This window comes from Apibacter sp. B3919 (assembly GCF_026537405.1).
In the GTDB taxonomy this organism is placed as follows: Bacteria; Bacteroidota; Bacteroidia; order Flavobacteriales; family Weeksellaceae; genus Apibacter.
In genome coordinates this window covers 57,672-115,342 of the sequence record NZ_JAFNMG010000003.1, presented here as the reverse complement: position 1 = coordinate 115,342, position 57,671 = coordinate 57,672, and the positions used below count along the sequence as shown (strand labels likewise).

Here is a 57,671-nt window from a genome sequence, read left to right as displayed (position 1 = left end):
AGGAGTAATACCAATATATGAGGCAATATGTTTTTGAGATATTGAATTTTTTAATTCAGGAAACATAATACAAAAATTTCTATATCGTTCTTCTGCAGATAAACTTAATATTTCATATAAACGATTACGTAAGAAAATTACAGAGCGGATTAAACTTTCATTATAATAAAGTTCTAATTTTGGAAACCTTTTAACGGATTCTTCTTTTGCTTTTTTAGATAAAATAAATATTTCAGTATCTAAATCTGCAACAATATTGAATTTAGCAGGTTGATTGTATATAATACTTTCATTATCTGCAATCCACCAACCTTTAGATGAAAATTGAAGAACCTGCTCCAATCCTTTTTTGTCGTTAATATAACTTCGTAAACAACCGGAAAGAACGTAATAATAATTATCTTCAACCTCCTCTTGATGCAAAAGAGAATCTCTTTTGTTTAGCTTTTTAAATTTTAAAATAGACTTTAGATACTCTTTTTCCTCTCTGGAAATAGGCACTACATTGTTTATTTCTTCCAATATTTTTTCAAAAATCATAGTATATAAGAGTTTTTAAATCGCCATGTAAAATTTTTAAATATGTAATACTATATCCATTTATAATTGTAAGAATGCTATTTGTAAAATTGTCCTAATTGGTTAGAATTCTCTTAACTATTTTTTTAATAGAGATAGAAAACAATAATATAACCGTTGTTAAAATTTTATAAATACATTGTCTTAACTGTGTTAAATGGTAAAGAACACGGAATCCCTTTTTACTATTTGTAGTATATTATTAGGATTGGTTACGAAAATTAATCTATAAAAAAAAATTTTCACAAAAATAATAAACAATTTGTTTATCTATTTAAAATTAAATGGATTTTGAATCTTACATAAAAACTAAACATATTTAGATTACTATACTTATTTAATTATTTAAAAAAATATTGAAATATTAATTTAAAAAATTTTTATTAAATATAAAAACATAAAAAATAATATTCAAATAAATTTTATAGATAAAAATAATAAATAATGTTTATAAAATAACAATAATTAGAAGTTTTTTTTATATAAAAAAGATAATAGCTATAAAATAAATGTATTTACCTTTTAGAAAAGATATATGCAAGTATATATCCTTTAACTTATTAAGGTACAAAATAATTATAGAAGGTAAATTAATCAATTATCATAACATGATACTCCTATAATACAATAATTGCAAATTATAGCCTATAATCTAGAAATAAGTAACAAACGCTTAATCCAGTTTCAATACCGCTAAAAATGCAGATTGCGGGACTTCCACTCGACCAATTTGTCGCATTCGTTTCTTACCTTCTTTTTGTTTTTCAAGTAATTTTCTTTTACGAGATATATCCCCTCCGTAACATTTGGCAGTAACGTCTTTTCGTAAAGCTTTAATAGTTTCTCTAGCAATAATCTTAGCTCCAAGTGCTGCTTGAATAGGAATGTCAAATTGTTGTCTCGGGATTAACTCTTTAAGCTTTTCGCACATTTTTTTACCTATAGTATAGGCATTATCTTGATGAATCAAAGCAGATAAAGCATCCACAGGTTCACCATTTATAAGGATGTCAACTTTTACCAGCTTGGAAGTTCTCATTCCGCAAGGCGAATAATCAAAAGAAGCGTATCCTTTGGAAATAGTTTTGAGTCTGTCATAAAAGTCAAAAACCACCTCAGCTAAAGGCATTTCAAAAAATAGCTCTACTCGGTCTGTAGTTAAATACGATTGGTTAGTCAGTTCGCCTCTTTTATCAATACAAAGGTTCATTACAGAACCAATAAAATCTGATTTGGTGATAATTGAAGCTTTAATATAAGGTTCTTCCACACGATTTAATGAAGTAGGTTCCGGAAGTTCCGAAGGATTATGTACTACAATCGCTTTTTCAGGATCCTTATTTAAATAGGCATTATAAGATACATTGGGAACGGTAGTAACTACAGTCATTTTAAATTCTCGTTCCAAACGCTCTTGAATGATTTCCATATGAAGCATACCTAAAAATCCGCAACGGAAACCAAATCCTAAAGCAGCGGATGATTCCGGTTCAAAAACAAGAGAAGCATCATTAAGTTGAAGCTTTTCCAATGCAGAACGCAACAATTCATATTCTTCCGTGTCCACCGGATATATTCCGGCAAACACCATTGGTTTTACTTCTTCAAATCCGGCAATAGCTTCAGATGCAGGGCGTTCAACCGATGTGATGGTGTCACCTACCTTAACTTCACGAGCTTCTTTAATACCACTTATAATATATCCCACATCACCGCAATGTATAACATCTTTTGGGACTTGATTTAGTTTTAAAGTTCCTATTTCATCGGCATCATAGCTTTTACCGGTAGCCATAAATTTCACTTTTTGACCTTTAGTTATGCTGCCGTTTACAACCTTGAAAAAGGCCTCTATTCCTCGAAAAGGATTAAAAACAGAATCAAAAATCAACGCTTGTAATGGAGCATTAGGATCTCCGGATGGTGCCGGGATTCTTTCCACAATTTGCTCCAACAATTCTTCAACCCCCGCTCCGGTCTTGCCACTGGCGCGTAAAACGTCTTCAGGTTTGCAACCGAGAAGATTTACAATTTCATCGGTAACTTCTTCAGGATTTGCAGAAGGTAGGTCAATTTTATTTAAAACTGGAATAATTTCCAAGTCGTGTTCTAACGCTAAATAAAGATTGGATATGGTTTGTGCCTGAATACTTTGTGCAGCATCAACAATTAATAAGGCACCTTCACAGGCAGCAATAGAACGAGAAACTTCATAAGAAAAATCAACATGCCCGGGAGTATCGATCAAATTCAAAACATATTTTTCCCCTTTATATTCATACTCCATTTGAATAGCATGACTCTTTATAGTAATACCCCGTTCGCGTTCTAAGTCCATATCATCTAAGGTCTGTTCTTGCAGTTCGCGATCAGAAATAGTTTTAGTTTGTTGTAAAAGTCTGTCTGCTAAAGTGCTTTTGCCATGATCTATATGGGCAATAATGCAAAAATTTCTTATGTTCTTCATATTTTCTACAATAGTGCAAAAATACATTTTTTATAAACAATATAAGGGTGTATTTGCTACAAACTGCGAATCTGGGTAAAAAATTTTAGTTGAATTCCTATTATTTCGATAGGAATTATTACATTTGCGGAGTTTTAATCTAAAATAAAACTAAAAAACTTTTTTAAAGAACATCAAAAATAAGAAATGAAAAAACTGAGTTTAACAGAGGATTGGACAGCCACAATTATTGGTGGATTGGTCATAGTATTAGGTATTATTTTATATTCTTCATTCGGGTATACACTAAGTTGGCCTACATTTAAATGGAGCACCGGTGACGATTTATTGTCCAATGTTTTAACAGGTAAAAATTTTATAAACATTTTTATCATTTTTATTGTTTCTTATGTTTTATTACTATTGGCAGATCTATTACAAGGAAAACCTATGAGTTCAGCAAAAGGGTTTCCCTTACTGTTTATTCTTACTATAGTTGCCATGGTGATTGGCGGAAACTCGGTAATGAATTATTGGGGATTTGAAACCGTAATATTTTGTCTGCTTATAGGATTAGTTATCAATAACTTTATAGGTACTCCCCAGTGGATGAAAGGATGTTTATCTTCTGAAATGTATGTAAAAATAGGATTGATCTTTTTAGGCTCAACCATTATTTTTCAAGATATTATGCAGGCGGGTGCTTTGGGATTAATACAATCAGTAGTAGTAGTTTTCTCTGTTTGGTATTTTTCTTTCTGGCTGTGCAAAAAATTCAATATAGATAAGGAAATGTCTATGATGCTTTCCAGTGCGGTATCCATTTGTGGAGTTTCAGCTGCTATAGCAACGGCAGGAGCAATAAAAGGAGATTCCAAAAAATTATCTTATGTAGTATCACTAGTATTAGTAGTCGCTGTACCTATGATTATCATTATGCCGGCATTAGCTAAACTACTTGGATTAGGAGAAGTAATGGCCGGTGCATGGATTGGTGGAACAATTGATACTACCGGAGCAGTAGCTGCAACCGGAGCCGTTTATGGGGAAGAAGCACTTAAAATTAGTACAATAGTTAAGTTTTCACAAAATGTTTTGTTAGGTATTGCTGCCTTTTTAATAGCTGTTTATTGGAGTTATACTAAAAAAGAAGGGAATGAGTTTGCTGATAAACCTAATCTAAAAGTAATTTGGGATCGATTTCCTAAATTTGTTATAGGTTTTATCTTAGCTTCTTTGTTATTCTCATTTGTTATTCCAACTGAGCACTACAAACCGGTTCTTGCTGTATTGAAGAAATTTCAAGGATTATGGTTTGCTTTAGGGTTTACCTCCATAGGTTTAGAAACTAATTTTAAAACGTTGATTAATAAAGAAAACAGAAAAGCTACTTTAGTATTTTTAGGCGCACAAACTTTTAATGTTGTATTTACCTTAATTATCGCTTATTTAGTTTTTGGTATCGAATGGACTAAAATATAAACAATTACTTTATTATTTTTATTTTGGGAGAGATTAGCAAAATAGTTAACTCTCCCATTATTTTTATAAATATTTTTATTGGAAATAAAATTACATTTTAATTTAGTTGAGAAAGGTAATTGACCCGTTGGTTTGTTTTCATATATTAAAATAAACTTTTCCCTTCATAAAGATTATATATTTCCATAATCTCTTTTAGAATCTTTTTGAAATTAATTTTCATGTCAATTAATTTTCCGGATCGTATGTCGAAAATCCAGCCATGAACCTTTAGATTACTTTCTATAATAGCTTTTTGTACAGCAGCGGTTTTAATTAAATTAATGCATTGTTCTTCCACATTCAATTCAATAAGCCGATTGTATTTTTCCTCTGAGTCGGTAATTAAATTTAATTCATCTTTATGAATTCTATAAACGTCCCTGATATTTCGCAACCACGGATTTAAAAGTCCCAGGTCTTTAGCCTCCATAGCCTCTTTAACTCCGCCACAATAATAATGTCCACAAACAATGATTTGTTTAACTTTTAAATGATCGATAGCATAAGTTATTACAGATTGAACATTAAAATCTGTGCTAATAACCATATTGGCTAAATTTCTGTGGACAAAGACTTCTCCGGGTTTAGCTCCAAGTAATTCTTCAGTTGCTACCCGACTATCAGAACAGCCAATATAAAGAACTTCAGGGTTCTGTCCTTCTGATAGCTTATGGAAATAATCCTTATCCATAGATAACTTTTCAGCTATCCATGTTTCATTGTGGGCAAATATTTTTTCAAAATTCATGTATGGATTAATATAGTAGTAAAAAAATAATGAACAAAAATTAGAAAGAAATCATTTATATCATAATTCCTTTGTTACCTTTATATACGCTATATTTTCCCGAACCTAAGAAGAAAAGCGCTAATGAGGTTAATAAATAGAATAGGTTAAGCTCAACTTTTAATCCTCCGGTTTGCGATAGTGAAAATCCTTCCATCCCATGCACTAAATAAAAAGTCATAAGCATAGTAAATGCTACTAAAAGGGATGAAATCCTCGTAAAAACCCCTAATAAGATACAAATAGGAGCAAATACTTCCCCTAAAGGAACACCAAGCCAGAGATATTCAGGCAAATTTTTTGAAGTAAGCATTCCTTTTATAAAATCGTGTCCATGATATAATTTAGATATTCCATGGAAGACCATTAATCCGCCTATTGAAACACGTAATAGGAGTTTTCCAAGATCAGAATTCAATTCTTTAGCCATAATTATAATGTAAATTTGATCAAAAATAAATTTTTTATTTCATAAATTCTGTATCTTTTGTAAATAAAATCAAATTTATTATAGTAAAAAATATATTACAATAAGTTTTACGATAAACATAATTAAGTGGTATAAAATGTATTTTACTGGATAAAAATAAAGCTTGAATAAGTGATACTTTTACCATATTGTGCATTTATATTAGTCGTAATCAGATATGAAAAGATAATATTATAGAAATAAAAACAAACATCGAAAAACTATAAATACAAAAAAGCCCTGTAAAAACAGGGCTTTTTTGTAAGTATATTTTATAAAATTTAAATTTAAAAAGGTTTAATATCAAATACAATTGATTCTAATACTTGAATTACGGCTGCGGTAGTATCCAAAGAAGTAAAACAAGCTACACTGTTTTCAACAGCATTTCGTCGAATTAAAAAGCCGTCTTCTTGAGCTGTACCGTCATTAGAAAGTGTATTAATAACAAATTGAGCTTTCCCTTGTTGCATAATTTTAACAATATTGTTGTCTTCACTTTCAATTTTGTTAATTTCAACAACAGGAATGTTATAGTCGCGGAAATACTTGGCAGTTCCTTCGGTAGCCATAATTGTATAACCTATATCATAGAATCTCTTCGCTAATGGGAGAGCCTCGGCTTTATCTTTGTCTGCTACTGTGAATATGGCATTACCTAAAATAGGTATATTGATTTGACCCGCTCTTAAAGCTTTATAAAGAGCTCTTTCATAAGTAGTATCTTTTCCAATAACCTCACCGGTCGATTTCATTTCAGGGCCTAACGTAATATCTACAGAACGTAATTTAGCAAATGAAAAAACAGGGGCTTTAATATATATATTACGAGGTTCCGAATAACAATCCATAGCATACCCTTGCTCTTTCAAAGATTGGCCTAAAACAGCTTTTGTTGCTATTTTTGCTAAAGGAATACCGGTTACTTTGCTCATGAATGGAATGGTTCGGCTGGAACGCGGATTAACTTCCAGAACGTATATTTTTCCGCTCATTAAAACAAACTGTATATTCATTAATCCAATGATTTTAAATCCTCTGGCTAATGCTTGGGTTTGTCTGATAATTTCTTCTTTTTCTTCTTTTGTTAAAGTTTGGGAAGGATATACAGCAATAGAATCTCCGGAATGAACTCCGGCTTTTTCAATATGTTCCATAATTCCGGGAACAAAAACATTTTCGCCATCGGAAATTGCATCCACTTCAATTTCTTTTCCAATTAAATATTTATCAATTAGAATAGGTTGTTTCTCATGAACATTGATCGCTTCTTTCATATATCTTTCCAATTCAGAATCTTGATAAACAATTTGCATGGCTCTTCCTCCTAAAACATAAGAAGGACGAATAACAACCGGATATCCAATGGAATTAGCTACATGTAAGGCCTCTTTTAACGTAAACACCGTATCGCCTTTAGGACGAGCGATATTTAATTCGTTTAATTGTTCTTCGAATTTTTTACGATCTTCAGCTCGATCTATATCTTCCAGCGTAGTACCCAATATTTTTGCTCCGGCATCTATGGCAGCTTGAGCCAAGTTAATGGCTGTTTGACCACCAAATTGAACTAAAACACCGTCCGGTTTTTCTAAATCTATAATAGAAGTGATGGATTCTCTGGTTAGAGGTTCAAAATAAAGTTTATCAGAAATGCTGAAATCTGTAGAAACGGTTTCCGGATTGCTGTTGATGATAATAGCTTCATATCCTGATTCTTTAAGGGCTAAAACACTGTGTACGGTTGCATAATCAAATTCCACCCCTTGTCCGATTCGTATAGGTCCGGAACCTAATACAATCACTTTTTTCTTATCAGAACGTACCGATTCATTTTCAATACCGTAAGTACTGTAAAAATATGGGGTTGTGGATATAAATTCAGCAGCACACGTATCGACCATTTTATACACCGGAATAATAGAGTTTTCCTTTCTCAAAGAATACACTTGCTTTTCTTCCATGTTCCATAATTGGGCAATTTCCCAATCAGAAAATCCGTATTTTTTGGCTTTTGCTAAAACCTCAATATCTTTTGGTTTTTCTTTAACTTCTTTTTCAATATTGATGATATGTAATATTTTAGCCAGGAAGAATAGGTCTATCTTGGTTATTTCATGTATTTTTTGAATACTTACACCGTTACGTAAAGCTTCGGCAATTAAAAACAGACGTTCATCATCGGCATTTTTAAGTCTCTTTTCCAAAGTCGAAGGATCATAAGGCGTCATATCTTTTTTAGTTAAATGCAAACAACCTATTTCCAAAGATTGTACAGCCTTTAACAAAGATTCTTCAATTGAAGTTCCTATAGCCATAACTTCACCGGTAGCTTTCATCTGGGTTCCTAAATGCCTGTTGGCACTTTGAAATTTATCAAAAGGCCATCGAGGGATTTTGGCAACAACATAATCCAGCGAAGGTTCAAAACAAGCATAAGTAGTATTAGTTACCGGATTTTTCATTTCGTCCAGAGTTAATCCTACCGCAATTTTAGCCGCTAATTTTGCAATCGGATATCCGGTAGCTTTAGAGGCCAATGCAGACGAACGGCTAACTCTTGGGTTTACTTCGATGACTATATAATCTCTACTAGAAGGATCTAAAGCAAATTGAACATTACACCCTCCTTCAATTTTTAAAGCGCGGATTATTTTTAATGCAGAATTTCTAAGTAATTGATATTCTTGATCTGCTAATGTTTGACTAGGAGCGAAAACAATGGAATCTCCGGTATGTATTCCCACCGGATCAAAATTTTCCATATTACAAACTACTATGGCATTGTCATTGGCATCCCTCATTACTTCATACTCAATTTCCTTATATCCGGCAATACTTTTCTCTATAAGACATTGATGAACCGGACTGTATTTTAATCCGGAATCAGTAATTTCCCTTAGTTCGGTTTCATTTTCTGCTATTCCACCTCCGGTGCCTCCCAGAGTAAAAGCAGGTCTAACAATTATCGGATAACCAATTTGATTAGCGAATTCCACCGATGACTCCACGTCATTAACAATTATACTTTCTGCAATAGGTTCATTAATGTTTTCCATTAATTGTTTGAACAAATCTCTGTCTTCGGCCTGCTCAATGGAGGATAATTTGGTTCCGATGATTTCAACATCATATTGGGCTAGAGTACCTGCTTTAGCTAATTCAACGGCAAGATTGAGTCCGGTCTGTCCTCCCAAAGATGGTAACAACGCATCGGGACGCTCTAATGCAATAATTTGTTGAAGAAAATCTAATGTTAACGGTTCCATGTATACCTTATCGGCAATTTCTTTATCGGTCATGATCGTTGCAGGATTCGAGTTAACAAGAACAACTTTGTATCCCTCTTCCTTAAGAGCCAGACAAGCCTGGGTTCCCGCATAATCGAATTCGGCAGCTTGTCCGATAATGATAGGTCCTGAACCTATTACAAGAATTTTATTTATATCTGTGCGTTTTGGCATGTTGTTTTTTAATTTTTAGTTTGAAGTAATGACTTCTGTTTATATGAATTTTTACTAATTCTTTTACATTAATCCTTTTTAACCTAGTAATAATTCGATAGTGCTTAACTATTCGGATATAAAGAATTTTATTATTTATTTTTAAATTCTTCTACCATAGACATAAAGCGGTTAAATAAATATTCGTTATCATGAGGTCCCGGACTGGATTCGGGATGGTATTGGACAGTAAATGCCCTATTCTTTTTATCCTGTAATCCTTCTATAGTTCCGTCATTTAAAGCTCGATGCGTTACTTCTAAAGTTGTGTTTTGTAAAGATTCTTCATCAACTACATATCCGTGATTTTGAGAAGTTATATACACTCTGTTAGTGGCAAGTTCTTTTACCGGATGATTTGCACCTCTGTGTCCGAATAACATTTTAAAAGTTTTAGCTCCATGTGCAAGGGCATATAATTGGTGACCTAAGCAAATTCCGAATATTGGGGCTTTTCCGCTCAATTCTTTTATAGTGTTTATAGATTCGGTTAATTCTTCCGGATTACCGGGACCATTGGAGAGCATAATTCCATCGGGGTTTAATTCTAATATAGAGCTTGAATCTGTATTATAAGGTACTACCACTACATCACAATTTCGTAAGCATAATTCTTTTAAAATGCTTTTTTTCATTCCATAATCTATCAATACAATTCTGTGTCCTTCTGCTGGAGCACTATAGGCTCTTGGTGTAGATACTTCGGGAACGTGATGTCCTAACTTGGTCTCTTTTAGAGATTTAATTACTTCATCAATGTTTTCATTTTCATCACAGAATTTACCTTTCATGCTGCCTTTGGTTCGTATGGTTTTTACCAAGGCGCGGGTATCAATACCGCTTAAACCGGGAATATTTTGTTTTTTCAAAAAAGAATCGATGTTCATTTGGCTTTTCCAGTGAGATTCTGTTTCAGCGTATTCATGAACGATAATTCCACCTACAAAAGAATTAAGGGATTCAAAATCGCTGGAATTAATTCCATAATTCCCTATTAATGGATAGGTGAAAACAATAATTTGCTTGTGGAAGGAAGGATCTGATAAGGTTTCTTGGTAACCGGTCATTCCTGTGGTAAAAACAACTTCACCGATTGTGAATTGGTCGCTACCAAAGCCTTCGCCATTAAATACTAATCCGTTTTCTAATACTAATTTTCTTTTCAAGGGTTGTTAATTTATTATAGTGGTTTGAATATGGTTATGAATTAAAAACATAGTTAAGCACAGCAATTCTGGCAAAAACTCCATTCGTCATCTGCGTAAATATTCTTGATTTTGAAGATTCGATAAGATCCTCATCAATCTCAACATTACGGTTAATAGGTGCCGGATGCATAATGATTGCCGAGGATTTCATTTTATCGGCTCTCTGTTTTGTTAATCCATATAATTCTAAAAAATTTTTTTCGTCATATTGTTTCGCATGTCTTTCGTTTTGATTCCTTAATAACATCACAACGTCAGCATCTTGTATTACTGAATCAAGAGAAGCATAGGTTCCCATAGTCATACTGGAATCTCTCCAAAATTCCGGAGTTGCAAAAGTTATAGAAGATCCCAGTCTTTTTAAAATTTTAGCATCTGAATGAGCTACTCTGCTATGTATCACATCGCCAACAATTACTATATTCAGATCTCTAAAAGTGCCGAATTCCTCATATATGGTTACTAAATCCAATAAAGATTGGGTAGGGTGGTCTCCGCAACCATCACCGGCATTAATGATAGGCACCTCTATTTTTGTAATTAAATCGTCATAAAATCTATCTTGCATATGTCTTATAACAAAACATTCAACCCCTATGGAATTTAAAGTTTTAACTGTATCATAAAGAGTTTCACCTTTTTTAACACTTGAACTTTCTGCATCAAAATATATAATTTCCATTCCTGTTTTTTTCTCAGCCATTTCAAAGCTGAGTTTGGTTCGAGTACTGTTCTCGAAAAAAAGGTTGGATATATAATGATTAGACAGATTTGGAAAAGCTTTTTTCTTTTTAAAGCTTATCGCATCATCCACTAATTCCTCAATCAAACTTAGATCAAGATTTTCTAAAGTGATAAAATGATTCATTATTTATATATTAGTTTAATTGGTGTTATAATAGTGTAATTTTTATTATTGCTTTTTAAAAATAAAAAAAAAACATCTTAAATAATAAGATGTTTTAAATGAATATTTAAAAAAAATATTTCCGGTATCTTCTAAAGATGATTTCTTGCCCTGAATCTGGAATAGTAGAGGGATAAACTTTTTGTTAAAAGTAATTCTTCCTTTTTTGTTTATTGTTTTAGGTAATGATTCAGAGTTATTCAAAAGATTTAATTAGTGTGATTATACAAACTTTTTTATTAAATCGATTTTTTAAAATCCTACAAAGATAAGTTGTTTTTTTTGATTGTGCAATTTAAATTTTTATTTATTTAAAATAAATATGTTTCTAAAGCAGAATAAAAATTTATATACCTCATATTTTAAAATTAGTTTAATAAAATATTAAATAAGCGTTAAAAAGTAAGGTGTTTAAAATTAACCACTTATAATTTTAAATGAGATTTAATGTACATTTAATGTGTATAATGCTTATTTTCTTTGTTAATACTTTGTTACATTTGCAGGTTTAAAAACATACATTATAATTGATTAGATAATATATTGTTAATGTCATTTTTATTCTTTGCAGATAATAAATAATAGATCATTGTTTATTATAGAAGATAATTAAGCCCTAAATAATTTTTTAAAATATATTAACTATGATGAATTGATGTATGGCTAAAATTCTATTTAATTCAATAGAATTATAACTGTATAAAAAACTAAATTATATGAAAAGAAAAGCTAATTATGGATTAATTACTTATTATTCATTTTTATTTTATTTTGTAATACCCGTGCTTTTGTTGGGACAAAGTCCCGGTGGGTTTGATAGCAATGTAGAGTTATGGTTAAAAGCAGACCGGCCTCAAGAAGGGGGAGTCGGCTCATTGATGGATAATCAACCGGTGGATTTATGGAAGGATGTATCCGGTAATGGGAGAGATCATAAGAAAGTTAATGAAAATTTGCCGGTGTATAAAAAAACTGGAGATTTAATGAATTTTCAACCGTCTATGTATTTTGAACCTAGATCTAAAGCTTTTTTAGCGGGGCCTGATTTGAAAATATCTGCAAGTAAAGCGTATTATGTATTTTATGTATCATTATTAGATAGACCGACAGGTATTCAGTACGTTTATTCATTAAATTCTACGAGAAATAATTATTCGGGTTGGTCTACCGGGTTTCCATATTTTACTACAGCGGGCGCAACTTATAGAAGTAAAATCAATAATGGTAAAAATTATGGTATAGTTGGGATAATTCGTCCAAACAGTACAACTTTAACCCAGATGCTTTATTTTAACTCTATTCCCGAAAACACATTTAGGTCGTATTCTATAAGGCTGGGAGATGGACAGAGTGTGGTGGGAGCTGGAAATGTAAAAAATCTGAATCTTTTTGAAGGTGAAATACAAGAAATAATAGTATTATCTGCCCCACAAAATACCTATTTAACAGATATGGATTTACAAAAAATTCATTCTTACTTATCCGTTAAATATGGTATTTCTTTAGAATCAGCTGATGAGATAACATTTCCTAATTATGTTAATTCAAAAGGTGAAAAAATTTGGGACGGAGAAAATTTCATGTCCTATCAAAACCATGTATTTGGTTTAGGAAGAGATGATCAATACGGATTATATCAAAAACAATCAACTAATTATGATTTATCAACTTTAACCGCTTATGTTGGAGATGAATTAACAGAATTAAATGATAACAATAATGGAACTCTAACCAATAACACTTTTTTGATGTTTGGATCTAATGATGAGATTGGTGTAGAACGGTATGAACATTTGCAAGGAGAAAAATATTCTAACAGCATATTGAGTGAAGATATATTTTTTAAATTAAAAAGAACCTTAAAAACAAAGGTGACAGGAACCAAAAGTCTAACTGTCAACATGAAATTAAATGTTGATGCTAAATATGTTATAGTTAGTTCTGTAGAAACGTTTGATCCGTCAAAAACTCGTATTTATCCTGTTAATGACGGAATCGTTAAAGGAGTTGAGATAGAGAATGATGATTACGTTTCTTTTACCAGTGGACGACCTAATCCGGGAGGTGTAAATTTACTAACAGAACTTTGGTTACGAGCTGATGATATACCAAGCACTGAAGAAGATAGTACAGAAATTAGTACTTGGCAAGATATTTCAGTATATAAACGGGACCACTCGGTCATTACTGATGCTAAAGAGTTTAAAGGACCAATTATTCGTAATCAAAAAGGATTAATGAATTATCATTCTCATTTGCAATTTACTAATACCGGTCAGTCAAATTCTACAATTCCGGTATTAACTGCACCAAGTTTTTATAGTTCAGATAAATCTTACTACATATTCTATGTATCTGAAATAAATACTAGCGGATTATCGGTATTATATGCTTTAAACAGTAATTATAGTAATACCAATAATGATAATAACCAAGGATGGTATTTTGGAAATCCCGCATTAACCAATGGGTATAATCCGTCTAATACTGTTCAAACACATTACAATAGTATAAATAAAACGTATGGAGTAGTAGCAGTGGAGCGAACCAATGATAAATATGTTGAACAAAGAATCATATTTAATGGTATTTCCAATTCGTTTAACGGATTTGCAATGGAAAATAAAATTCCGGCGTTAAGTCTTATCGGAGCTCGACAAATCTATAGTAAAACTTTAAATAATTTCAATCCTTTTGTAGGTAATGTTCAGGAAATAATTGTTCTTTCTGGAAATAAAGGAACACCCATAGATTCCAAAGATTTTAATAGAATTAATTCTTATTTAGCGATTAAATATGGAATTACATTACATAGTGAATCTGAACCGGATTATTATGACTCTTATGGGAACAAAGTTTGGGATGGTAAAATAAATGCAGGATTTAATCATGATATTTTTGGTATAGCCAGAGATGATAGTTCTGATTTATATCAAAAGCAATCTGTAAGTTATGATAGAGACCTTATGACCATTTTTGTTGGTAATGAAGTCGCAGATATGAATAAGTTAGGTAACGGAACCTTGAAAAACAAAGATTATTTGATGTTAGGTTCTAATGGATTAGAAGATTATTTATTAGATTATAATTATCTTGAAGGCACTGCTTATGCAAACGGTAAATTGCCATTTAGAATCGATTACAGAAATCAGGTGACTTTAAAAGCACAGACATCAGGATCCGGTTCCTATGTAGTAAATATACAACCAAGTTTGACGGCAAAGATTTTATTAGTTTCACCTGATGGAAAATTTGAGCCCCAAAACACCAGATTTTATGTGGTGGAAAATAAAGTTGCCAAAAATGTTGAAATTAATGATGGAGATTATATAAGTTATGCTTTATACGGATTTGCTCCGGGGGGAGTATTGAATGGATTAAGATTGTGGTTAAAAGCAGATGATAAGAATAGTTTAGTGTTTGATGGGGAAAGCTCTAAATTATTGATTTGGAAAGACCAAACCGTTAATGAAAACGATTATTATTTTTCATTAGTGAATAATAACTTTAAAATGGAGCCGGTGTTTGATTCATGTAATAGTAAAATGAATTTCTTTCCAAGCATATATTTTAGTCAAAATTCCGCACTTGCTATAAAGAAGGGGCCTATGAGTACTAATGCGCCGGAACATACCACTTCTTTCATCATTTATAATAGCTTCGCGTCTCCATCAACAGTTAGAACCTATACCCACGGCTTTGGTGGAGTGGATCCAGTTTCGGTGAAAACCAGACACCCGGCGGTAGGTTTCAATCCTAATTATGGAACAGGAAGAATAGCAACTTCCATAGCTATAACTCAAGGTACAGTAAAAGGATTTGAATTTGGAGCTACAGCCTTGCATATGACCCGGCTTAGTAAAGCTTATAAAGGTATAGATCCGAAATTTCCTTTAATCGAACATGATTTTGGAGGTATTGTTGATACATTATCCAGGCCGGAAACTAACTTTGGTTCGGATTTCTTAATGGCTAGTGGAGGAACTATAGGTGCAGCCAGTTTGAATTCCGGGCTTTTTGATGGATTAATTTCCGAATTGTTTTTTTATGAAAGAAAGTTAAGTAAGAATGAAAAAGTTCGTATACAAACCTATTTAGCAATGAAATATGCTATTACTCTGTATACAACTAAGTCTATAACTGTGGGTGAGGAAATAGTGCAATTACAAAAACAACCGACTGATTACATATTATCAGACATTAAAACTAAAGTTTGGAAAGGATCAACACAGCCTTATTCTAACTATCATAGAAATATTGCCGGGTTAGTACGTGATGATAATTCAAATATATTTGTTAATAAAGCTCGATCTACTGATGTTCATTCAATTGTAACTATTCAAGCCGGTGAAAGTACCGAATGTGGACAAGGGCAAAAGTCTGTATTAAAAAATGATCTAAGTGGATTATTTTGGGGACATAACGGAGATACGGGAACTACAGATTTAAGTGAGCTTTCACAATCTATTTGTGGAGGATTAGATAGAAGAATGAATCGAATATGGTTAGTAAATAAAACCAATTTAGATGAACAATCGGTTATTTTATCAGCTGATGAGTCTGCAGATGAATTCGTTTTTAATCAAAATTATAGAGTTTATTTATTAATTGCTAATTCTGATGATGATATCAAAAATGAAAATTGGGCTTATACTATACCCGGCGAATGGGTAGATAACAAAGTTCAATTTAATTATAAATTTACAGAAGATACTACCTATTTTACCTTTGGGGCTGTTAAGTCAGATGGAGTTTGTACGAATTGCAGCTTCAGCGGATATAAAACCATTGATCTACCCCAAATTTGGAAGGGAGCGGCAAATAATGGTCAGCTAGATAAAACGGTTGATTTAGGAGATGATTTCTCTGCCAATATTAATATTTCAGATCCGGGCAAAGTTCTACGCTATAAGTACCCGAGAAGAAGTGGTAAAACCTTGCAATTTTACCGATATGGAAATTTTGATAAAGATAAAGAACCTATCACTACTACCATTTCATTTACCGGAGGAGCCGCTGCTGCAATGTTTGAAATATTTGATATTGATACCCAGGCGTATAGGTCAGATGAAATTAATGTTTACGGAATTTGCGGAGGAGGAATTGTTAAACCAAAGCTTATGCACGTAGCACCTAAAAAGAAAAGTTCTTATACTATTGATAAGAATATAGCAACAGCAAAAGCTACGGGTGGTTATAGATCTTCAGGATATACTGCTGCCAGAGGAAAAGTTTTAGTAGATTTTTCCGTAGCTGTTGAGAAGATAGTTATTGAATATAAAGTTCATTATAATAGACGTCCTGCGACGGGATCACAAATGATAGGTATTGGTGCTATAAAGCTGTATTGTCCAAAGCCGGTGGAAGTTAATGAGGATGGTCTTGCTTTTACACTTAAAGTTGCTGAATCCACCCTTACCTGTGAAGAAGTGCCTTTTATATTTAAAATCATGAATACTAATTGCGAATCCAAATTAATAGATTTGACGGACCAACTACCGCAAGGTATGCAATGGGTGAAAGAATCTTTAAATGTTGAAGACGGAGATTTTACTACTGAAACTAAAGAATATGGAGACAGTGATTTGCTTTCTATAAAAGGAATAAAAGTTCCCGGTGGAACTACAACTATTATTATGGCAAGAGCAAAATTTACAGAAGATAAAACAGCATCCTATCTTACAAGGGCTTCTATACAATATTTAAATCGTAATGATGAAAATGTAACCTATGAAAGTTGTGATGTTATAGATGGTTGTGGTAATACCACTGTAAATGCTGTTGCAGCAGGTTTACCAAGTCCGGTTATAATAAGCGATCTTAGAGTGGATAAAACTTGTATTGCAGAAGACGATACCATTTTAGTTACAATGGATATAAACAATCCTAATTCTTTATTGGATAATGTAACCTTAAATGCATCATTTAGTGAAGGATTTAAATATGTAAAAGGAAGTTTAAAAACTTCTTTTAAAATGACGGACGGTACAATTAACACAGAAGATATTGAAGATAATGAGTTCGAAATAGAAGACTTTAGCTTACCGAATGGAAATCATACGTTAAGCTTTAAAATTAAAGCGCCTGAAATTCTGCCTAATAATTTTACGGAAATGGAAATAAATATAGATATGACGACATCTTCCGAAATTGATTGTGCCTCCATTGATATAGACGGTAACAACTTTGTTTTGGTTTCATTCTGTACACCTGTTCCATTTTGTACATTAGATCCTAACCTGGAACCTTCAACTGAAGTTTCTAAAATAGGAATTACTACTCTTGAAAAAGAGTTGAAAGGGTGGCCTTTTAATATCTACAATGGATTTATAGTTTTGGAATCAAAAAATAAAGGTTTTGTAATTACAAGAACAAGTTCTGATTTAATTCCTCAGGAAAAACTAGTTGAAGGAATGGTTATATATGATACTACGGATAAATGTATTAAATTGTATAACGGTGAGGAATGGCATTGTATAGAAAGAACTTGTCCTCAATAATTTTTTGACGAGAAAAATTGAAAATAACTCACAAAAATGAAAAATGATATGAAAAATAAAATATTAATCTTATTTATATTGCTCCTGACAGTAACTTCAAACGCGCAAGTTGCTATTGGTAAAAAGAAGGTAGATAAAGGTGGAATTTTAGATTTTAGTCAAGGGACTACTAAAGGTATACTATTGCCTATCGTTGAAACGTTACCGGAGAAAGCGGTTGACGGAACTTTTATAATGGATAAAGAAGATGCAGTAGTTAAAGTGAAAATAAATAATAGTTGGATGGATTTAACCGGAACGGGTAGTGTTTCCAATGTGGAGTTTAATGATTCTGTTGAAAAAGGAAATGGGGTTGTCATCGGAGATTATACGAGTTCAACACCGGAGGGAGTATTAGTCTTAGAGGCGGCCGATAAAGCTTTAATTTTACCTAAAATTTCCGATCCTCATTTAAATGTAAAAAGTCCACATCCGGGAATGATTTGTTATGATACAGCAAGTCAATGTATAGCGATTTTTGATGGTTTACAATGGAATTATTGGAAGTAAAAGAAAATTTTAGTGGATAAATGCTAAATAAATTTTTTACTAATCCATAGAATGGATAAATTTAATTGATAAAAAAGGGTAAATTAATTTACCCTTTTTTATTTAATGAATTTTATAACTATAGTAATAGAGAATATTAATTAGTAAAGAAAAAAGTCTTAAAAAGATATTTTTAAAAATAAGCTTAATAATTAAATAAGTAATTCAAGCAATGCTTAAATTAAAATTTAAAAATTCCATAAAAATTTTTCAAACAAGTTGTGAATTATAATAATTTTATATATTTGATTATTTACAATAATTGAGAAAAAATAATAATTAATAGTTGATTATACTATTGATAATTTTTTTTCGTTATTTTAAATAGTATAAAAAAAATTAATGCGTTTCATTTAATAAATAATAAATAAACTAAAGAAAATACGATAAATAATTAATGAAAAAGTTAGTAGCGCCATTTATAAAGATTTCAAGTTTTTACATAATAGTTGGTTTAATCTTAAGAATTGTTCTTCTCTTTTCACCTGTTACTGATTCAAATTTTTCATTTATTGACTATTTAAAAATATTTTCTGTTGGTTTACTTAATGATTTTTGTGTATCAATTTTAATTTTTGTTTTTTTTTGGATACATCTAATCTTCATTACCGATTCAAAATTTAAATCACCTTTAAAATACATTATATTATGTCTTTTTTTGATTTTAATTGGTTATTTGTTTCTTTTTAAAACGGTTTTTGATGATTATGGAAGTGCTGTTCCTAAAATAATAAAAACATTTGTACTAATAAAAGCTTCATCATATATAATATTGCTATTGATCCCTAAAATAAGGCAAACATGGCGTTATTGCATATACTTTTTTATTTTCTTTTTATACATTTTTTTAATTAATTTCAATGTAATCAGTGAATTTTTATTTTGGAATGAATTCGGGGTAAGATATAATTTTATAGCTGTTGACTATTTAATATATACCAATGAGGTAATCGGGAATATTCTAGAATCCTATCCTATTATTCCCATGTTTTCTGCATTAATAGTAATCTCAGTATTGATTACCATATTTTATCTCAAAAAATCCAAAAATTACTTTGAAGATTTACCTAATTTTAAAACAAAATTAATAAACAGTATAGTTTATATAATACTATTTATCGGTGCGATTTTTCTTTTAAAAGTAAATGAAAAGTATGAAAATTCAGATAATGCCTTTGTAAATGAATTACAAGCAAATGGATTAGTTCGATTTTGTAATGCATATAGCGACAGTTCCTTAAATTATGATAAATTTTATGCAAAATTGCCCTTACAAAAAACATTTTCATTAATTAATAAAATTTATGATAATGAATGGTCTGCAAATAATAATACCAAAATTATAAAGGATACTCTTCCGGAACTTCATAAAAACGTTATTCTTGTAACCATAGAAAGTATGAGTGCAAGTTTTCTAAAGGAATTTGGAAATACTCAAAATTTGACACCTAACTTAGATAAGTTGGCAAAAGAAGGACTTTTTTTTACTGATATGTATGCTACCGGTAATAGGACCGTTAGAGGTTTAGAATCTGTTACCCTATGTATCCCGCCATCACCCGGTGAAAGTTTAATAAAAAGAAATAACAATGATCATATGTTTTCTACGGGGTATTTATTCAAACGCAGAGGATATACGGTTCAATATTTTTATGGTGGATATGGATATTTTGATAATATGAATACTTTTTTTGAAGGAAATGGGTATAATATTATAGATAGAAGTTCTTTTAAAAAAGATGAAATAACTTTTGCTAATATATGGGGAGTTTGTGACGAAGATATGTTTATGAAAGCTATCCATGTGTTTGATGAAAATAGTAAACATAAGTCTCCCTTTTTCGGACACATTATGACAGTAAGTAATCACAGACCATTTACCTATCCCTCAGGGAAAATAGATATATCTAATACCAGTAAATCCAGAGAAGGAGGAGTAAAATATACGGATTATGCTATTGGTAGATTTATCGAAGAAGCAAAAAAACGTCCTTGGTTCCCTAATACAGTATTCGTGTTTGTAGCAGATCACTGTGCCTCAAGTGCCGGTAAAGAAGATATTCCTTTGGATAAATACAAAATACCTGCAATTATATATTCTCCGGGATTTATTAAACCGGAAAAGTTTTCTAAACTGGTTTCCCAAATTGATCTTATGCCTACACTTTTTGGTAAATTACATTTTTCCTATTCATCACGTTTTTATGGGCAAGATGTATTTGAATCTATTTATCAACCACGGGCATTAATCGCAACCTATCAGAAATTAGGATATTTAAAAGATAATAAATTAATTGTTTTATCACCTAACCAAAAAATTGAACAATATAATGTGATAGAAGGAACTCAAATGAAAAAATCAAAATCCATTGATACTTCTATAGCTGATGAAGCAATAGCTAATTATCAGACATGTTTCTATTTTTTGGAAAACAATAAATTGCGGGTTGAAAATAAATAAACAAATTTATTCTCTTTCAAGAACGGATTCATATCTCATTTTACGAAATACATTTATAAGCGTTATCACATCATTTTCACAATATGTTTTTATACGTTCTAGATTTTTATCTTTATAATATACATCAGATACCTCACTGCCATTCATGTCATCTTTAGGAGAAGGCAATCCAAAAACATGAGATAATAAATCCAGTGATGTATAGTGTTTATAATCTCCGAATTTCCACAAATCCATAGTATCGAGATGTTGAATTTCCCATGGTTTTTTACCGTGAAATCTTAAAATTTTAGGCAGCTCTATTTGATGAATCATCATTCGCCGGGCGAGATAAGGAAAATCAAATTCTTTACCGTTATGAGCACATAAAATCAAATTGGATTTAAAATAATTTGATTTTAATAATTCATTAAATTCGATTAATATTTTTTCTTCGTGATCACCATAAAAACTTTTAATACGAATTTTTTTATCCTCGATAATTAATCCACAAGATAAACATATAATTTTACCAAATTCAGAAAGTATTCCTGCTCTTTCATAATAATATTCTTCCGGGGAAACATTTTCTTTCCTTTGAAATTGAGTTTTTTTCTCCCATAAAACTTTAGTTCTTTCAGATAATTCGTTCCAATTTTCATGTTGAGGAACAGTTTCCAAATCAAGAAATAAAATTTGTTTTAAAGGTATTGAAGATAACATACTAAATATTTAATATCTCAAAGGTAATCAAAACTTATAATTCAGATAATATTGATTAAATTTAAGAAATAGTAAAATATTATGAAAAATATATTTGTTACAGATATTGACGGAACATTATCTGCCCCATGCAAACCTAGCTTAGATGCTTACGGGATTAAAGCTTTACAAAAAGCTTTAAAATTAGGAGAAGTTATATTAGCATCCGGCCGCCCTTTTCAAGGAATTATAAGTATGTATTCACCGGAAGACCTAATCATTGATTATATAATTGCATTAAACGGAGCACATATTTTATATAAAAACAAGACATTCAAAACCTACCCCATATCTCATGATATCATAAAATATTTTTTGAGTGTCAAACAGCAATATTTAAACTTATGGTTTTACACAGAAGAAGCTTGGTATGCTTCATCTTTAGAAACGGAAGCTTACTGCAAAGAAGTAAAAGGAGTTAATCATCATGCATTGCCTTTAAAAGATTATAATTTTCAAGAGGTATTAAAAATAGTAATTGTTGAAGAAAAAAATTTAAAAGAAGTAACCGAAGATTTAAAAAACAATCTTAAAGGGGTTCACATAACTGCTTCATCAAATTCTTACATAGAAATATTTTCTTCAAATATAAATAAGTATTTAGCAGTAGAAGAGGTAGTAAAAAATACGGAAAGTAGAATTTTTTCATTTGGCGATTCCTATAATGATTTGGAAATGATTACAAATTCTTTTTTTGGATGCGCAGTAAACAATGCGGTAAAATCTTTACAAGAAAAAGCAAATTATATTTCTTCATATAAGTATGGAAAAGGAGTTTATGATTCGCTAAATTACATTGAAAGAAAATTTTTTAAATGATACTTTATTGTAATTGCTAACTATAATTTAATAAAATATGATAGAAAAACATAAAAATTATTAATAATTTAAAGTACTATTTAAATGCATTTTAATGTGTTGATTTTAAGGTTAATAAAATTGCAATAAATTCTTTGAAGAATGAGCATTTCAATCAAAAAGTATTAAAAAATATTATTATAGTAAAAAAATTTTTATATTTGCCGACTGAACTATAATAAAAAAATAAAAGGTTATGTCTGACATTACATCAAGAGTAAAAGCTATCATCGTAGATAAACTAGGAGTAGATGAAAGCGAAGTTACACCAGAAGCAAGTTTTACAAATGACTTGGGGGCAGATTCATTAGACACAGTAGAATTAATCATGGAGTTTGAAAAGGAATTTGATATTCAAATACCTGATGATCAAGCAGAAAAGATTTCAACAGTTGGTCAAGCCATTTCTTATATTGAAGAAGTAAACAAACAATAATTTACACAAAGACACATTCAAGTATGGCTTTAAAACGAGTAGTAGTAACTGGACTGGGTGCAATAACTCCAATCGGGAATAATTTTAAAGAATACTGTAAAGCTTTATTAAGCGGAGTTAGTGGGGCTAGTCCAATTACTCTATTTGACGCAACAAATTTTAAAACAAAATTCGCTTGCGAAGTAAAAAATTATAATCCAGAGGATTATTTTGAAAAAAAAGATATTCGCAAATATGATCGATGTGCTCAATTTGGATTAATTTCTACCAAAGAAGCAGTAATCGACAGTAAAATATTAGAATATTCTGATTTAAATAAAGATAGAGTAGGAGTTGTATGGGGATCCGGAATAGGTGGTTTAAACACTTTTGAGCAAGAAATTACCGCTTATGCTTTAGGAAATGGAATCCCTAGATTTAATCCATTCTTCATTCCAAAAATGATTGCAGATATGACCGCAGGTCTTATTTCAATCGAATATGGATTTAGAGGGCCAAATTATGCAACTGTTTCAGCTTGTGCTTCTTCTTCCAATTCTATAATTGATGCTTTAATGCTATTAAGATTAGGTAAAGCAGATGTAATTATAACAGGAGGTTCTGAAGCAGGGATAGTAGCGAGTGGTGTTGGTGGTTTTAACGCTTTACATGCTATGTCTACTCGTAATGATGATCCTAAAACTGCCTCTAGACCTTTTGATAAGGATAGAGATGGATTTGTTCTTGGAGAAGGAGCAGGAACGCTTATTCTAGAAGAATATGAACATGCAGTAAAAAGAGGAGCTACTATTTATGCCGAAGTAGTTGGGGGAGGATTAAGTTCCGACGCCTATCATATGACAGCACCGCATCCTGAAGGATTAGGAGCGTATAATGTTATGAAAAATGCTATTGAGGATGCCGGAATAGAATTAACAGATATCAACCATATTAATGTCCATGGGACTTCAACACCATTGGGAGATTTAGCTGAATCAAAAGCTATCCTAAAATTATTTGGTGAACATGCATATAACATCCAGATCAATTCAACTAAATCAATGACCGGTCATTTATTGGGTGCTGCAGGTGCTATTGAAGCCTTGGCTTGTATTGTGGCTATCAGAGAAAATAAAGTTCCGCCTACAATCAATCACTTTACTGACGATGAAGAGTTTGATAAAAGATTAGATTTTACTTTTAATGTAGCAAAAGAAAAACAAGTAAATTATGCAATGAGTAATACTTTTGGTTTTGGAGGTCATAATGCATGTGTTATTTTAAAGAAATTTTAAAATAAGAGATTACTAACAAATGAGTATTTGGAAAAAAATACTTTTATGTTCATATTTATTTAAACAAAATTCTAAAAAAAAAGAGGAAACAACTTTTAATAAGAAAATTGAAAATCTTATTGGATATAAACCATCCAACCTGTCGATTTTCTATGAGTGCTTTACTCATTCCTCAATAAATACAAATGATAATAAGAATTTCGAAAGATTAGAATTTCTAGGAGATTCCATATTATCAAGTATAGTATCTGACTATTTATACCATCAAGCACCTGATAAAAAAGAAGGTTATCTTACTCAGATGCGATCCAAACTGGTAAGTCGAAAATCCTTAAATGTTTTAGGAGCAGATTTAAAATTAACCTCTTTTCTTCAAAAGAGGCAAAATACAAGTTTGGGCGAAAATATAAATGGAAATTTATATGAAGCGCTGGTCGGTGCAATTTATATAGATAGTGGATTTGAATTTTGTCGAAATTTTATAAAAGAAACACTCATTAAGCAAGAAAACTTTGAACAGCTTGAAAAAAGAATTGCAAGTTATAAAAGTCTGATTATTGAATGGGCTCAAAAAAATAAACTCGAAATTATTTTTAATACATTTCAAGAAGAAAATGCAGAAGAATCATTAATCTTCAATTCTATAATTCAACTGGATAATAAGATTATTGCTAAAGGAAGAGCTACTTCTAAGAAAAAAGCCGAAGAGAGCGCTTCCAGGAGAGCCTATCACAGTCTTAGCAAGTATTATAATTCTCTGCAAAATAAATGAGTATATTAAAAACATATTCTTTAGATTGGGAAGTAAATGATCCAATATTTGATTTTAATTTATTAGGATTTAAAACCTGTATTAATAAAGATTATGATTTTGTATTCTATTTAAATAAGAATTGTAACCTTAATTTTAAGCGAGTCAATGACCAGCAAATAATAGAAGATGGGATTACTTATATTTTCTCAATTTATAGGTTTTTCCATGAAAAAACTAAACAAAAATTAGAATTAATAAGTAACTTCTCCTTTCCTCAAACCATACATGAAAATGATAGTTTTTTTGACCAGATCGAAAAAGTTAAAATTTTAATCCCCGAATATAAATATTACAATTATTTCTTAAAATCAGATGTCATATTAGATGAAGAATTCTATATAAATTTGGGAAATCTTAAAAATATTTATAAATTTAGTGAAATAAATATAGATAAAATTAAAATAAAAAATTTAGAAAATTTGATATTACCTACATAATGAGTGGATTTAGAAAAAAAACGAAGATAGTAGCTACTATTGGTCCTGCATCTGAAGATAAGAATACATTATTAAAGATGTTCCAAGCAGGTGTAAATGTAATTAGAGTGAATTTCTCTCATGCAGAAGAAGAAGTTGTTGAAAAATGGGTACGTACAGTTAGAGACCTCAATGAAGAACATGGCTTTAGCGTAGCCTTATTAGCCGATTTACAAGGGCCTAAACTTAGAGTAGGTATTGTTAAAGAAGGAACAATTGTTAATGCTGGAGATACAATTACTTTTACCAATGAAAATGTAGAAGGAGACGCAAAACAGGTTTATATGAGTTATCCCCAATTTGCTAAAGATGTCAAAGTGGGAGAAAGAATATTATTGGATGACGGAAAATTAATTTTTGAAGTTTTAGAAACTAATTTAACAGATAAAGTAGTAGCAAAAGTTATTCAAGGAGGTCCGTTAAAATCTAAAAAAGGAGTTAACTTACCAAATACTCAAATTTCTTTACCGGCTTTAACGGAAAAGGATATTAAAGATGCGATAACTGCGATAAAATACGAATTTGATTGGATTGCGCTTTCTTTTGTTAGACATAAAGAGGATGTTATAGATTTACAAAATTTAATTAAGAAACATTGTGATCATAAAATCCCGATTATTGCAAAAATTGAAAAACCGGAAGCTATAACTAACATAGAAGAAATAGTTCATGTTGTAGATGGAATTATGGTAGCCAGAGGAGATTTAGGAATTGAAATTCCGATGGAAAAAGTTCCTTTAATTCAAAAGAATTTGGTTAGCATATGTAAAACTCACTGTAAACCTGTGATCATAGCAACTCAAATGATGGAAAGCATGATTGACGGGTTAACCCCTACCAGAGCCGAAGTTAATGACGTGGCTAATTCTGTATTAGACGGCGCTGACGCGGTTATGTTAAGTGGAGAAACCTCAGTAGGTAAGCATCCGGTTGAAGTAATTGAGAACATGTCTAAAATTATTTTAAGCGTAGAAGATGATCACCGTATTCAAATCCCTTTACACTATCCAAAAAAAGGCAGTGAGCGTTATATAACAGATATGATTTGCTACAATGCTGCAGTTATGGTTGGACAAGTAGGAGCGAAAGCTATTATTACTTTAACTCAATCAGGATATACAGCATTTCAAATATCATCCCATCGTCCACTAGCTAATATTATTGTTTATACATCCAATAAACGAATAATCAATATGCTAAGCTTACTATGGGGCGTTAAAGCATATTTATATGAAGGAGCGAATAGTACTGATGAAACAGTTGTTGAGGTTAACAATAATATTAAGCAAAAAGGGTATATTAAATCAGGTGATTTTGTAATCAATCTAAATGCTATGCCTTCTTTTGCGAATAGTTTGACAAACACATTACGCCTTACCCAAATTTAACTTATTTAAATTTTTACCATAAAAAAAGAGTTCAGTTATAAACTGAACTCTTTTTTGTTATACCCTAAATAAATACTTATGGTTTTTTCTTATATAGAAAATAAATATCAACGGACCTTTCATCAATTGTATTAATGATCGTGTCGGTAAGAATTAATTTATAATTTTCCAATAAGAATGGATTTCGTTTTAAACTATACGGCGTATCAATAGAATCCATTTTTTCATAATATCCATTACTAGGTATGTATTGCTGTATGATAACAAAATCAGTTTTTTTATCTTTTAAATATTGAAATTGTTCGTCTCTTAATTGAGGATAAAATTTATGAGAAAGATTAGGAGTAACAAAATACTTAATGTTAGGCACTATATTACATGTAGTAAAAAGATTATTTGCCAGACCAAATCCTAAATTTAATAAAGTAGGATTATTTTCTTTCATAATTTCCTTTTTTAACCTCATGGTCATTAAAGCTTTTCGGTCATAATTTTCATCCGTTAATATCCATTCTTCTATGCGCGTATTATCAAGTCCTGACATCCCCGCACAGGTAAATACGAAAACCAACATAGTAAAAAATAATGTTTTACTTGAGTTTATATAAAATGAGCCAAAACATTTTTGGAATATGGCTCCAACATATATAAAACCTATAAACCCGAAAATTAAAAAAGGTATAGGATAATAATATTGAAATTTACCCATAAAGATAACCGAATATAAAATAAATCCGGAAAATACTATACCTACTCTAGCAAATATATTTTTAACATATTTAAATGGAAATAAAAATATTCCCATAAAAGCAAGTAAAAACAAACAGGTGGGTTCTAAAAATAAATAAAGAATTCTTGCCAATAGTCTTAAAACAATATCCTTAGGAGTTCCTAATTTTGCATAAGCACTATTCAACTCAATATATATTTTATAAGCCTCTTCTAAACAATTATGTGTGTATAGATATCCAATAACAGGGATACTAACAAATAAAAACCCTAAAATAAATGCTAAAATATTGTATAAAAAGTTTTTATATTCCTTATGATATAAAATATTAATAAATATCGCAGAAAGTGGGAAAATCCAAAATGCTATAAGATTTATTTTAGTATATAACACAGCAGTTACTAACAAACCATTAATAAACATATATATTGGTTTGTGAATAGGATTTTCAGATTTAAAATATTTAAAAAATAAGTATAAGGTGACCCCTTCCATACATAAAATAAATTCTTCAGCAGAACCTCCCGCTTTCATAATCTTAATTAAAAAAATAAAGAATGCGGTGGTAATTACAAAAGAAATGAATTTACCTAAGAATAGTCTAGAAGTAGAATATAAAGAGAATGCTAAAATAAACCAGGAGGCTAATTCAATTAAAAACATCCCGAAAAAATTTTCATTGGAAATTATATATCCGGCTGCATAAATAAAAAATATGAAAGGCCCTTTATGATCAAAAATTTCAGTATATAAAGCCCTTCCATTAACCATTCCCTTTGCAACATTAAAATAAATGTTAGGATCTGCCCATTCATTTGTAGTATAAAGAGGGGACATCTTTGAGCATATGAATAAAACACTTAATACATATATAAATAGCAAAAAGTAAATATTTCTTTCAGAAGTTTTTTCCATTTTATAAAAATTAAATATTTTACTTACACCTTATTCTTAATAACTAGATTTTCGATGAGCTCTGCAGCTTTTTTATTTCCTCCGGCTTCAATGAAAGATTCTTGAATTTCTTTAGCTGCCTTTTTATATTTTTCATTATATAATAATTCGTCGACCGCATGTTCTATATCCATAATTCTCATGCGTTTGTATTTTAACCGTATGCCGCATCCGTATTGTTCAATTAAAGTGGCGGTATGAGATTGGTCAAAGGCTATAGGTATTATGAGCATTGGAATACCATTCATATAAGTATCACAAACGGTATTTAATCCTCCATGACCAATTACTACATCAATATGCTTTAAAAGTTCAAGTTGTGGCACATAACTTTGTACAATAAAATTATCCGGCCATTTTTCTATAATAGAAGGGTCTGTTGCCGCAACAACAGTTACGTTTTTATCTTTAAGAGCCTCAATCATTTTAGTGAAAAATTCTTTTCTGATATCTACTAGGACAGTACCTAAAGATATATATATTTTAGGATTATTATCTTTATTTAATCTGTCCCAATCAAAAGGAGTATTATCCGGGCGACCGGTTAAAGCTCCGATAAATTTCATATAAGAAGGATATTCTCCATCATTATATCCTGCAAATTTTTGAGAGGTATAAAACATATTAACTTCTTTAGAAGAAATTAATTCTTCATCACCCGTTATACCTAAAGATTTTTGCAAATTTATGATGGAATCATGCACCCATTGAGTCACTTTTGGTGCTGTCCCCGGATCATGAAGTGTATTTGGGGTAACAGGAGTGATCGTAGCCAATGGAATTTTTTTAACATGAGCTACAAATGCTCCCGCAAATGTAATACAGTCATTGATAATAACTTCCGGTTTATAAGTATCTACTAACTTAGAAAGCTCAGCATACATTATTCTGGCAAAGGGAATATAAGTACCCTGAAGTCCCAATTTTAATGCTTCCAAAGCAGGTAATTTAGCCCCTCTGTCTTGTAATTTAATAATATCTTGTATTTCTTCTTTATTTTCTTGATATGATTCTTTTAATATAAAAAAAGTACCGCCTGCCGGTATAGTTTCTGGTTTTATTTCGGTTAATCCGGCCCATGCGACTTCATGACCGTTTTCTAATAAAGTTCTACCTATACTTAGACTGGGATTGATATGTCCAAAAAAAGGAGGGACAACAAATAAGAATTTTGACATAATGTTTAATTTTTTACTAATGTTTGTAAATAGTCTGCTCCTTTACTCACTCCTCCTGCTTTTTCAAATGAACTTTGAATCATTTTTGCATTTTCACTAAATGATTTCTGATTTAATAGTGATTCAACAGCTTCTTTTAGATGAGAAGTTTTAAAACGATTAAAATTTAAACGTATACCTGCACCACTATCTGTAACGCAACTGGATACAAAAGATTGGTCATAAGCAATGGGAATAACTACTAAAGGAATACCGTAAGACAGAGATTCACAGACCGTATTATTTCCTCCATGACATACCACTGCTTGCATCTGTTGAATTATTTCAAGTTGGGGTATGTTCTTTTGAATAATAAAATTATCTGGAATATTTTCAAATAAGTCAGGATCGGATACTACAATAACAGTAATATTTTCTCCTTCAAAAGCCTCAACAACTTTACTGAAAAATTGTTTCTTTTGTGTATGATCAAATGTGGTTCCTATACTTACTAAAATTTTGGGACGATCTTGACCCATTTTTTCTAGTTTTTCCCAATCAAAATCAATTTTTTGAGCGCGTGGTGATAATACAGGTCCTATAAATTTGTAATTGGATGGCAAATCGGTTTCACCGAAAAATTCTCTTGAGGTGTATACCAAAGTTAATAATTGAGAACAATCAAGGCGATTATATCCGGAAACACCGTATTTATTTTGAAAAGCTATAACCTGTTCACCTTCCCATTCATGAATTTTTGGAAACGAAGGATTAACTTTAATTGATGCCGGTGCAGTAACGGAAGTAGCATAAGGAATATTTTTTTTGAATGAAGCAACAGCCCCGGCAAAAATTTGATGATCGGAAATCACCACATCCGGTTTATATTCATCTAATGCATTTTCAATCCCATTCATCATTAATGAATTCATGGGAGTGAGAACTTCTTCATATAAAAATTTAAGACTGTCAATTCCGTATACTTTCTTTTTTTGAAGCTCTTGAGCATGTTCAAAAAGCTTTTTTTTTGCCATTTCATCCATTTCTAAAGGAAGAACAACTAATTGGCCTTTTTCAGGCAATTGAGCTTTTAAATTAGCATCTAAACTATACCAGGTAACTTCATGGTTTCTTTTTAAAAGTTCATTGCCAAGGCTTAATGTTGGATTAATATGACCAGTAAGGGGAGGAACTATGAAAGTAAATTTTGCCATCTAGTAATTAATTTATTAAGTAAAAAATTCACTCAGTTTTTCGTTAATCCATTCAGGGTTTTGAATTGGAATGTTATGATCTCCTGTTCCTGAAAATAAGGTTGAATCAGGAATATAGGTATTTAATAACTTCCCATCCGGTAAACAATCCGATTCATTCCCATAAAGTAATAACGTTTTATTTTTTATGAGACTCATATTTTTTTCTGTTGAAAAATTTTTATCCTTTATTAAATCTTGAGGCATCGAAGTTTCATGAAGTAGAAAATCAAATAATTTTTTACTTTTTTCAAGCTGTTTGTTATTAGGAGTAATATTTGTTGAAATACTATAATTTTTCATATAGTGTTCGATATACTCATTACCATATTTTTCAAGAATTTGCTCTGTATCTCCATTTTTATCTGTAATAGGAGAATCGATAATAGCAAGTTTTTTTATTTTATCCTGATGATGAATTGCAGTATATAAAGCTATTAAACCACCAAAACTATAGCCTACAAGATCAACTTTCGATAAATTTAAATGATTCAAAAGATCCAACAAATCATTAGAAAGAGTTTCTAAATCATATCCATTATCAATTTTGCCGCTAAGGCCGTGGCTACGTAAATCATACATAACCACGTGATATTTTTTAGCAAGTTCCGGAGCTATATTAAAATAAAATATGGATAAATTGGTAAACATACCATGAACCATTACAATTGTTTCGGAAGCTTCCGGATTGAGTTCTAAGATGTGAGTTTTTCTGTTATTTATCTGAATTATTGGCATCTACAATATAATTAACAACATCGTTGATTGATAAATTGATTAATTGATCCATATCCATACCTGATAACCATCCATTAAAATCTATATTGTCACCATAGGTAGCTTTTACTTTCTCCGCAAATGAAACAATTTCAATACTGTCCATTTCCAAATCTCTGGTAAAAACACTTTCCGGCTCAATAGTTAATTCTTCCGCTACGTCTTCGCCAATTACTTCAGTAATAAATTTTTTAAGTGATTCAAAAATAGTTTCTTTTTGTTTTTCTATAGAGTCCATCCGATTATGAATTTATTATTATGTTTAATTGTTTTTATTATAGTTTCATTGATAGTTAAATTTTCACCATCAATAGATGTTACTTCATATTGCTTAGGATTTCCGTTTAATCCAACACCAAGCATTTTTCCATAGGCTTCTTTAGCCACCCAAAAACGAGTGCTCCATTCTGCAATATTTTCTTTTGATTTAATAAGAGTAAGTTCTTTATCTGTGAATGCAATATCTAAAAAGCCTTTGTCACGTTCCTCAATGGTTTCTATATCAATCCCTACCGGCTTATTAGATACCATACTTACCGTATTGCTTCCTTTATGAGCAATTGAAATTTCTAATGACTTAGTTTCCGGAACCCCGTGTATGGATGGCTTATTTTTTTCGTCGTGCTGAATAGAAAATTCAATAGGGAAATATTTTATACCATTTTGTTTATTGATGTAATCTCTAACACTATCCTTTACACATACACGACTGATTAAGAAATCTTTTTTCTTATTTAACATTAAAGAATCATATCGACGTTTTTCTTCAGTGTTTAAATATATATGCATCAAGAAATCTTGATTAACAGCTTTTTTATATCGGTCATCGAAGAAATAAACATTCGGTGCTACTTCATTTGCCAAAATATGATCCGCCGGACTCATATTCGTATTCCATAGTCTGGTGTCAAAACCTTCAAATATTTGATTTTTCCAATTTTTAATTATACACCAAATTTTTCCGTCGCGTTTCATGATAATATCGGCAGTTGCCAATTTATCTACATAGGAGGTAGGAAGACAAATACATTCAAAAATTCCTTCTTGATCTTCTACATCTTGATAAAAATTAATTTCTTCAATTTTTACCGGAAAACTAACTTTAGATTCTCCCTCTAACATCAATTGAAGATATAAGCCATAAAGTTGACCAATAGTATCCATTAAAGAACCTTTACCAAAAGATTTCTTAACAATGGCTCTTAATCCTTTTTTAGAAATGTTTGTAACTTCTAAAATACCTTGATATCCGGGACCATGGAACATATGATCTTTATAAATAATTTCCGGAGTAGGGAGAGCTACCGCATTTTCTCCAAAATCAATATTTTCAAGATAAGCAGGGTCTACACTTGGATATGCATCGCCTAAAGTTACATCTCCATTTGCGAAATTTTTGATTTTCAAAGAAACTACATTTTCAGTTTTCCAAGTTCCTTCAATGGTATGTTGGAAAGGTTTATATACTTTCATCCATTGGAAAACACTTACAGGTCCCAAACGAAGAACTTTTTTATTTAAGTTTTGTTTATGAGCCGCTTCTATTAACAACTCAAAAGTCATGGTCATTGGTATAACCGGACACATATCTTCAACAACTTTCCAATTTTTAGGTTGTCTGAATAAAGAATGATCTATTATATAAGGATAATTCTTTAAGTCGATATCTAATTTTTCTTCAAAAGAACTTCCAACTTTTATCTCTTGAGTAACCGTATTTGGAATAATTGGTTGAGGAGCATATTCTTTTAAGGGTACAAAATCAGTAACTAAATAATCAGAATTTGATGCAAATGCTTTTCTTGTTTCAACCATTTCAGTAAATTCCTTTTGCATGAGAATAAGTTCTTGAGTATACTCATTCATCGCTTGAATAACCGGATGATTGGATTTAATGAAAAGAGAATTTATAGAATCTGATTCGGTAGTTTGAATTTTATATTTATTGGATAATTCCTGTAATAAAGGAAAGTTTTTTACCAAAGATTGGTTTTCAGAAACTTGAATTTCTTCGATAGAAGAAGTTTCCTTATTTTTAAGACCTATGAAAGAAGTATTAATTTCTTTACCTTCAATGAATAATAAAGAAAGTACCCTTCTCAATTGTTCCAAAGTTGAAAGTTTAGGAACTGTAGCCGATATTGCAGCATATTCTTTATTTTTAAGAATATCATCCACAAAACCAATTAAACTTCCACTTCCTATTTGTATAAAAAATCTAACATTTTCTTTTTCATATAATTTTTCAATTAATTCACGAAAAAGAACGGCTTGAGTTAGATGTTGCATGGTTAATTCTTTGAAAGATTCAAAATCATGCGGGTAAACATCTAGGGTAGTGGCCGACCAAACCGGAATGTCATTTTTTTCGATCTTAATGTAATTAAGATCGTCCAGTAAATAAAGCTTCTTTTTTAGGAATGGTGAATGAAAGCCCGATTTAAAATCTAAAACTTGATAAAATATACTTTTAGATTTTAAGATTTGTATTAATTGATCTTTTGCTGTTTCTGTTCCACACAAAAGAACTTGGTTGGGACAATTATCATTGGACAGGTAAAGATCCTGGATTCCATCTAAAATGGGATTTACTGTTTCTGTACCGGCACCTACGGCGATAAAATACACATCGTCCATATTGTATTTTTCCGGATCCATTGAATTTAATAAATTTTCAACGGATTCATCAGAAACCAGACCACCTGATTTTGCTGCGAACCATTCTCCTAAACTATGCCCTGCAGTTAAATCGGGTATTATACCCATTTTTTTTAACGCTCCGTCTATAATTTCACCTCCGTGAAATTGTTTAAAAGACTGGTCAAGTAATAAATTACCTGTAATTCTTTCTTTAGGTATTTTATACCCAAAATATTTTGCAATACTTTCTACTTCCGGATTAGATGAAGGATCGAATCCCGGAAATAAGAAAGCTATTTTTTCATTATTTCTTAAAAGAGGTTTGTTTGAGAACCAAATATCTTGTCTTCCTTTCCAAGGCTTATCTTTTGAAATTAATTTTTTAGCTTTTTCAATACGATCCGATGTCGGATTAAAAAGAACTAATCGATAAGTACCGTTTGGATCAGATAAGGAAAAATCTCTTTTATCTAAAGCTTCAATTAACGCCTCTTTAGATGAAGCGGAAATAGCAATCGCTTCGTTGTCAAAAACCGGAATTGAAGAGTTGTTTTCCTCGGCATGACTATGTGCCTGTAAAACAACGTGTGCACTCATACCGTCAATACCAAATGCGCTAACCCCTGCATGCAACGGAATTTCTTTTTCATTCCAATCGATTATTTCAGTAACAGGTGAAATTTGTGTATTTTTTAGTGAATTATTAGGATTTTCACAATTCAGAGTTACAGGAATTTTCTTATTATATAAAGAAAGTGCAGTTTTAATTAAACCGGCCATACCTGACGCAGAAAGAGTATGTCCGATATTGGATTTTACCGATCCGATTAAAACTTTTCCATCCTTGAATAGTTCAGAAAGCACATCAATCTCAATTTTATCATCGCTTTTAATAGCTGTGCCGTTAGCCTCTATATATCCGATATTTTCAGCCTTAACTTTTGCATTTTTCCAAGCCTCCTGAATAGCAGTTTTTTGTCCGTTTGAAAAATTATTTCTATTGGAAGCAATTCCCACCCCTTTAATTACAGCATAGATACGATCATTATCGGAAAGAGCTTTACTTAATTTTTTTAGTACAATAAATCCGGCTCCTTCGCTTAATAAAATACCGTCAGCGTCTTCATTAAAAGGTTTAATTTCTTGTTTATGAGATAATAAACCCGATTTTGAAAACACACTCCAATAAGGAGAATTTTGGCTAAATTGCATACCTCCGGCGATTGCAATTTCGACCTTATTAGCAAGTAATTCCTGTATTGATTGTTCTACGGCAAGTAAAGAACTTACTTCGGATGCATCGATGGTATAGGCAGTTCCTTCAGTATTAAAATGAGAGGAAACTATTCCCGCAATTGACTTTGTCGTATGTTCAAGTTGTAATTTATTTTCTTGAGCCCCTTTATCCTTTTGAAAAGCCTCTTTAACTTTTTCAATGTCTTGATCGGAAATGGACGGAAGTATATTTTTAATGGCTAAAGCAAGTTGCTCACTGGTACGAACAATATCGATCCATTTTAAGTCATTGGAACTAATGTAATTTTCTTTTCCGATTATAATTGAAGATTTCTTTAAAGAAATATTTTTTTCAAATACAGAAGCATCCTCTAATGCTTGATAGACTAATTTTATTACTAAAAGCTGAGTAGGGTCTAAATGCTGTACCTGTTCCGATGTTATTCCTATTTTAGATGGATCAATTGTAATAGGAGGAATAAATCCTCCTTTATTACAATAAATATGATCTAATTTATTTAAATTATTTTTAAAGTAGATTGAATCAATTTTTTCTTCAGGAACCTCGGTTATGGAAGAAGTTCCTTTCAATAAATTGTTCCAAAAATCATTGATATTATTTGCTCCTGGAAGGAAACAAGACATTCCTACAATTGCAATATCTGTATCTTTCATAGTTATACTCAGATTCCGAAAAATTGTTTAACTCCTTGATCACTTCCTCCCATAATTAAAACTTGGTTATCATTACCATATTTTAATTCGTTAACGAATTCACGAGCTCCTTGTTTTAAAGGAATCATAGCAACACCTCTTTTATTAAATTCATTTTCCAAAGAGCTGGATACCATTCCTGCTCCTTTCCAAGGTCCCCAATTAATAGCTAAAACTCTGGCGTTGGTTTTTCCTTGGATAGCCCACGAAGTCATGTCAAACACGCTGTTGGCTGCAGCATAATCAGTTTGTCCTCTGTTACCGTATACAGAAGCGATGCTGCTGAAGAAAATAATGAATTTAATATCACTATGAAGTTCGTCTAACAGTACGTGTAAAGGATTTATTTTAGTAGAATAAACTTGTTCGAATGCTTCAAGGGTTTTATGTGTAAATAACTTATCAACTAAAAGTCCTGCTGCATGAATGCATCCGTCAATTCTACCGTATTGTTTGTACGTATCTTTTATAAATTTCCTTAGTCCTTTTTCATCTGTTACATCTAAAGAAACATATGTTACTTTAGAACCTGACTTTTCAATTTGGGCGATGGTTTGTATAATTTGATTGGTTTTATCAATTTTTTGAGCTTTTTTCTCTATTTCTGTAGGAGTTTTCATTTGCTCTTCATTGATAAGATATTTACGGATTTCATTTTTATCTTTTAATGAAATGTATTTTTTATCTTCATCAGTAGGTTTAGCGGAACGTCCTACCAAAGTATAATGACAAGGATATTCAGATGAAAGTTGATTAGTTAATTCAGCGGTAATTCCTTGAGCACCTCCTAAAACAAGTACTACAGATTCTTGATCCAGGTCTAATTTAGAGCTTCCATTTACAGCAAGAGCTTCAGGTACTAAATTAAGACGAAAACGTTCGGTATCTTTATAAATGACTTCAGCAGAAATGTCTTTTGTTTGTATTTCATTTAAAACTATTTCCGTTAAATTTTTAGAAGTAAATACAGTATTAGATATAATAGCTCTACAATTTATTTTAGAATATTCACGAGCTAAACTTTTGATTAATCCCGGAAAACCTTGAATTTTCTTTAATTCTTTGATATCTTTTTTACCTTCTAAATCACCCATCAGGTCACTGAAGCTATAGATCCATTGAATACGATCCATATCAGCACTTTTTATAAGAGTAAAAGCATCTTTAATAGTATAATGCTTAGATGATTCTGAAACCTCTAGAATAAGAAGACCGTCGTAGTTTGAAAGATTTGTATTACTGTCTGAAATGATATCTACTGTAGCTCCTTTTGCTTCTAAAGCTTTTTTAAGATCTTTAGCCATAGATTTTCCATCATCAGTAATTGCAAATTTTTTGCCTTCTATTTGTATTTTATCTGATCCATTAATTGGATATTTTTCAAGTTCAAAACGAGTTCTTAAAAGAGGTTCGTCTTTAGCTGAATCAAGGTTTTTTTCTAATTCTGAAATTGATTCAGCATCAAAAGATATTTCATTTACAGCCGGTGAAGCTGCAATTTGCTTGTCTGTTTTTTCTGGAGAATCCCCATTTGCTAAATCTTCAATCCATCCGATAACCCCGTTTAATGTTTTTATAGAGGCCATTTTTTCGATAGCATCTTCAGATTCCTCAAAATCAGAAGTAATATTTAATCTTTCTCGTAATGCTCCAATTATTTCCATTCTTTTAATGGAATCGATACTTAAATCAGCTTCTAAATCTAAATCCAAACCTAACATATCAATTGGATATCCTGTTTTTTCACTTACGGTATTAAGGAGAGCATCTTTAATCACTTCCAAAGAAAGGGCTTCTTTCTTAGCACTTGGAGTTGCTGCAGGTAATATATTTGTAGCTACAGTAACTTCTTGAGATACGGGTTGATCTGATTTTACTAATTCTTCAACCCATCCGATAACCCCGCTAAGTGTTTTAATAGAAGCCATTTTTTCGATAGCATCTTCAGATTCTTCAAAATCAGCATTGATTTTTAATTTTTCTTTTAAAGCTCCAATGATTTCCATTCTTTTAATGGAATCTATACTTAAGTCGGCCTCCAGATCCATGTCTAAACCTAGCATATCAATAGGATATCCTGTTTTTTCACTTACTGTATCAAGCAAAGTGTCTTTGATTACTTGAATTGATAAAGCAGGAGCTGAACTTTGAGCAACCGTATGTACCGGTACGGCGACTTGAGCCGGAACAACTACCGTTGGTTGAGGAGTAGCAATTTGATTGCTTTGAGTAGGCACTTGAATAGTTGTTGTTGCTTGAGGAGCAGCAATAGTTGTTGGATTTTGACCAAAGTATCCTAACATGACGTCTCTTTGGTTTTGTATCATAGATCTCATGTTTCCTAAATATTCAAGGATAACATGATCCGCTTGAGTAAGATTGTTATTCATGGTATAAGTATCGGAAATAGCTCCAAAATTTAAATTTATCGGTTTGCTAATTGGAAGTGCTCCGTTGGGAGGAAGACTTCCTACGGAAGGAATAGCATAATGGCCATTGATAAGCCAGTTTGTAGCTCTCTTTTTATATTTTTCCGGATCATCAAAATTTATTGTAGTAACTTTTCTACCTTCAAATAATTTCTCAAGATTTATATTTCTTCCGGTTGCTATATATTTAGCTAATGCATTAAGTAAAAAGGTAATTCCTTCTTTTTCTTTTTCTTCGGTTTGAATTGTAGTAATTTCTTGAGCACCTAAAGTAGATTGAACAAGATTTATGAGAACTTTACCCGGACCGGTTTCAATGAATACTCGCGCACCTTCTGCATACATATTCGTAACCTCTTTGGTAAAGTATACTGGATTAATTAAATGCTCAGCTAAACGATTTTTAATTTCTTCAGGTTTGGAAGGGTATAGTTCTGCAGTTGTATTAGACCATATGGACAACGTCGGAGAAGTAAAATCAACAGAAGAAAGCTCTTTCAAATATAAATCTTTAGATTTATTCAATAGTGGACTGTGGAAAGCACAATCTACGGCCAATTCTCTGTAAGTGATTTTCTTATCCGTAAGTTTCTTCAAAAACTCAGTCATTGCAGCAGTAGAACCGGCAAGAATGGTTTGTTTGATAGAATTGAAGTTTACGGCCCAAACTTCTTTTTCTCCTTCAAGTAATGATTTTATTTCTACTTCCGGTAGATTTAATGCAATCATTTTACCCTTATCTTGTCCAACAGCATCTAAAATTGCATGGGCTCTTTTTCTACTTAAAGAAACTAATTCTTCAGGTTTGAATACTCCTGCAAAACAAAGCGCAGGAAGTTCTCCATAGCTGTGTCCTGCAACCATATCCGGTTCAATTTCTAAAGATCGTAAAAAACTAGCGATCGCATAATCAACGATACCTAATGATGGTTGTGCATTTTGAGTTTTTGTGATCGTAGTTTGCTGTAATTTCTTACTTTCATCATCAAAAACTGCATGAGGGAATAATATTTTTTCAACCTCTGTATTTTGAATTAATAAGGATCTCATAGCTGGAAATGCCACAAAAAGATCACGAGCCATATTAATTCTTTGACTTCCTTGTCCTGAAAATAAAAAGGCAACTTTACCTTCCTTAGGATCCCTTAGATAAATTCCCGCTTCTTCTTTATTGGAAAGAAGAGATTCAATTTTATCTTTTAATTCAATAGTATTGGAAGCTACTATAGAAGCTTGAATATCTTTATTGTTATCAGTTGCTAAACTATAAGCTATATCTTTTAAGTTTAGAGAACTGTTTATTTCAATTAAATTTTTAACTTTTTGAGCAATTTGTTTGGCTTCTTGTAAGTTATCTCCTTTGAAAACAAATAATTCGGAAGGCCAAGAAGTTAAGCTGCTTGTAGTAGGAATTTCTGATTTATAATTTTCCATTACAACATGGAAATTGGTTCCACCAAAACCAAACGCACTTACACCGGATATTCTTCTTTCACTGCTCCAGATTCCCGCTTTAGTATTAAATTTAAACGGACTGCTTTCTTTGTTATAAAAAGCATTCGGATTAGTTAAATTGATGGTCGGCGGTTGTATACCGTAATAGGTTGCTAAAGCCGTTTTAATCAATCCGGCCATACCGGCAGCACATTTAGTATGTCCGATTTGAGTTTTTACAGACCCTAAATGAGTTTGTCCCACTAAAGCTCCGGACTCTAAAAACATTTCAGTCAATGCGCTTAATTCTGTTTTATCACCTACAACAGTTCCTGTTCCATGAGCTTCAATTAATTCAACTTCTGAAGGCAAAACACCTGCATGTTTATAGGCTCTTTGTAGAGCTTTCATCTGACCTCTTTTATTTGGAGCGGTCATACCTAAGCTTTTACCGTCACTGCTGGCACCTGTTCCTCTTATTACGGCATAGATTCTGTCTCCATCGCGTTCTGCATCTTCCAATCTTTTAACCACAATCATTCCAATTCCTTCTCCTAAAGCAATTCCATCAGAATTAGCATCGAAGGAAGCACATTTTCCTTTTCTTGATAAGGCATGTGTTGCAGAGAACATTAAAAAGTCATTTAAACCATTATGTAAATCTGCTCCCCCTATGATGGCAATGTCTGTTCTGTAATTTTGTAATTCTTGGCATCCTATATCTACTGCTGCAAGAGATGCACCACAGGCAGCATCAACAGTATAGTTGGTACCCCCTAAATTTAACCTGTTGGTAATTCTACCGGCCACCACATTGGATAAAACCCCCGGGAAGGAATCTTCATTAAGTTTAGGAAGCATATTTTTAAGTTCCTCAGGAAGATCTCCGAAAACTTGTTTAGCATATCCTCTAAACCCATAACTTGAAGCTAATTCGGTTGCTCCTTCAGCACCGATGATAACAGATGTATTTTCTCCATCGAAAGTTTTCATGTCATAACCGGCATCTTCCAATGCTCTTTTAGCCACTAAAAGGCTTAATAACTGCACCGGTTCTATAGAAGCTAGTGATTGAGGAGGGATACCAAATTCTAACGGATCAAAATCTATGGTTGGTATAAAACCACCCCACTTAGAGGAAACGAAATCAGTATCTCTGGTGTCGGGGTTATAGAAAAGTTCTTTATTCCATCGGTCATCAGGAACTTCGGTAACACAATCTTTACCGGACAAAATATTTTTCCAGTATTCCTCTAACGTTTGGGCTTGAGGAAAAATACCTGCCATACCTACAATTGCCAATTTAGAACCACTAGGTTCTTTAGTTGGTTCTGTAAGGTTTTCTAATTTTGAAAGAACTTTATTGTTTTCTATTGCTACGTCTTTGTGGAGTTCTTTTATGGTAGTTGAATTGCCTCTTAATGCACCAACCTGTCCAATCATAAATACCCCTTTATTTAACTGATCTTCATTGGATAGTTTGATAAGTTCTTTACCCTGTCTTTCAATTCCTTTTGCAGCAATTCTTTGACGTCCCAAGTTCATTTCTTCAAGTTTCAACCAAACTTCTTTGGAATCCAAACCTTCTGCAAATAATCGTTGTTTTTCTTGATCGAATAATTTGGTAAAAGGGGTAGGTAGAGCTCTGGTTTCTTGACCTGGAGCCGCTTCTAGTAAAACGGTTTTATCATGTGCTACGGATTGTTTTTGATATTCATCTGAGATAGCACCCGTTTCAACAGCTTCTTTTGTAAATAAGTAAGAAGTTCCCATTAATATACCAATTTTAGCTCCTTTTGCTGCTAAGGATGCAGACATAATAGAGATAAATGCAGAAGAAAATGCATCGTGAATTCCTCCTGCAAAGAATATATTTAATGTACTTGGTTGGTCGTCTTTTAATAAACGATAGATTTGTTTTTCCCAAAGAACCATACTAGGTAAAGGGCCAACATGTCCACCGCTTTCTCTTCCTTCAAAAATGAAATTTCTGGCACCTTCTTTTAAGAACATGTCCAGTAATGATACAGATGGTACATGTAAAAATGCTTTGATACCTTCCTTTTCATAAGGTTTAGCTAATGAAGGTCTTCCACCTGCAATGATAATAAAAGGAGGTTTATTTTCGAGGATGTATTTCATTTGCTCTTCGCGCAATGGTGCCGGAGCAAAACCTAAAATACCTACTCCCCAAGCCTTATCTTTTAATAGAGCATGTGTTTTTTCAACAGCATCTTTAGCTGCTTGTCCAATCATCAAGCTCATTGCTATAAATGGAACCCCACCTTCATTGGCAATTTTTTCAGCAAATTCAGGTACGTCACTAACTCGGGCCATAGGACCTTGAGCGATTGGAAATCTGGTTCCTAATTCTTTCGCAAGAGGGCTGTTCTCTCCGATTATATTTAAATTTTTAGCTTGCAATAAATGCCCATAGGCAGCTTCTTGAAAAGCTATAATTAAATTTTCAAGCTTTTTGTATCGTTCTACAAAATCCACGGATAAGCAAATATCCTGCCCCATAGGAATTATATTTTGAGAAAGATCCAGGCCGCCTAAAAAAGGTAAAATATCTTCATATTTTGCTTGTATTGGTAATTCCGGTGAATTTTTTCTAAGTAAGATTCTGAAATTGTCGATAATAACAGTTTCGCTTCCACTCAGCTTGTTAAAAATATTTTTTAAATCTTTAGATATACTACATTCTGGAAAAAGAGCGATTTGACTATCAAGTATTATACCTTGTGCCCCCATTGCTAAGGCAGCAGCAGAGGTATGAATACCCATTCCTCCTTGTATGTAAATTTTAGTTTTTAATTTTTTGTGCTTGTTTTTGATTCCTTGAAAAAGAACGTATGAGGATTCATAAGCCACTTTTCCTGCTCCTTCATTTCCTTTTAATATAATTGATTCTACCCCTTTATTGATGGCTTCTTCTGCTTCATCCAATGAGTGAACTTGATGAAAAATTTCTATATTTTTTTTAACAGAAATTTTAAAATTAAAAGGAATAAATATTTTTGTTACATTTTCAGGAAGTGTAAGGTCAGCCATTGATTCTGACACAAAACATACACCAAATGATTCTCTTGTTTTTTCAGAAAGTTCATTTAAACTTTGAATAGCTTTGTTTTTATCTCTTCCTAAATGTAGGATTGGAAAAGCCCCGGTTTTAATAGTTTTTAAGGCTAGATCAACGTCAGGTAATTCAAAAGGAGAAAGAACAAATAACTCTTTTTTTTCTTGCATGGCTTAAAAAAATTGTATTTAGTAAATATTTAACTTATCAATGTTTTTTACTACTTAAGATAATCTAGGATCACATATAGTATTAACTAAACATATTCCCCTTATAATTAAAGGGGGAAATCGAATCGCAAATATAATCAAAAAAAGAATAATTTTAACATTTTGTTAATATTAATTTATATTAAGTTTTTGATCTTGCGAACCTGCCAAAAAAAGATAATTATTGCTAAAATAGTAGAGATTGTATCGGATAAGGGGATAGAGTACCACACCCCATTTAAATTTAAGTAGTTAGGTAGAATAAATAATGAGGGAACAAGTAGTAAGAATTGTCTGCTCATACTTAAAATAAAAGCAATAACAGCTTTTCCAATACATTGGAAAAAATTGGATATAACCATTTGTATACCGCTTAATGGTAAAGTAATGGTCATTATTTGTAAAGCTAAAGATGCTTCTTTTGCTAATTTTGGGGAAGGATTAAAGGGTTTAACAACAAGTTCAGGAAATAAAAAACCGAATAAAAACCCTAGACATCCAATAAAAAATCCGGTTTTAAGGCTGTAAGTTAACGTGTCCTTAACTCTATTCATATTTTCAGCACCGAAATTATAACCTATAATAGGCTGCATTCCTTGGGTTAAACCTACTATTACCATTATAAATATCATGATCAGGCGATTGGCTATGGTATAAGCTTCTATGGCTGTGCTGCCTCCGTAAACATTAAGCCTGTTATTTATGAATAAAACAACAACAGATGCAGCAAGTAACATGAAAAAAGGAGCAAACCCCACATTAATTATGGACCAAATGATCTTATAATTGGGTTTTAAACTTTTCCAGTGAAAATATACAATGGAACTAGAATTAAAAAAATGTTTTAAAACGACACCCAAGCCTATCGCCATGGAAATATTGGTTGCTATGGCAGCACCTTTCATTCCCCATTTCAATACAAATAAAAAGATGGGAGCCAAAATAATATTGGCGACAACTCCAATAAGCATCATATACATGGCTTTTTTAGGATATCCTGATGCTCGCATGATACTGTTGAGAGCATAATTAACCGTTAAAAATATATTTCCCGGAAGATAATAGAGTAAAAATTCTTTTGCAAATGGGAATGTTTGAGGAGTAGCTCCAATACCAATAAGTATCGGGTCCATGTAGGCATACATACCTATGATTAACAAGAAAGTTAATGCGGTAGCTAATAAGATGGAATTTCCCAATACAATATTGGCAGATTTCATATCTTTTTGGCCTAGAAAAATTGAGGTACGTGTTGACGCTCCGGCTCCAACCAGCATACCTATTCCTGAGATAAGGTTCATTATGGGAAGAAGAACTCCCAGTCCTCCTATAGCATGATCTCCCAAATTTTCTCCATGACCTATATAAATACTGTCAATAATATTGTATAAAGCAATTACTATAGTTCCTACAATAGCCGGAACGGCATATTTCCAAATAAGTTTGCCGGGTTTTTCATTCTCCAGCTCTGAGATGTTTTGAGATTTATCTATAGCCTCCATTCGTAATAATTAAGATCGTCTGTTTTTTAATAAAATAGTTAGTTAAGTAAAGGAAAAGAATAGGTTATTAATCTTTTTTATGAAGATTAATAATCTATTCCATATAGTTTTTGAGAAAGATTAATCTTTCACTAATAAGCGAAAACCTTCTCCATGAATATTTACGATTTCTACATTGTCGTCATTTTTAAGTAATTTTCTGATTTTAGCAATGTAAACATCCATGCTGCGAGAAGTGAAATAATTATCATTATGCCAAATTTTAGTTAAGGCTTCTTCTCTTGGCATAAGATCATTTTTATACTTGCAAAGAAGTTTTAAAAGCTCATTCTCTTTAGGAGATAATTTATGCATTTTACCGTTAACCTCTAATTGTCGTAATTTGGTATTAAATTTAAAATTGGAAATTTCATAAATTTCTTTGTCTTCATTTTCAGAATTAACGGAAGAATTGGAATTCCTTTGAAGAACGGCATTAATTTTATACAATAAAACTTCAGAATCAAATGGTTTAGTTATATAATCATTAGCGCCAAGTTTATATCCGGTAAGAATATCCTCACGCATATTTTTAGCTGTTAAAAAGATAATCGGAACATCCGGATTAATGTCAATAATTTCTTTAGCTAATGTAAAGCCGTCTTTTTTCGGCATCATTACATCGGAGAGACAAATATCAAAATTGTCTGCTTTAAATTTTTCTAACCCATCCTCACCATCAACAGATAGGGTTACATCGTAATCGTGAATAGAGAGGTAATCTTTTAAAACAGCACCAAAACTTGGATCATCTTCTACTAATAATAGCTTTACTTTTTTATCCATGATATTTTTAATTTAGAGGAATACGTACAATAAAAGTGGTTCCTTTATGTAATTTACTAACAACTTTAATACCACCATTATGTAACTTAATAATATTTTTTACGTAGGTCAAGCCTAATCCGTGACCTTTTACATTATGTATGTTTCCGGTTTCTTCCCGATAAAATTTTTCAAATATTTTTTTTATAACGTTTTCAGACATACCCTTTCCTTTATCTGAAATTTCAACTACGTAATCATTTTTATCGTTGTAAGTTTTTACCGAGATTTCAGGTTTTTCCAATGAATATTTGTTCGCGTTGTCTAATATGTTAACAAAAGCATTGGTGAGATGAAATCCATCCACATTTCCAATATATTTATCTGCTAAATACTCTTCTTTGATTGTTCCCCCTCGTTGCTCCACTTGTACCCGAACAGTTTTAATGCTGTTTTTCAGGATTTGTCGAATATCTGTTTCTTTTCGGATCAGTTGAAGTGCATTTCGTTCAAGTTTCGACATTCTCAAAACCATCTCTACCTGTTTTTTCATTCTATCATTTTCTTGCTTGATTAAAGAAGTATAGAATTTCATCTTTTCCGGTTCTGATTGAACTTTCTCCGAATTTAGCGCATCCGTAGCAATATTAATGGTTGCTATAGGAGTTTTAAATTCATGAGACATATTATTTATGAAATCAGTTTTTATTTCAGAAATCTTTTTTTGCTGGGACATATAATATATGGAAGCAATATATATAGCAATAATGACCAAAGTAGAGGCTATGGTTACCCCAATAGCTCCCAAAATAGGATTTAGTACGGAATATTGTTTAGAAGGAAAATAAACGGATAAATAATATTGGGTATTATCTTTTCCGTCAGAAAATAAAACTACATTGTAATTTTGAGTAAACTTATTACTTAAGATAAAATCATCACTATGGATTTTAGTTAATTTAAGTTTATTGTTGAGCACTCCGCATTTAAATTCAGTATTAATATTGTGCTTTTTAAGTTCTAAGCTAACCACTGAATCTATTAGCTGCATGTTAATCCTGGATTCCAAACTCATCTGGTTTACACTCAATCTTGCAAATTCGTCTAAGGTAAATTTAGGGCTTACAAAACTATTTTCAATATTTTTTTCAATCGGTTTAATATTGGTTTGAAGCGAATCTTTTTTAATTTTTAATACGCCTTCATCCGTTAGTAAATTGGTGATTTTTAAAGTATCTTTTTTTGAAAAAGGAATGACGAGAGGCTTTTTATTAACGATTGTTTTTTTATAAATGATGTATTTAACAGATTGAGAGTCAATAACACTCATGGCTGTTTGGATGGTGCTGGAATCTTTTTGATTATTGATGTCTTGATAGAAATTAGTAAATGGTTTGTAAAATTTATTAATCTCTATAGTATTAATTTTTTTGGAAGAATTATTTAGTGCTTTGTATACACGAGATGAAAAATCCTGTTCACCTGCATCTATAGCTTGTTTCAGCCAAAAAATCTGCAATCCCACAAAAACTATAAGGGAGATGGTCATTAATCCCGATAAAATAGGGATGAAACGTTCCTTCATAGTACAAAATTAATCATTTTAACCGATGAAATTTACGACATATCGAAAATTTTCAATATTTTTAAAATCTTATCTGATCAAAAATAAAGCTAAAGAAATATTTATTACGTTTAAAATATTATATGGAGAATAATTTTAAAAATGATTTAAATTTGTACGTCTATAACTATATTATATTATGCACCAAGAAGAAAAAAAATCTTTAAATTTTTTAGAGCAGATAATTGAAGAAGATTTAGAAAACGGTTTTCCTAAAGAGAAATTAAGATTTAGATTTCCACCTGAGCCTAACGGCTATCTTCATGTAGGCCATATTAAAGCCATATGGATAAATTTCGGATTGGGGCAGAAATATAATGTACCCGTTAATTTACGATTTGATGACACTAATCCGGTTAAAGAAGATCAAGAATATGTTGACGCGATTAGAAAGGATGTAGAATGGCTGGGATATACTTGGGATAAGGAATGTTATGCTTCTGATTATTTTCAACAGTTATATGAGTGGGCTATACAATTAATTAAAGAAGGAAAAGCATATGTTGATAATCAGACTTCAGAAGAGATGAATGAGCAGAAAAAAAATCCTTTTGAAGAAGGTATCGAAAGTCCTTATAGAAACAGGAGTATAGAGGAAAACCTTGATCTTTTCCAAAGAATGAAAGAAGGAGAATTTGAGGAAGGAAGTTGTGTACTTCGCGCAAAAATAGACATGAAATCTCCGAATATGAATATGAGGGACCCGGTAATGTATCGTATTTTAAAAAAACATCATCAAAGAACCGGTAACGAATGGTGTATATATCCTTTATACGATTGGACACATGGAGAATCAGATTACATAGAGCAGGTTTCTCATTCTTTATGTTCTTTGGAATTTGAAAATCACCGACCTTTATATGAATGGTTTTTGGATCAAGTATACGATCCGGCAAAAGTTAAAAGTAAGCAGCGTGAATTTGCCAGATTAAATTTAAGTTATACGATTACCAGCAAACGAAAATTATTGCGTTTAGTAGAAGGAAATTATGTATCCGGTTGGGATGACCCGCGAATGCCTACCGTATCGGGTATGAGAAGAAGAGGATATACTCCTGAAGCTATTAAAGATTTTATGGAACGAGTAGGAGTGGCTAAAAGAGACAACATTATTGATTTTGCTTTATTAGAATTCACGGTACGAGATCACCTTAATAAGATTGCGCCAAGAGTCATGGCTGTGGTCAATCCGGTGAAAGTTGTAATTACTAATTACCCGGAAAATTTTGAAGAAAATGTTACTATTGAAAACAATCCGGAAAATAAGGATGCAGGAGAAAGAGAAGTTCCTTTTTCAAGAGAAATATATATAGAAAGAGAAGATTTTATGGAAGAAGCTCCTAAGAAATTTTTCCGATTGACCTTAGGAGGAGAAGTCCGATTAAAAGGAGCTTATATAATTAAAGCAGAATCTGTAGAAAAAGACGAAAACGGTGTAATTCAAACCATTTATTGCACGTATGACGATAAAAGTAAAAGCGGAAGCGGGACAGAAGAAAGCATGCGAAAAGTGAAAGGTACTTTGCATTGGGTATCCGTTAAACACGCATTACCTATAGAAGTGAGAATCTATGATCGATTATTTAAAGAAGAATCTCCGGATACGCAAGAAGGTGACTTTTTAAATTTTTTAAATCCGGATTCTTTAAAAACTATTCATGGTTTTGCAGAACCCGGCTTAAATGGTACAAAAATTGGAACAAAATATCAATTCCAAAGACTTGGGTATTTTGCAGTCGATGACGATTCAACAGAAAATCATCTAATTTTTAACAGAACTGTAACATTAAAAGATACCTGGGCGAAAATCGCTAATAAATAAAGTTTTAAATTATGAAAAAAATAATTTTTTTAATTGCTCTTTCTTCTTTTTCACTTTTCAGTGAAGCTCAACAAGTAAAAACTCCGGCAGCAAGTTTAAAAGCGGAGGTTGAACAAATGGTAGGTTTAACAGATGTTGAATATGAATATTCTCGACCTAATAAAAAAGGAAGGGTAATTTTTGGCGGACTGGTACCTTATGGCCAAGTTTGGAGAACAGGCGCTAATGAAAATACAACCATTAAGTTTGGGGATGATGTTGAGATTGATGGAAAAACTATTCCTAAAGGTAAATATGCAATATATACAATTCCCTACGAAGATACGTGGGATGTAATTTTTTATTCCGATTCAGAAAATTGGGGAACACCTGAAAAATGGGACGATAAAAAAGTGGTTTTAAAAACAACGGCACCGGTTAAAAAATTGGCAGAATCAGTGGAATCATTTACTATAGGAATAAATAATCTTTCAGATAATTCCGCACATTTACAATTTATGTGGGATCAGGTTTTGGTAGATGTAACTTTCCATGTACCGACACAAAAAATAGCAAATGCAAGTATTGACGGTATATTATCTAACCCAAGAGCAGATGCTAATGCCTATTATGCTTCAGCCAATTATTATTTACAGTCTAATGGAGATATGAAGAAAGCTTTAAATTGGATCAATAGAGCCATTGATTTAAAGCAAGGAGAATCCCCTTATTGGTATTACAGAGTTAAATCGCAAATTCAAGCTAAGTTAGGAGATATAAAAGGGGCAATAGATTCAGCTGAGAAATCTTTAGATGGAGCTCAAAAAGAAGGTAATAAAGATTACATTAGATTAAACACCGAATCTATTAAAGAATGGAAAAAAATATTATAAAATATTAATGTTAAAAAAAAAACAGAACGGTAAGAGATTTCTTACCGTTTTTAGTAGTATGTAGTTTATAGAAGATAAATTTTTGGATTTTACAATCTGTTCAAATTTGTATTTATAAATAAGGTAAATGCATAAATTTCCGATCCATAGAGAAGCTATTATTGTTCCGATCGTATTAGTCGGTGCCATATGGTTGGTATTTCTATTGCAAAATTTATTGGTTTTCAAAGAATGTTATGGAATCATACCTCTTAAGCTAAAAGGATTGAGAGGAGTCCTGCTTGCACCGCTATTTCATGGAAACCTTACCCATATACTCAGTAATACAATTCCTTTATTTGTATTAACATTTTTTACTTTTCAGTTTTATGAAAAATTGGCTTATTTCGTTTTACTAAATGGATGGATTATATCCGGTTTTGTGGTTTGGTTACTACCCAATTTTTCTTTACTAAATTCTTCTGTTTTATCTTGCCATATAGGAGCCAGCGGTATTATCTATGTTTTGGCATCATTTCTTTTTTTTAGTGGAATTTTCAGGCATGAAAAAACCTTACTGGCAGTTTCATTAATTGTTGTTTTTTTATATGGAAGTTTAGTTTGGGGAATATTTCCCAGAGAACTTTTAGGCATATACGATGATCGACCTATTTCCTGGGAAAGTCATCTGTCGGGAGCAGTAACCGGGTTTATATTAGCTTATATGTTGAGAAGAATAGGGAAAAAAAGAGAAAAACCTCAATGGGATAAGGATGAATATGATCATTCTGATGATGAAAAACTTTGGCAAGAATACCAATTGGAATATCCTGAATATTTTCATGAAGAAGATCCTTCGAAATATGATTCGACTTCGGAGATAAATAAAACAGACAATGTCCATTACGAAGATGAAAAAGATTCTTTGAAAAATCAAGAGAAACTATAGGTCAAAAACCGAAGGTCGTTTAGTGATAATGCTGTCTTTAATCCAAAGAAAAAATGCTCCGGTAAGATATAAAGCAAAAATTCCACCTAAAGTAATAAATGACAAATAGATAAATAAAAGTCTTAATTTAGACGCCCGTACTCCGAATTTTTCCGATACACGTGAAATTACTTCAAATCCGTTTGCTTCAAATAGGGTGCGTAATTTTTCTATCATAAAAAAGTATTTATTAAGTTAATACATATAAGGTAAAAAATTACAATTTTTTATTTACAATTATCAATTCGCTAAAATTGAACCAAAATACCTCCCAATACTTGAGCTCCTAAGACTTTATAACCTTGAAAGCGTTCGTAATTTTTACTGAATAAATTAGTTCCGTTAACAAATAGTGAAAAATTCTTATATAATTTATAAGAAGCCGAGAGATTAAGGTCTACATAACTGTCTAAAGTAGTTATTCCCTCCCTAACAGATGAAGAAGCAGGATCGTAATAAAAATAATTACTCTTACGCTCACCGGTAAAAAATAATTTTGCTTCTAATTTTAATTTATCTTCTAAAGTTTTATAATTACTATCTAAACCTACTTTAAAATTTGGTAAATTATAAGCATGTTTAAGCTCATCCAGATTGTAATTATGATATTCTCCTTCCAATCCAATAGTCAAATCTCCGGTCCAAAAATATTGTAAAGCACCTTTAACAGTAATAATATTACCATCATCGTACACAGCATTAAAGGTATTTAATCGGTTATAGGCCTTTAATACAGAAGGCAAGGTAAGGTCATAAGGATTTCTCATGAAAAAATAAAGGTTTTCGGCTTTACTGAATGATCCTTCCGCTTCGTACTTAATGCTTTCATCTATATCCCCTTTAACCCCTCCATAAACTTTATATAATATATTGGTAGGTCTTAACAATTGATTGGAATATAAATACGGATTTTCCGAAAATAAGTCGGACATATTATTAAGTTTTAAACCGCCATCTATACCGGCATATACATTAATTTCTCTGGCAGCATTGAATAAAAATTCAGCCTTAGGATGGAAGAAAATTTTTGTATTATTACCTTCCAATTCGCCATTATAGGCAATATTAGCACCCACTTTTAAATAAGAACCTTGACTGGAAATTCGTAACACAGGAGAAAATCCGGCGGTTAAAAATGAATATTTATCTTTTGTGTTCAATCCAAAATGCGTATAAGTATAATTAAACAATACATCTGCTTCCACGCCAAAATTTAAACCGGGTAGCATAAGATTTGCATTTTCAGAACTCTTAGCCAGCTTTGCTTTTAAGTCTACAAAAGTTTCATTTGAATCAAATTTGTCCCACATATATCCGGCTTTTAAAGAAGCTTTATCCAAATAATTATTACTGTACATGTCATAATCGGATTTAAATGTCAGTTGATTGGTATTTTGCCTTAAGTTCATGTGGGGAGTTGCATGTATTTCCGGTGTGTTAAGACCGTAATAATTAGTTCTGTTATAGGTATAATTTCCCGCAAAATGTAATTTCCCCGTTTTTAATTTAAAAATGTAAAAAGCTTCTGCATCAATTGTTGACGAAGAAGTTTTCCAATCGTATTTGTTTTTAGGACCATCGGTAGAAAGTGCAGACAATTTAATACCGGTCAAATTATTATTTATCGGATAATTAAAATACAAATCCCCCAGTACTGTATTTCTGGTTCCATAACCTAACTTAGCATGATTGTCATAATATGAATTAGTGAAATCAGTGTTTAAGGATTGAGGAGGCAGTTGAGACGTTTGAAATTCAGAAACAGCAGGAACATCAATAATCGTATAATTTAGTGAATCTTTTTTTACTGAACTGTTTTCATTAGACGGTGGATATTTATCCGGATCTGTTTTCTTTTTCTCGATATTTTTTACATTAACATTCGGATTTTTCTTTTTTCCAATGGTTAATATTTCTTCTTTAATTTGAGAATATCCTGATGTGGTTGAAATAGTCGCTATTAAAATTAAAATCAGTATTTTATATTGAGTATTCATAAACTTCAAAACGAGATATAATTATTTAATATGGTTAAGTTGAGTTTGGGCATCTTGAACAACATCCGGAAACTCTTTATAATTTTCTATAATTTGCTCCAATATATAAGTAGCCTGATAATTATCTTTAAGGTTTAGATAATTGTTGCTCATTATAAGAAGAGCTTTAGCTCCCCAATACTGTTGATCAGAATATTTAGATGTTAAATTAAATATTATGGAATTACTGGCATCGTATTTTTTATCTTTATTTTTAAATAATGCGTTATAGTATAAGGCCTCAGCTTTTACCGCATTGTTTTTAGATTGTTCAAGATTTGTAAATACTGATTTTGCGTCATTTATTTTTCCCGAATTGTATAGACTGCGCGCTTTTATCAAAGTGGCTTGTTCTTTTACAGTAGAAGGATTTTTGGAATTATTCAGTACTTTTATAGCCATTTCATTAGCCTTAGTATATTCTTTATGATCGGAATAGATATACATCAATTCTAATTCGGCGAAAGATTTATAGTTCTGATTGGAAGTAATTTTATACAAAGATTCTAGCGAATTTTGAGCAGCTTCGTCTTTTTCTTGTTTTATATAAATTTGAGAAAGTCTAACCAAAGCATCTTCCTGGATTTCATTGGATGATTCTGAAACTTCTTTTAATGCCTCTACCGCTTGATTATAATTAGTTAGCTGAAAATAACTTTCTCCTAAATAATAGAGAGAGGTTATTTTACGATTTGTAGTAGGAAACTTAGTTAAAAAACTCGCAAATTCTTGAGAGGCCGCAGAGTAATCTTTAGATAAAAATTTCTTTTGAGCAGACATAAAAGACAATTCCTCAGCTTCCGCACGGTCCATATTATAGCCTTTTCTATTTGCCCAGTCAATATATTCATTTTCTTTACCGCTTTCAATAAATGCAGTTTTAGCTCCGGTTATAGCTTGTAAGGCATAATCGGTTTTAGGATAATTATCGGCAATAGTTCCATAATTTAAAATAGCTTTTTGATATTCTTTTAAACTGGTCAAATTATCAGCAATACCAAGATATGACATAACCACTAAGTCATTATTTTTGGAAGCGCTGATAACTTTCTGAAAATAGTTATTTGAATTCTGATAATTTTCAGTTTCAGCGTACGCTGTACCTAATTCAAAATATGCATCGCTAATTTTTTCCGATTTTGGATATGCTTTAATGAACTTTTCAAGTTCAACAATTTTATTTTTATAATCTTTTTGCAGACCATATACAATAGCTTTTTGATATTGAGAATATTCCCTGTCTTCGATAGAAGAGGTATACGCTTGATCATACATTTGAATTGCTTGGTTAAGCTGATTGCTGCCTAATAATGCATCGGCAAGACGTAATTCTGCATCTGCTTTAAATTCTTGCTTTGGATTTTTAAGATATTCTTGAAATGAAACTGCTGCCAAATCGAAATTCTTCAATTTTAAATAAGAATATCCTTTTTGATACATCACTTGCGAACTTTCCGGTATGGTAATTCCGGAATTTTGCAAAAGTTGTAATTTATCAATAGCATTTTGAAAATTTCCTAATTGGTATTGACAATCGCTATACCAATAGAGTGAACGAGCATAAAATTGAGAATTATTTTTTAAAAGTATGGCTTTTTCGAATTCTTGAGAAGCCGATTCTATTTTACCCTGATTGTATAATTGTACTCCGTAGGCATAAGCAACTTCTTGCTCTTTAAGTTTCAACTCCGAAGATTTATTGGGTATGGAAGATAAAAGTTGAGAGGCTTCTGAGAAATTTCCGGAATTAATATATGATTTAACCAGCAATTTATTGATTTCCGATTGATGCTTGGAAGCGGGATATCTTTTTAAATAGGTATTTAAAACTTTGGAAACAGGCTCATAAGGATTACCTACTTCATAACTCAATTTCGCATAATTTAAATAGGCGTTTTCTTGAATTTTTTTGTCAAAATCCATTTCAGAAGCAGCTTTGAAAGCAGTTAAAGCTTCTTTCTTTTTATTTGTTTTCAGGTAGGAATTCCCCAATTGGTAATATGCATTTTGTGAAATGGGAGAAATATCTCCAACAGTTATTTTATTAAAATAAGTAACTGCTTCTTCATATTTCTTGGCTTGATACAAAACATATCCCATTTGATAATAATCGCTCAAAGTTGGAGAAGCACTATTTTTTATATAAGATGAAAGATAGGGTTCGGCTTCGGCATACTTTTTTAATTTGAAATAACTTTCTCCTATAATTTTTATTATCTCATTTTTTAACTCAGGATATTGATTAGAAGCTAATAAAGTTTTACCGGTAGATATGGCAGAATCATATTCACCGTCATTAAAATAAATCTGAACCATATAAGGCTTGATTTTTTCGGTAAATTCCGGTTGATTTAATAAGGATGTGAATTTTTTCTTAGCTTCAATATGCTCACCGTTAGCATAAGCTATATGACCTAACAAAAAGTCTATTTGATTTTTGTATTGGTTGCTATAGGATCCTTTTTCTAAGTTTTTTTCAGCATTTTCAAAATCCTGATTCATAAATTGAGCATACCCGAGTTTGATGTATTGGTTGGCTCTTTTATTAGGAGGAAGTTTATCTATAGATACTTTAGAGAGTTCTTCTGCTGCGCGAAAATAATCCTGATGTATTAAATAGTAATTTCCCAATTGGAGGTGAGCTCTTTCAGTTAATACGCTTTGCGGATATTTATTTGTAAAAGCATCAAATTTCTTTTCTGCTTCTTCATCTTGTAAGATAAGGCTTATCAGAGCATCGTAAAAATTGGCAATTTCCAATTGATAAGATCTCAGATTAGAAAAGTTAATTAAATCATTAATTATATATTGAGTTCCTCTATAGGCTTCATTTTCATATAATTCCTTTGCGTTGCTTATCTGGTAATTGTTATAATAAATTTCAGATAATTGAGCATTCACAAATAAATTTGCTCCTAATAATGGGATAAGCCATTGGATTTTTTTTCGCATAACTTTAGTGCATATTTTTAATATAAACGACTTTTTTAGTTTTAAAAAATTCCTCGTCAAAATAATCTTTTAACTCATAGAGTGTAGCCTCGGGAAAATTTTTCAATTCTTCAGTTAGATCTCCTCCTTTTAAATATAAAACGCCATTTTGTAAACTATTGATATTCTTAGATGTAAATTTTCCTTTAACCCAAGACATAAAAACAGGCATTTGGGTAACCGCTCGGCTCACTACAAAATCAAATTTCTCTTTAATTTTTTCGGCTCGTGTATGAATACCGATGACATTTTCTAACTGTAATTCTTGTGCAATTTCATTAACAACCCTAATTTTTTTTCCAATGGAGTCGGCCAAAGTAAATTGTGATTCCGGAAAAAGTATAGCTAAAGGTATACCCGGAAATCCGCCACCTGTACCAATATCCAAAACTTTGGTAGAAGGAGCGAACTGCATTACTTTTGCTATTCCCAAAGAATGAAGGACATGTTTTTCAAGTAAAGAATCTATATCTTTCCTTGATATAACATTGATTTTTTCATTCCAATTTGAATACAAATCAGGGAGTTTTTCGAAACTATGCAATTGTTTTTCAGTTATCTCCGGAAAATACTTTTGTATTAAGTTTGTCATGGGTATTAATAGATATACAAAAATATAAGTTTTAATAATATAAGACTCTATTTTATAATAGACATTTGCTTTATTACAACAAAAATAAGGGTTTAAGAGTAAGAAGAAGACTTTTTAAAGTCATTAAACAAAATATATAAAGATCAGATGGTAAAGATAAAATTTAATTGGAATGCTATTAATATAAATTATAATTTATTTTGAAAGCAAGTTATTTTTGATTCAACAATTAATTTATATTACCTATTTTTATAAAATAAAAAACGAACCTACACTACTTAAATATAAAATAATTACTATAAATATGATTTCCTTCATTCAGAAACGAATTGATATCTCTCAAAAAAGCATAGAAAATACGGTAAAATTATTAAACGAAGATCATACCATACCCTTTATTGCCCGTTATAGAAAGGAGATGACCGGAAATCTGGATGAAGTTCAATTATTCAATATATCTAAGTTAAAAACAGATTTTGAAGAAATTCAAAAACGTAAGGAGTTTATTATAAAAAGCATTGACGAGCAAGGAGCATTAACCGAAGAATTTAAGCAAAGAATAGAAAATTGTTTCGAACTTACTCTTTTAGAAGATTATTACTTACCCTATAAAAAGAAAAGAAAAACAAAGGCGTCTGTTGCAATTGAAAACGGTTTAGAACCTTTAGCAAAAATCTTAATGGCGCAAAAACCGATTTCAGATTTAACTCTATTAGCTTCAAAATACACCTCAGATAAGGTATTGTCAGTAGATGATGCTCTTCAAGGTGCCGGATATATTATTGCGGAATGGATTAACGAAAATAATTATGTACGTTCAAATTTAAGACGTTTTTTTCAACAAAATGCCGTATTGGAATCTAAGCTGATTAAAGGAAAAGAGGAGGAAA

Annotated in this window: 36 protein-coding genes (2 of these 36 cut by a window edge); 14 read left to right on the top strand and 22 right to left on the bottom strand. The window is 31.5% G+C overall.

Annotation, left to right across the window (positions count from 1 at the left end; translation table 11 throughout):
• On the bottom strand, positions 1-540 hold the 5' portion of the coding sequence (locus tag J3U20_RS06550; protein ID WP_160542478.1) for a Crp/Fnr family transcriptional regulator. Its footprint begins 63 nt before the window's first position; the window shows 540 of its 603 coding nt (coding positions 1-540); the start codon lies at positions 538-540; its stop codon lies off the left edge, out of view.
• Positions 541-1,252: 712 nt separating this feature from the next.
• Positions 1,253-3,046 (bottom strand): translation elongation factor 4, encoded by a 1,794-nt coding sequence (lepA, locus tag J3U20_RS06545; protein ID WP_160542477.1) that lies wholly within the window; start codon positions 3,044-3,046, stop codon positions 1,253-1,255.
• Positions 3,047-3,232: 186 nt separating this feature from the next.
• On the opposite strand from lepA, the gene J3U20_RS06540 reads away from it, so the two are divergent.
• The gene (locus J3U20_RS06540) at positions 3,233-4,507 is read left to right on the top strand and encodes a YeiH family protein (protein WP_160542476.1); all 1,275 of its coding nucleotides are present in this window, start codon (positions 3,233-3,235) and stop codon (positions 4,505-4,507) included.
• Positions 4,508-4,652: 145 nt separating this feature from the next.
• Here J3U20_RS06540 and J3U20_RS06535 read toward each other — a convergent pair whose 3' ends face one another.
• The 5 genes from J3U20_RS06535 to J3U20_RS06515 all read right to left on the bottom strand — a co-directional run bounded on the left by J3U20_RS06535 (position 4,653) and on the right by J3U20_RS06515 (position 11,384).
• Complete coding sequence (locus tag J3U20_RS06535) at positions 4,653-5,297, bottom strand: carbonic anhydrase (protein ID WP_160542475.1); 645 nt, start codon at positions 5,295-5,297, stop codon at positions 4,653-4,655.
• A 55-nt stretch (positions 5,298-5,352) separates the two neighbouring features.
• A complete protein-coding gene (locus tag J3U20_RS06530) occupies positions 5,353-5,766 on the bottom strand; it encodes a DoxX family protein (RefSeq protein WP_185116728.1) in 414 nt (137 codons plus the stop codon).
• A gap of 326 nt (positions 5,767-6,092) precedes the next feature.
• A complete protein-coding gene (gene carB, locus J3U20_RS06525; RefSeq protein WP_160542474.1) occupies positions 6,093-9,269 on the bottom strand; it encodes a carbamoyl-phosphate synthase large subunit in 3,177 nt (1,058 codons plus the stop codon).
• 131 nt (positions 9,270-9,400) lie between these two features.
• Positions 9,401-10,474, bottom strand: coding sequence for a carbamoyl phosphate synthase small subunit (locus tag J3U20_RS06520; protein ID WP_160542473.1), 1,074 nt, complete (start codon positions 10,472-10,474; stop codon positions 9,401-9,403).
• 34 nt (positions 10,475-10,508) lie between these two features.
• Positions 10,509-11,384 carry an aspartate carbamoyltransferase catalytic subunit gene (locus J3U20_RS06515; RefSeq protein WP_160542472.1) on the bottom strand — a complete coding sequence of 292 codons (876 nt, stop codon included), beginning with the start codon at positions 11,382-11,384 and terminating at the stop codon, positions 10,509-10,511.
• A gap of 755 nt (positions 11,385-12,139) precedes the next feature.
• Here J3U20_RS06515 and J3U20_RS06510 point away from each other — a divergent pair.
• The 3 genes from J3U20_RS06510 (at position 12,140) to J3U20_RS06500 (ending at position 20,972) form a co-directional block, all read left to right on the top strand.
• On the top strand, positions 12,140-17,923 hold the full coding sequence (locus J3U20_RS06510) for a hypothetical protein (protein WP_160542471.1): 5,784 nt from the start codon (positions 12,140-12,142) through the stop codon (positions 17,921-17,923).
• A 48-nt stretch (positions 17,924-17,971) separates the two neighbouring features.
• On the top strand, positions 17,972-18,472 hold the full coding sequence (locus J3U20_RS06505) for a hypothetical protein (RefSeq protein WP_160542470.1): 501 nt from the start codon (positions 17,972-17,974) through the stop codon (positions 18,470-18,472).
• Between the two features lie 715 nt (positions 18,473-19,187).
• Positions 19,188-20,972 carry an LTA synthase family protein gene (locus J3U20_RS06500; protein WP_255448179.1) on the top strand — a complete coding sequence of 595 codons (1,785 nt, stop codon included), beginning with the start codon at positions 19,188-19,190 and terminating at the stop codon, positions 20,970-20,972.
• A 6-nt stretch (positions 20,973-20,978) separates the two neighbouring features.
• On the opposite strand, the gene J3U20_RS06495 is transcribed toward J3U20_RS06500, so the two are convergent.
• Positions 20,979-21,674, bottom strand: a complete 696-nt coding sequence (locus tag J3U20_RS06495) for a 3'-5' exonuclease (protein WP_160542468.1) — start codon at positions 21,672-21,674, stop codon at positions 20,979-20,981.
• A gap of 81 nt (positions 21,675-21,755) precedes the next feature.
• On the opposite strand from J3U20_RS06495, the gene J3U20_RS06490 reads away from it, so the two are divergent.
• The 6 genes from J3U20_RS06490 (at position 21,756) to pyk (ending at position 26,959) form a co-directional block, all read left to right on the top strand.
• Positions 21,756-22,532, top strand: coding sequence for an HAD-IIB family hydrolase (locus tag J3U20_RS06490; protein ID WP_160542467.1), 777 nt, complete (start codon positions 21,756-21,758; stop codon positions 22,530-22,532).
• A gap of 235 nt (positions 22,533-22,767) precedes the next feature.
• A complete protein-coding gene (locus J3U20_RS06485; RefSeq protein ID WP_055424989.1) occupies positions 22,768-23,007 on the top strand; it encodes an acyl carrier protein in 240 nt (79 codons plus the stop codon).
• 23 nt (positions 23,008-23,030) lie between these two features.
• A complete protein-coding gene (fabF, locus tag J3U20_RS06480) occupies positions 23,031-24,281 on the top strand; it encodes a beta-ketoacyl-ACP synthase II (protein ID WP_160542466.1) in 1,251 nt (416 codons plus the stop codon).
• A gap of 19 nt (positions 24,282-24,300) precedes the next feature.
• On the top strand, positions 24,301-25,053 hold the full coding sequence (rnc, locus tag J3U20_RS06475; protein ID WP_160542465.1) for a ribonuclease III: 753 nt from the start codon (positions 24,301-24,303) through the stop codon (positions 25,051-25,053).
• Positions 25,050-25,532 (top strand): IPExxxVDY family protein, encoded by a 483-nt coding sequence (locus J3U20_RS06470; protein ID WP_160542464.1) that lies wholly within the window; start codon positions 25,050-25,052, stop codon positions 25,530-25,532. The genes rnc and J3U20_RS06470 overlap by 4 nt, the downstream gene beginning before the upstream one ends.
• Positions 25,532-26,959 (top strand): pyruvate kinase, encoded by a 1,428-nt coding sequence (gene pyk / locus J3U20_RS06465; RefSeq protein WP_105296287.1) that lies wholly within the window; start codon positions 25,532-25,534, stop codon positions 26,957-26,959. The genes J3U20_RS06470 and pyk overlap by 1 nt, the downstream gene beginning before the upstream one ends.
• A 76-nt stretch (positions 26,960-27,035) precedes the next feature.
• Here the strand turns inward: pyk and J3U20_RS06460 are convergent, their stop codons facing one another.
• The 10 genes from J3U20_RS06460 to J3U20_RS06415 all read right to left on the bottom strand — a co-directional run bounded on the left by J3U20_RS06460 (position 27,036) and on the right by J3U20_RS06415 (position 47,462).
• Complete coding sequence (locus tag J3U20_RS06460; protein ID WP_160542463.1) at positions 27,036-28,526, bottom strand: hypothetical protein; 1,491 nt, start codon at positions 28,524-28,526, stop codon at positions 27,036-27,038.
• Positions 28,527-28,627: 101 nt separating this feature from the next.
• Positions 28,628-29,821, bottom strand: coding sequence for a glycosyltransferase (locus J3U20_RS06455; protein ID WP_160542462.1), 1,194 nt, complete (start codon positions 29,819-29,821; stop codon positions 28,628-28,630).
• Positions 29,822-29,826: 5 nt separating this feature from the next.
• A complete protein-coding gene (locus J3U20_RS06450; RefSeq protein ID WP_160542461.1) occupies positions 29,827-31,014 on the bottom strand; it encodes a glycosyltransferase in 1,188 nt (395 codons plus the stop codon).
• Between the two features lie 15 nt (positions 31,015-31,029).
• The gene (locus J3U20_RS06445) at positions 31,030-31,791 is read right to left on the bottom strand and encodes an alpha/beta fold hydrolase (RefSeq protein ID WP_160542460.1); all 762 of its coding nucleotides are present in this window, start codon (positions 31,789-31,791) and stop codon (positions 31,030-31,032) included.
• Positions 31,769-32,068, bottom strand: a complete 300-nt coding sequence (locus J3U20_RS06440) for an acyl carrier protein (protein WP_105296282.1) — start codon at positions 32,066-32,068, stop codon at positions 31,769-31,771. The genes J3U20_RS06445 and J3U20_RS06440 overlap by 23 nt, the downstream gene beginning before the upstream one ends.
• Positions 32,056-36,381 carry a type I polyketide synthase gene (locus J3U20_RS06435; RefSeq protein ID WP_160542459.1) on the bottom strand — a complete coding sequence of 1,442 codons (4,326 nt, stop codon included), beginning with the start codon at positions 36,379-36,381 and terminating at the stop codon, positions 32,056-32,058. Before J3U20_RS06435 ends, J3U20_RS06440 begins: the two co-directional genes overlap by 13 nt.
• A gap of 8 nt (positions 36,382-36,389) precedes the next feature.
• Complete coding sequence (locus J3U20_RS06430; protein ID WP_160542458.1) at positions 36,390-43,532, bottom strand: type I polyketide synthase; 7,143 nt, start codon at positions 43,530-43,532, stop codon at positions 36,390-36,392.
• Positions 43,533-43,708: 176 nt separating this feature from the next.
• Complete coding sequence (locus J3U20_RS06425; protein ID WP_185150301.1) at positions 43,709-45,073, bottom strand: MATE family efflux transporter; 1,365 nt, start codon at positions 45,071-45,073, stop codon at positions 43,709-43,711.
• 120 nt (positions 45,074-45,193) lie between these two features.
• Positions 45,194-45,898, bottom strand: coding sequence for a response regulator transcription factor (locus J3U20_RS06420; RefSeq protein WP_160542457.1), 705 nt, complete (start codon positions 45,896-45,898; stop codon positions 45,194-45,196).
• Positions 45,899-45,905: 7 nt separating this feature from the next.
• A complete protein-coding gene (locus J3U20_RS06415; protein ID WP_160542456.1) occupies positions 45,906-47,462 on the bottom strand; it encodes a sensor histidine kinase in 1,557 nt (518 codons plus the stop codon).
• Positions 47,463-47,640: 178 nt separating this feature from the next.
• Between J3U20_RS06415 and J3U20_RS06410 the strand changes: the two genes are divergently transcribed.
• From J3U20_RS06410 to J3U20_RS06400, 3 genes are all read left to right on the top strand, one after another.
• Entirely contained in the window at positions 47,641-49,323 is a 1,683-nt protein-coding gene (locus J3U20_RS06410; protein WP_160542455.1) for a glutamine--tRNA ligase/YqeY domain fusion protein, read from the top strand.
• Between the two features lie 11 nt (positions 49,324-49,334).
• Positions 49,335-50,195, top strand: a complete 861-nt coding sequence (locus J3U20_RS06405; protein ID WP_160542454.1) for a DUF2911 domain-containing protein — start codon at positions 49,335-49,337, stop codon at positions 50,193-50,195.
• 127 nt (positions 50,196-50,322) lie between these two features.
• Entirely contained in the window at positions 50,323-51,123 is an 801-nt protein-coding gene (locus J3U20_RS06400; RefSeq protein ID WP_160542453.1) for a rhomboid family intramembrane serine protease, read from the top strand.
• On the opposite strand, the gene J3U20_RS06395 is transcribed toward J3U20_RS06400, so the two are convergent.
• From J3U20_RS06395 to rsmG, 4 genes are all read right to left on the bottom strand, one after another.
• Positions 51,118-51,339 (bottom strand): PspC family transcriptional regulator, encoded by a 222-nt coding sequence (locus tag J3U20_RS06395; protein WP_105296274.1) that lies wholly within the window; start codon positions 51,337-51,339, stop codon positions 51,118-51,120. The genes J3U20_RS06400 and J3U20_RS06395 overlap by 6 nt on opposite strands.
• A gap of 71 nt (positions 51,340-51,410) precedes the next feature.
• Entirely contained in the window at positions 51,411-53,159 is a 1,749-nt protein-coding gene (locus J3U20_RS06390; protein WP_160542452.1) for a hypothetical protein, read from the bottom strand.
• Between the two features lie 21 nt (positions 53,160-53,180).
• The gene (locus tag J3U20_RS06385) at positions 53,181-56,150 is read right to left on the bottom strand and encodes a tetratricopeptide repeat protein (protein ID WP_160542451.1); all 2,970 of its coding nucleotides are present in this window, start codon (positions 56,148-56,150) and stop codon (positions 53,181-53,183) included.
• 4 nt (positions 56,151-56,154) lie between these two features.
• The gene (gene rsmG, locus J3U20_RS06380; RefSeq protein WP_160542450.1) at positions 56,155-56,781 is read right to left on the bottom strand and encodes a 16S rRNA (guanine(527)-N(7))-methyltransferase RsmG; all 627 of its coding nucleotides are present in this window, start codon (positions 56,779-56,781) and stop codon (positions 56,155-56,157) included.
• A 298-nt stretch (positions 56,782-57,079) separates the two neighbouring features.
• Here rsmG and J3U20_RS06375 point away from each other — a divergent pair, with 298 nt between their 5' ends.
• On the top strand, positions 57,080-57,671 hold the start of the coding sequence (locus J3U20_RS06375) for a Tex family protein (protein ID WP_160542581.1). The gene runs 1,538 nt beyond the window's last position; 592 of the gene's 2,130 nt are visible here — the first part of the coding sequence; its start codon is at positions 57,080-57,082; its stop codon lies off the right edge, out of view.

What these genes read in the sequence shown, in the direction of transcription:
- J3U20_RS06410 (WP_160542455.1), top strand. Translation starts at nt 47,641, where the DNA reads ATGCACCAAGAAGAAAAAAAATCTTTAAATTTTTTAGAGCAGATAATT.
- J3U20_RS06455 (WP_160542462.1), bottom strand. Translation starts at nt 29,821, where the DNA reads ATGTCAAAATTCTTATTTGTTGTCCCTCCTTTTTTTGGACATATCAAT.
- J3U20_RS06400 (WP_160542453.1), top strand. Translation starts at nt 50,323, where the DNA reads ATGCATAAATTTCCGATCCATAGAGAAGCTATTATTGTTCCGATCGTA.
- J3U20_RS06490 (WP_160542467.1), top strand. Translation starts at nt 21,756, where the DNA reads ATGAAAAATATATTTGTTACAGATATTGACGGAACATTATCTGCCCCA.
- J3U20_RS06420 (WP_160542457.1), bottom strand. Translation starts at nt 45,898, where the DNA reads ATGGATAAAAAAGTAAAGCTATTATTAGTAGAAGATGATCCAAGTTTT.
- lepA (WP_160542477.1), bottom strand. Translation starts at nt 3,046, where the DNA reads ATGAAGAACATAAGAAATTTTTGCATTATTGCCCATATAGATCATGGC.
- J3U20_RS06385 (WP_160542451.1), bottom strand. Translation starts at nt 56,150, where the DNA reads ATGCGAAAAAAAATCCAATGGCTTATCCCATTATTAGGAGCAAATTTA.
- J3U20_RS06540 (WP_160542476.1), top strand. Translation starts at nt 3,233, where the DNA reads ATGAAAAAACTGAGTTTAACAGAGGATTGGACAGCCACAATTATTGGT.
- J3U20_RS06495 (WP_160542468.1), bottom strand. Translation starts at nt 21,674, where the DNA reads ATGTTATCTTCAATACCTTTAAAACAAATTTTATTTCTTGATTTGGAA.
- J3U20_RS06470 (WP_160542464.1), top strand. Translation starts at nt 25,050, where the DNA reads ATGAGTATATTAAAAACATATTCTTTAGATTGGGAAGTAAATGATCCA.
- J3U20_RS06405 (WP_160542454.1), top strand. Translation starts at nt 49,335, where the DNA reads ATGAAAAAAATAATTTTTTTAATTGCTCTTTCTTCTTTTTCACTTTTC.
- J3U20_RS06445 (WP_160542460.1), bottom strand. Translation starts at nt 31,791, where the DNA reads ATGCCAATAATTCAGATAAATAACAGAAAAACTCACATCTTAGAACTC.
- J3U20_RS06395 (WP_105296274.1), bottom strand. Translation starts at nt 51,339, where the DNA reads ATGATAGAAAAATTACGCACCCTATTTGAAGCAAACGGATTTGAAGTA.
- rnc (WP_160542465.1), top strand. Translation starts at nt 24,301, where the DNA reads ATGAGTATTTGGAAAAAAATACTTTTATGTTCATATTTATTTAAACAA.
- J3U20_RS06390 (WP_160542452.1), bottom strand. Translation starts at nt 53,159, where the DNA reads ATGAATACTCAATATAAAATACTGATTTTAATTTTAATAGCGACTATT.
- fabF (WP_160542466.1), top strand. Translation starts at nt 23,031, where the DNA reads ATGGCTTTAAAACGAGTAGTAGTAACTGGACTGGGTGCAATAACTCCA.
- J3U20_RS06440 (WP_105296282.1), bottom strand. Translation starts at nt 32,068, where the DNA reads ATGGACTCTATAGAAAAACAAAAAGAAACTATTTTTGAATCACTTAAA.
- J3U20_RS06530 (WP_185116728.1), bottom strand. Translation starts at nt 5,766, where the DNA reads ATGGCTAAAGAATTGAATTCTGATCTTGGAAAACTCCTATTACGTGTT.
- J3U20_RS06515 (WP_160542472.1), bottom strand. Translation starts at nt 11,384, where the DNA reads ATGAATCATTTTATCACTTTAGAAAATCTTGATCTAAGTTTGATTGAG.
- J3U20_RS06460 (WP_160542463.1), bottom strand. Translation starts at nt 28,526, where the DNA reads ATGTCCCCTCTTTATACTACAAATGAATGGGCAGATCCTAACATTTAT.
- J3U20_RS06510 (WP_160542471.1), top strand. Translation starts at nt 12,140, where the DNA reads ATGAAAAGAAAAGCTAATTATGGATTAATTACTTATTATTCATTTTTA.
- rsmG (WP_160542450.1), bottom strand. Translation starts at nt 56,781, where the DNA reads ATGACAAACTTAATACAAAAGTATTTTCCGGAGATAACTGAAAAACAA.
- J3U20_RS06430 (WP_160542458.1), bottom strand. Translation starts at nt 43,532, where the DNA reads ATGCAAGAAAAAAAAGAGTTATTTGTTCTTTCTCCTTTTGAATTACCT.
- J3U20_RS06535 (WP_160542475.1), bottom strand. Translation starts at nt 5,297, where the DNA reads ATGAATTTTGAAAAAATATTTGCCCACAATGAAACATGGATAGCTGAA.
- J3U20_RS06415 (WP_160542456.1), bottom strand. Translation starts at nt 47,462, where the DNA reads ATGAAGGAACGTTTCATCCCTATTTTATCGGGATTAATGACCATCTCC.
- pyk (WP_105296287.1), top strand. Translation starts at nt 25,532, where the DNA reads ATGAGTGGATTTAGAAAAAAAACGAAGATAGTAGCTACTATTGGTCCT.
- J3U20_RS06450 (WP_160542461.1), bottom strand. Translation starts at nt 31,014, where the DNA reads ATGGCAAAATTTACTTTCATAGTTCCTCCCCTTACTGGTCATATTAAT.
- J3U20_RS06435 (WP_160542459.1), bottom strand. Translation starts at nt 36,381, where the DNA reads ATGAAAGATACAGATATTGCAATTGTAGGAATGTCTTGTTTCCTTCCA.
- J3U20_RS06505 (WP_160542470.1), top strand. Translation starts at nt 17,972, where the DNA reads ATGAAAAATAAAATATTAATCTTATTTATATTGCTCCTGACAGTAACT.
- carB (WP_160542474.1), bottom strand. Translation starts at nt 9,269, where the DNA reads ATGCCAAAACGCACAGATATAAATAAAATTCTTGTAATAGGTTCAGGA.
- J3U20_RS06425 (WP_185150301.1), bottom strand. Translation starts at nt 45,073, where the DNA reads ATGGAGGCTATAGATAAATCTCAAAACATCTCAGAGCTGGAGAATGAA.
- J3U20_RS06485 (WP_055424989.1), top strand. Translation starts at nt 22,768, where the DNA reads ATGTCTGACATTACATCAAGAGTAAAAGCTATCATCGTAGATAAACTA.